Origin of the sequence: Paenibacillus sp. JGP012 (assembly GCF_014203995.1) — a bacterium.
Lineage (GTDB): Bacteria > Bacillota > Bacilli > Paenibacillales > Paenibacillaceae > Paenibacillus > Paenibacillus silvae.
On record NZ_JACHKG010000001.1, the window covers coordinates 403,701 to 461,371 of the forward strand.

A 57,671-nucleotide genomic window follows, 5' to 3' on the forward strand; every position below is an offset into this window, starting at 1 on the left:
CTCGCGCAGCCCTGCGGGCTCCACAGCCAGCACGCGCGCAATGCGCTGCAGGCTGTCGATGTCGCCGGACTCGCTGCCAAAGCAGAGCGAGTCCACAACCCCGGTGCGGTGCAGCAGCGATACCGCACCAAAGGCAAACCATTCGGCCGGTTGAACTGCGTAGGCAACCGGCAGCTCAAGCACCAGATCGGCGCCCGCATGCAGCGCCATCTCTGCGCGTGCCCTTTTACCAACGATGGCGGGTTCGCCGCGCTGGAGAAAAGGGCCGCTCATCACGGCAACAACGGCGTCTGCTCCGCTAAGCCGCCGCGATTCATTCAGATGATGCACATGTCCATTGTGCAGCGGGTTATATTCCACAATAACGCCTACAGCTTTCATTAGTGATGCTCCTTTCTATGCATGGTGTGCATAAATCAATTTTTCTGGATATGGACCCAATTGGATCGCTCGGTGATCCTTAATTTATATGTAGATGTGCACTGCGTGGTATCTTTCACACTTTTTTAATTACAATACGACCCGCTGACAACCAGCCTGCCGTCGATCAAGGGTCTTTGCACCTTTCATCATAGAATAGAGCTTGCTTTAGAGCAAATCATGCAAGAAGACAAAGACACAAAGAGGCACATATGTTTCAGATTCAATATGAAATGACCGGCGGGAGCGGAGAGTTCCACCATGGAGATGCTGGTGATAAACATGACTTGTAGTTATGATGCAGTAAGTCTATAATAGTTTAGATGTGACGAGTTCATCAGGAATATCGGTTTTCGGATAGGGTGTAAAGTTAAAAGTGTTGACAAACCTCTTCAGAAATCGGTATAATGATTTTTGTTTGTTAAGTCAATTTCATAAATCTATCTGCGGGTGAAAACCGGATTACATACAGTCAGGAATGAACGCACATATTAGGATCATCTTGAACTGTATATTGCCGCCATTCGTCTGGACAACTATTTATGAAATTGGTTTCGTTTGGAGTGATGAAACATGTTAATGCCATTTCGCAAAGTGGCAACCAGTGATCGCCCCCTGCATTTTAACGAACAGTGGGATATCAAACATCTGGTTTCTAACCGACAAGATATCACAGCCGTTACCCCGCTGACAGCGGATTTGTTCGCAGAGAGCAGAGAGGGTAACGTTGTGGATGTTCACGGCAAATTGACGGCAGGAGCGGACATGTTGTGCTCTCGTTGTCTGAAGCCGCTTAGTGAACATTTTCATATTGATTTTCATGAGCAATTCAAGCAGGGAAAACAACCGGAGCAATTGCCGGAAGATGATGATACCCTCTATGTGGATGAGGATAGCGTTGATCTGAAAGGCTATGCCGAGGAGGCTTTTCTGCTGGATCTTCCGTTTGTACCGCTCTGCAGCGATACATGCAAGGGACTTTGTCCCAAGTGTGGCCATGAGCTGAACGAAGGTGACTGCGGTTGTGATAACCAGGTTATCGATCCGCGGCTTGCAGGACTCAAGGATTTTTTTAAATGAGCATGATTGAAAATCGAACGTAACAACTACCTGCAAAGGTTGATTTTGATAAGGAGGTGGGAATAATGGCAGTACCTCAACGGAGAACGTCCAAGACGCGTCGCGACAAACGTCGCACTCACTTTAAATTGGCTGTACCGGGCATGGTGAAATGTGAACAATGCGGCGAATTGAAGCTTGCTCACCACGTGTGCAAAGTGTGCGGAACGTACAAAGCAAGAGAGATCATCTCTCAATAATAGCTGGACATGGAGCAGCACTTCATTTTGATGAGGTGCTGCTTTTTTATGCTTGCATGGTTGGAATACATGACGTATGAGAGTTGTTGGAATCATTTGAATTGAACAGAAATCCCATTGCGGCATGCCGTTCGATGTTACATGAAATTGCTGCAGAACACTTTGCTGTAGAGATGTGGATTTTGTTAGACCAGCCTTTCTTTTTGACACAGGATGAGATATACTATAGTTTAGTACCAGGTTCTAAGATTTGACGTTACATACAGATAAACATATACTTTCGTCAGAAACAGCTCTGGTTGATCGGAGATTATATTGTATAGAGATGCGGGATTTACAGATTGAACGGATCAAAGAGTGGTCCTGGAAATGATACAGCAGGGGGTGTCAGGCATCGAGCGATTACCGAAGAGACAGAGGCAGCAGCAATTAACTAAAATGATAGATGAGAATCCGTTTGTGACCGATCAGGAGCTTACACGTCAATTGAAGGTAAGTATTCAGACGATCCGTCTTGACAGACTGGAACTCGGAATACCTGAGCTTCGGGAACGTATGAAGCTCATGGCGGAGCGGTCGTATGATCAGGTGCGCTCTTTGCCCCTGCACGAAATTATTGGTGATATCGTCGATCTGCAGCTGGACAAGAGCGGCATATCGCTATTCGAGATCAAGGAAGAGCATGTTTTCTCCAGAACAGGCATTGCGCGTGGGCACTACGTATTCGCACAAGCCAACTCACTGGCTGTAGCCGTCATTAATGACGAGATCGCACTAACCGCTTCCGCAGATATACGTTTCGTGCGCTCGGTTCGTTTAGGCGAGAAATGCATTGCCAAAGCCTATGTGAAATCAATCCCGGGACAAAAGGGCAAAGCAAAGGTTGAAGTGTTCACTTATGTTGGTGAAGAAATGGTGTTCCAGGGCAATTTTGTTATCTATCATTCAGATGGAGAAGACAGCAAAGAAGGAGGGCATTTGGAATGAGGATCGTCATTGATGCGATGGGGGGAGACAACGCCCCTGCGTCAACCGTAGAAGGCGCTGTTGCTGCCGCTACGGAATGGACGGATACACAGATCGTCCTGGTTGGCGATGAAGCTCAGCTCGAACCTCTTTTAAGTCAGTCAGGAGCAAGACCGGCCAACTTGAGTGTTCGGCATGCTTCCGAAGTCATCGGAGCAGAGGATGAGCCGGTAAGAGCGGTAAGACGCAAGAAGGATTCCTCGATGGTTGTAGCGGGGCGAATGGTCAAAGAACGTGAAGCGGATGCCATGATCTCTGCGGGCAATACCGGAGCATTGATGACTGCGGGTTTGCTCGTTGTAGGTCGTATGGAAGGTATCGAGCGACCGGCACTTGCCCCTATGATTCCAACGATGGATGATGTGGGCGTGCTTGCGCTTGACCTTGGCGCAAATATGGATGCCAAACCGGAACATTTGGCGCAATATGCGCTGATGGGCAGTTTGTATCGGCAAAAGGTGCAAGGTATTGCGACCCCTCGTGTGGGCTTGCTTAATGTTGGAACAGAGGCAGGCAAGGGCAACGAGCTGACCAAACATGCGTATCCGCTGCTGGAGCAGCTGCCCATTCGTTTTGTTGGCAATGTTGAGGCGCGAGATGTGCTTACGGGAGCTTGTGATGTGCTGGTATGCGATGGATTCGCGGGTAACATTCTGCTGAAGTCGCTGGAAGGTGCAGCAGGAGCGATCTTCGGACTGCTCAAAGAAAAGTTTACTTCATCCTTCAAAAATAAATTGGCTGCCGCTGTGCTGATGCCAGAGCTGCGCGGCTTGAAAAGCAAGCTGGATTACACGGAGCACGGCGGTGCCCCGCTGCTTGGTTTGAGCGGGCTGGTCGTGAAAAGCCATGGCTCGGCTGATGGCAATGCCATCAAAAACGCAGTGCGTCAGGCACGGATTGCAGTACAAAATCAGCTGGTGGACAGCATATCTAAGGAAATTAGCGGGAAGTGAGTGACGATATGAATAATTTGCGCCCGGTAGGGATTATCGGTACAGGTAAATATGTGCCTGAGAAAATTTTAACCAATAGTGATCTGGAAAAAATGGTAGATACAAATGACGAGTGGATTGTCAGCCGTACAGGCATTAAGGAACGTCATATCGCTGCACCGGATCAAGCGACATCCGATCTGGCGTATGAGGCGGCGTTAAAGGCGCTTGAATCCGCAGGCATGACAGGCAGCGACCTGGATCTGATAATTGTTGCAACAATTACACCGGACTCTTCTTTTCCTTCGACAGCCTGCATTCTGCAGGATAAACTGGGGGCAAAAGGAGCGGCTGCTTTTGACCTGTCCGCTGCATGCTCCGGTTTTGTTTATGGCCTCGCAACAGCGACAAGCTTTATCCAAAGCGGTATGTACAACAATGCGCTCGTCATCGGAGCAGACTGCTTGTCACGTATTACAGATTATACAGACCGCAACACTTGTGTGCTCTTCGGAGACGGAGCTGGCGCTGTCGTTGTCGGTGAAGTACCGGAAGGACGCGGCTTCAAAGCATTTGACCTCGGTGCCGAGGGTGCAGGCGGAAGTCTGCTTCATATCGAAGGTGGCGGTTCACGTTTACCTGCAAGTGCAGAGTCGGTTGAGAATAAAAAGCACTACATCTACATGAACGGTCGTGAAGTGTTTAAATTTGCGGTTCGTGTAATGGGTACAGCAACCGTTGAGGTGCTTCGCAAAGCGGGTATGGACCGTACGGACGTTGATTTGTTCGTACCGCATCAGGCGAATGTCCGCATTATTCAATCCGCAATGCAGCGGCTTGAGCTTCCTGAAGAGAAAGTGGTTGTGAATGTGGACAAATATGCGAATACTTCGGCTGCATCCATTCCGCTGGCACTGGTTGAAGCTGCTGAAGAAGGGCGCATGAAAGCTGGAGATACCGTTCTGATGGTTGGTTTCGGCGGCGGTTTGACATGGGGCGCATCCGTACTCGTATGGTAAACTAGACAGCTGGAGGATGAAGGAAATGGGTAAAATCGCTTTTGTATTCCCTGGACAGGGATCACAGACGGTAGGTATGGCGAAGGATGCGTATGAGTCCGTGCCTGCTGCCACAGAAATTTTTCGCACAGCGGATGAAGCATTAGGCTTCTCGCTGAGCAGCCTGATCTTTGAAGGACCAGAGGCTGAGCTGAAACAGACATCCAATACACAGCCGGCTCTGCTCACAGCAAGTATTGCCTTGCTGGAGGCATTCAGAGAGAAAGGAATCGAGCCGGATTACGCAGCTGGACATAGTCTGGGTGAGTATAGCGCACTCGTAGCTGCGGGTGTTCTTTCCTTCAAGGATGCTGTTCAGATTGTTCGTGCGCGTGGTCAATATATGGAAGAGGCTGTTCCAGGAGGACAAGGAGCCATGGCTGCTGTTCTGGGTGCAGATCGGGAAGCGCTGGGGGTGCTTTGCCGTGATGTGTCCGGGAGTGGTCACGCGGTCGAACTTGCCAACATCAATTGTCCGGGGCAGATCGTCATCTCGGGTGTAAAAGAAGGCGTTGCTGCCGTTTCGGAACGGGTGAAAGAAGCGGGCGGCAAACGTGCTATTGCACTTGAAGTGAGTGGTCCGTTCCACTCTTCATTAATGAAAGGCGCAGCAGAGAAGCTGGCAGACAAGCTGAGCACGGTTACGTTCTCACCTGCACAGGTTCCTGTGGTGGCCAATGTTACGGCTCGTCCTGCGGAAGATGAACAATTTCAACAATTGCTGACGACACAGGTCTATTCTCCGGTTTTATGGGAAGACAGTGTGACATGGCTGATTGAGCAAGGTGTGGATACGTTTATCGAGATTGGTTCAGGCAATGTTTTGACCGGTTTGATTAAAAAAACAGATAAAACCGTAAAACTATACAATGTAAACAGTCTTGAAACGTTGGAAGCAACGGCAGCTGACCTTAAAAATAATAATTAAATCACATAAGTAGAACTATTTATTTACACTTTAACGGAGAGGACAGAAAAAACCTGGAAAAGCGAAGCTAAAGCTTTCTGCAAGAAAGCTGCATCGGAAGCATAGCGTTCGCCTTTATCACCGGATTTTTCCCTTTGAAGAAGGGAATTAAAAAAAATCTGGGGATAACAGCGATTGAAAGGTTATTCTGTCATCGGAGTGCTTGTGTAAATAACCTAAGTTCAACTTGTGTAGATTCAGGGAGAGGAGGGAATGGTTATGTCTAAACCGTTAGAAGGTAAAAATGCATTGGTAACTGGAGCATCGCGTGGTATTGGTCGGAGCATTGCACTTGCTCTGGCTGAAGCTGGTGCAAATGTTGCTGTCAACTATGCTGGCAGTCAGGCTGCCGCAGAAGCGGTAGCCGAAGAGATTCGGGCCAAAGGTGTTCAGGCCATTACAATTCAGGCTAATGTAGGTCTGATGGATGAGGCGGAACAGATGGTCAAAACGACGCTTGATGCGTGGGGGAACGTTGATATTCTGGTGAATAACGCCGGAATCACTCGGGACAACCTGATCATGCGTATGAAAGAAGAGGAGTTCGATCAAGTCATCGAAACGAATCTGAAAGGGGTGTTTAACTGCCTGAAGGCAGTCACTCGTCCAATGATGAAGCAGCGCTCGGGGAGAATTATTAACATTTCTTCTGTAGTGGGCGTGCTCGGTAATCCCGGACAAGCGAACTATGTTGCAGCCAAGGCTGGTGTTATTGGTTTAACCAAAGCCTCTGCACGTGAGCTGGCTTCTCGCGGAATTACCGTAAACTGTGTTGCGCCAGGGTTCATCGAAACCGATATGACAAAAGAGTTGTCTCAGGAACTGGTTGATGGTATGCTTAGCGGCATTCCGTTGTCACGTCTGGGACAGCCGGATGAAATTGCCGGTGTTGTTACATTCCTTGCGTCAGAGGCTTCGTCTTATATGACAGGTCAGACACTGCATGTTGATGGTGGCATGTACATGTAAACATTCCTGGACTTGAGTTAAAGTCGGGGAACAGGCGCTGGACGATCCGAAATGCCGGAAAAAGGCCGGGTTCCCCGGCCGGGAGCCGCATATGTCTTCTATGGCATTTTGCCTGCGATTCTCGTATAATACCTAGGAGGAGGTGAACCGGATGTCCGATGTATTGGAGCGTGTAAAACGCATCGTCGTCGACCGCTTGGGCGCAGACGAAGCTGAAGTTACACTTGAAGCATCTTTCAAAGAAGATTTGGGTGCTGATTCTTTGGATGTAGTGGAATTGGTCATGGAATTGGAAGATGAATTCGATTTGGAAATCTCTGATGAAGATGCAGAAAAAATTACGACCGTAGGTGAAGTTGTAAACTACATACAATCTCATACCTAAAGTCAATTCAGTCCCGCTCCTGTTGTTCAACAGGCGGGACTTCTCATCATTCATTGGTTTTTCACATCCCGCAGACGATTTTGCTTCGTTGATCTTCGGAAAGATGTAAAGCATAGCCGTCTGCGGCTATTCCCACAAAATACTTGCGTAATGCAGTCGATATAGAGGTGAGTCGGTTGAAACAAAGAGTCGTAATTACCGGAATGGGCGTAATGACATCGCTCGGAAAAGATTTGGAAACGTTCTGGGGCAGTTTAATGGCAGGCAAGTCCGGAATCTCTCAGATTGAGGCGTTTGATGTTAGTGAATACACGACACAGATTGCAGCCGAGATCAAGGATTTCAACCCGGAAGAGTATATGGATCGTAAGGAAGCACGCAAAATGGACCGTTTCGTTCAGTTCGCTGTAGCTGCCGGCTTCAAGGCGGTGGAGGACAGTGGTCTGAAAATTAACGAGAACATTGATGCAGAGCGTTTTGGCGTATCCATTGGTTCAGGGATTGGTGGATTGGGAACCTGGGAGGACCAGCACAATGCACTTCTGCAAAAGGGTCCTAAACGTGTCAGCCCGTTTTTTATCCCGATGATGATCTCAAACATGGCTTCTGGCCAGATGTCGATTTCATTAGGTGCTAAAGGTCCGAACATTAACGTGGTTACCGCTTGTGCTACAGGAACACACTCCATCGGCGATTCATTCAAGCTGATTGCCAACGGGGATGCAGATGCGATGATCTGCGGCGGTGCGGAAGCGACTATCAGACCTACGGGATTGGCAGGTTTCTGCGCGATGCGTGCGATGTCTACACGTAATGATGATCCTGCAAAAGCGAGTCGTCCTTTTGATACAGGTCGCGATGGATTTGTTATGGGTGAGGGTGCAGGTATTCTGATTCTGGAATCACTGGAGCACGCTCAGGCACGCGGAGCGCGTATCTATGGAGAGGTTATCGGTTATGGTCTGACGGGCGATGCTCATCACATGACAGAACCGGACCCGGATGGAGCGGCACGTTGCATGACGATGGCACTTCGCAACGCAGGCATCAAGCCGGAAGAAGTGGATTACATCAATGCACACGGAACGTCAACGCCAGTTGGAGATCGTTCAGAAACGCTCGCGATCAAAAAAGCGTTTGGTGATCATGCGTACAAGCTCGCCGTAAGCTCTACCAAATCCATGACAGGTCATATGCTTGGCGCTGCGGGTGGTGTAGAAGCGGTAATCTGCGGATTGTCTCTGACACATCAGACACTGGCTCCAACGATTAACCTGGAGGATCAGGACCCTGAATGTGATCTGGATTATGTACCGAACGTTCCACGTCAAACTAAAGTAAATGTGGCGATGTCTAATTCATTTGGATTTGGCGGTCACAACGCTACCATTATTCTCAAAAAATTTGAAGCATAAGGGGCTAGTTCGTTTGAGTGAAGATCTGAAGCAGTTACAACAAAAACTTCAAATCAAATTTGACAACAGACAGCTTCTAAAACAAGCGTTTACCCATGCTTCTTATGTAAACGAACATCGGTTCAGTCAACATCAGGATAATGAACGTCTGGAGTTTCTGGGCGATGCTGTATTGGAGCTGACTGTATCGGAGTACTTGTATCATCTGTATCCTAACCGTCCGGAGGGTGAGCTGACAAAGATGCGGGCTTCCATTGTCTGTGAACCTTCCCTCGTCAAATTTGCTGAAGCACTCGGTTTTGGACAATATGTACTTCTTGGTAAAGGTGAGGAATTAACTGGGGGACGTACACGTCCGGCTCTTCTCGCCGATGTGTTCGAGTCATTTATAGGTGCATTATATCTTGATCAGGGTCTTGAGCCTGTGCGGGCTTTCCTGGATCAGCATGTGTTTCCGTTAATCGTGGTTGGCAGCAAGCTGCAAATGAGCGATTACAAAACAGAGCTGCAGGAGCTTACACAGCATCACAATATGGGGGCTCTGGAATACCGGATCGTAGAGGAGCGGGGACCAGCCCATGAACGTGAGTTTGTCTCGGAGGTCCATATGGGTCAGGAACGGCTTGGCCGAGGTACGGGACGTTCCAAGAAAGAAGCGGAACAACAAGCAGCATCCGCGGCGCTTGAACGCTTGAAGCTTCCGGAGGCCTGAACGGTACCAGGCGGCGCATAGACAAACGAAGAGCAAAGAGCAGCCCGCGGGTCCGCCCCGGCGGAAGTAATTGGCCGGACTGCTTTTTGCTCTTTTTTTTGTAAAGAGGCTCGGGAAGCATTTTCGGATCTTTAATCGCGCTGAATGCATTATTTTGAAATTTGCAAGAGGAGGTGACGAGAAGCCCTATGTTTCTGAAACGAATAGAGTTGGGTGGATTCAAGTCATTTGCCGACAAAACGGAAATGGAGTTCGTTCGTGGAATTACAGCTGTTGTTGGCCCGAACGGAAGTGGAAAAAGTAATATCTCTGATGGCATCCGCTGGGTGCTTGGTGAGCAAAGTGCCAAGTCACTGCGTGGGGGCAAAATGGAGGATGTTATTTTTGCAGGCAGTGATGCACGAAAGGCCGTCAATTATGGTGAGGTTTCGCTTACGCTGGACAATGAGGATCATGCGTTAGCTCTTGATTTTGGAGAAGTGACCGTGACCCGGCGTGTGCATCGCAGCGGAGATAGTGAATATTTTATTAACAAACAATCCTGCCGCCTGAAAGATATTACCGAACTCTTTATGGATACCGGTATCGGTAAAGAGGCTTATTCCATCATTGGACAAGGACGAATTGAGGAGATTTTGAGCACTCGCTCTGAGGATCGCCGGGGGATTTTTGAAGAGGCTTCTGGAATCGTTAAATATAAATCACGCAAACGGGATGCTACGCGCAAACTGGATGAGACGGAACAAAATCTGCTACGTATCCACGATCTCGTAACCGAGCTGGAGGACCAGATTGGGCCGCTGAAGGAGCAGTCCGAAAAGGCAGTGCATTATAAACAGCTGCGTGCAGAGCTAAAATCGAAAGAAATTTCGATGTACGTGTACCAGATTGAACAGATTCATGCTTCATGGAGCAAAGCAAGTGAACGACTGGCGTCCCTTAAACAGGAGGAAGTTGGCCTTGCTGCCATTGTGTCTACCCATGATGCGAAGCTTGAAAATGATCGCAATGCACTGCGTAAGCTGGAAACCGAGACCGAAGAGCTTCAAGCGGCCTTGCTGCAGTTCAGTGAGGCAACAGAGAAGAGCGAAGGACTGGGAGAGCTGCTTCGGGAACGTGCACGTCATTTACAGGCGAATCAGGAGCAGTTGAAGGAAACGTTGACGGTGAGTGAAGAGAAACATCGTGAACGGGAAGCCGAGCTGCTTGCTTTGCGTGAGAAATTTGGCAAGCTTGAGCTTGAACTGGCTGATGTGAAAAACCGGTTATCCGAAGAAGAAGCCAAATTGGTGGGGGTAACGGGTGGCATCAGTCAGCAGCAGGAGGAAAGTCTGAAAGGAAACCTGCTGGAGCTTATGAATCAGATGGCACAGGCGCGAAACGAAATCCGTTATGTGGACCAGCAGAAAGAAACGCTGGAGCGCAGAATGAACCGTGCATCAGAGGAATCCGGGAAGTGGGAAGAGCAGAAGGAATCGCTGGAAAGCCGTAAAGCTGAAATCCAGAAAAAGGTAGTTCAGTTAGGCAAGGAAATCAGCGAGCTGCGCGGAAATTACATTTCGGAAAGCGAGCGGCTGCAGTCGCTGCAGAAGCTGCTTGAGGAAAGCCGCAGCACGGTGCGTAAATGGGAGCAAAAGCGTGAGGCCCAGGTGTCCCGCCGGGATACGATGAAAGAGATGCAGGATGATTTTGACGGATTTATGCTTGGGGTCAAGGAAGTGCTCAAGGCTTCACGCAAAGGTGTACTGAATGGTGTGCATGGCGCGGTGGCTGAGCTTGTCAAAGTGCCCGAGAAGGTTGAGCTTGCCGTAGAGACGGCCATGGGGGCAGCCCTGCAGCATATCGTTATGGAAAATGAAGCGGTATCCAGACAGGCTATCGCCTTTCTGAAGCAGCGTCAGTTGGGACGAGCGACCTTTTTGCCGCTGGACGTAATTCGCCCCCGTGCCATCGGTGCAGGCGAACGCTCCATGGTTGAGGGGATGGAAGGTTTTGTTGGCATCGGTGCCGAGCTTGTGCATTATGATGACCGATACGCTTCGATTATTGGCAGCTTGCTTGGCAATGTTATTATTGCAGAAACGCTGGAGTTTGCGAATAAAATCGCAGCACGCTGCCAATATCGTTTCCGTGTGGTGACGCTGGAGGGCGACGTCGTTAATGCTGGGGGTTCCATGACTGGTGGCAGTCAGCATAAGAAAAACGGAAGCTTGCTCAGCCGCAAGCGGCAGCTGGACCAGCTGGATCAGGATATTCTGGACACCGAGCAGCAGATTGTGAAGCTGCACCGGAGTGTAGATGATGTCAAAGCGCAGTTAGAGCAGTGTCAGGACAAGCTGGATCAGCTCCGTCAATCCGGTGATGATACCCGGAATGCAGAGCAGCAGGCCTCCATGGAGATGAAGCAGATTGAGCATGAACTGCGTCATGTACTGGAGCAGGTTGCTGCAGCAGGACAGGAGAAGAGCGGGTTCACGGAAGAGATCAAGGAGCTCGATCAGTCCAGAATTGAAGCGGAGAAAAAGCTGGAGCAGCTGGAGGAAGAGGAAAAGGCTACGCATCGTGCGATTCATGCGGCAGAGTTTGCCCGGAAAGCCAATGAGTCAGCCAAAGAAGAGCTGCAGAGCCAGTTAACTGAACTGAAGGTTCGTGAAGGCAAGCTCGATCAGGAGCGCTTCTCCAATGAGGAGCAGCTGCGCAGACTGGAGCGCGAGGTGGAATCACTCGTCAAGGATCTGCGGCAGAATCGTACACTTCTGGCTTCGATGGAAGCAGACTTCAAGAAAACGCAGAGCGAAAGTGTGAAGCAGATTGAAGATCTGAACGAATACAAGCTGAAAAAGGCAAATGCCTCTCAGGAGCTGGATTTCAAACGAGCAGCACGGAGTGAATTGTCGAAGAAGCTTGAGCTGGCAGAGAGTGAGACAAAGGAGCAGCGCACACAGCTCAAAGCCGTGGAAGAACAGATGCGCCAGACCGAAATTTCGGTTAACCGCCTCGATGTAGAGCTTGAAAACATTCTGCGCAAGCTGACCGATGAATATGAGCTCGGTTACGAGCTTGCCAAAGAGCGTTATCCGGTTCCCGAGGATGTGGAAAGTACGCAGGCCGAGGTACAGAAGCTGAAACGTGCCATATCGGCTCTTGGCGATGTGAATCTGGGGGCCATTGAAGAGTTCGAGCGGGTCAATGAGCGCTATGAATTTCTGAATGAGCAAAAAAATGATCTGGTCGAAGCCAAAACGACGTTGTATCAGGTTATTCGTGAAATGGAAGACGAGATGGCCAAGCGCTTCAAGTTTACGTTTGATGCGATTCGCCGTGAGTTCGGCACCGTATTTACGAAGCTGTTTGGCGGAGGGCGTGCTGACCTTGTGCTGATGGACCCGGAACGGCTGCTGGAAACGGGAATAGATATCGTAGCCCAGCCGCCAGGCAAGAAGCTGCAAAATCTGCAGCTGTTGTCCGGTGGAGAGCGGGCTTTAACGGCTATGGCACTGCTGTTTGCCATTTTGCATGTGAAGCCTGTACCATTCTGCGTACTGGATGAAGTCGAGGCTGCGCTGGATGAAGCGAACGTTGTTCGTTTTGCTCAATACTTGCGTGAATTCTCTGAACAAACACAGTTCATCGTTGTAACCCACCGCAAGGGTACGATGGAAGAAGCAGATGTCCTCTATGGAGTTACAATGGAGGAAGGTGGAGTCTCCAAGCTGGTATCGGTTAAACTGGAGGATGAGGAAGCTGAAATCGCCTGATTCGGCTGGTGAAACTTGGAGTACAGCTATTAAAATGTTTTGCACACCATTACGATTCAATTATGCACACGATGGAGGGGCTTTATGAGTTTCTTTAAAAAGCTGAGAGACAGCATTGCAAGTAAAACGGAATCGGTGACCAAACAGTTCAAGGATGGACTTGAGAAAACCCGTAAAGGGCTTGTGGAAAAAGTAACCGATCTGGTCATTCGCCGCAAAAAAATAGATGAGGAGTTCTATGAGGAACTCGAAGAAATTCTGATCGGAGCGGATGTGGGCGTCAATACCGTTATGAATCTGATTGAAGACCTGCGTGCAGAGGTGAAAAAACGCAAGATTGAGGATGCGGCTGAGCTGCAGCCTGTATTATCAGAGAAGCTGACGGATTTGCTTCGTGGTGAGCAAAATAACGAGCTGAAAATGAATCCGGATGGCATTACCGTTATTTTGTTTGTTGGTGTGAACGGTGTTGGTAAAACAACAACGATTGGCAAGCTCGCTCATCGCTTCAAGCAGCAAGGGAAAAAAGTAATTATGGCTGCGGGGGATACGTTCCGTGCCGGAGCGATTGAGCAGCTTGAAGTATGGGGACAACGCGCAGGTGTTGATGTGATCAAGCAGCAATCCGGTTCTGATCCTGCGGCTGTTATGTATGATGCAGTGCAGGCTGCCAAGCAGCGCGGAGCAGATGTGCTCCTCTGTGATACGGCGGGTCGTTTGCAAAATAAAACTAATCTGATGGATGAGCTGAACAAAATCTATCGTGTCATTCAACGTGAAATTCCGAGCGCTCCGCATGAGGTGTTAATGGTGCTGGATGCAACGACAGGCCAAAATGCATTAAATCAGGCCAAGCTTTTCGGTGAGAAAAGCGGTGTAACAGGTCTGGTGCTCACCAAGCTCGATGGGACGGCCAAAGGCGGAATTGTTGTCGCCATTCGTCAAGAGCTGGATTTACCTGTGAAGCTGGTTGGACTCGGGGAGAAAATTGATGATCTGCAGGAGTTTGATTCCGAGCAGTTTGTACATGCCCTGTTCGCCGGATTAATCCAGGAACAGCAGACAGAGGACGCTGAAGGCGAGAATAATTAAACTGATCAACAAGGTGTGAACCAAAAATAGAATGATTCATCGTATTGCCGCTGCATCATGTGAGAGCTCACGTGTAATGTCATCGGCAATACGTGTATAATGAAGGATAACCGAGATAGTAATGGGTTAGAAAGGAAGGTTGATATGGCCAATACCTATACTTACTCCCGACGTGAAGAGGTTGCTAATGCAGTGACACATGGCATTGGTGCAGCACTCAGTGTAGCTGCGTTAGTGCTGTTAATTGTATTTTCCAGTATGAAAGGCACCGCCTGGCACGTGGTCAGCTTTACGATCTATGGCATTACGATGCTGCTGCTGTATACGAATTCAACACTGGTTCACGCGCTTAAAGAGGGAAAAGCGAAGGATTTGTTTGAGTTTTTTGACCACTCCTCCATTTATCTGTTTATCGCAGGCACATACACGCCTTTTTTGTTTATCGCTGTCCGTGGAACGCTGGGCTGGACCTTGTTTGGCATCATCTGGGGCATTGCCCTCGCCGGGGTGATCTTTAAAGCTTTCTTTACGAAAAAGTTTCTGTTTATGTCCACGATTTTTTACATCGCGATGGGCTGGCTGATCGTTGTCGCCTGGAATCCGCTTATAGCGGTCATTCCAACGGGAGGCATCGTGCTGCTGGTTGGTGGAGGACTGATGTATACACTGGGCACACTGTTCTATGTATGGAGAGCATTTCCGTTTCACCATGCCATCTGGCATTTGTTTGTGCTGGCCGGCAGCATTCTGCATTTCTTTGCCGTGCTGATCTATTTGACTCCGCTTCGCTAAACGTCTAACGAATCGCCTCGTTGTATCGAGACGTTTCGTTTTTTGTTTTTCAGGCGGGATGCATCAGGCGAATAATGGTATGGCAAACTGGAGAAAAAAGGGCTCTGAAATGGCCTTCCGACGGCGTTTCCGCTTGTAGAACTTCGGAATTGCTGCTCTTTTTATTGTGACAAGTATTTTTGCTTGACATACTGATTAGTTTTAGGTATTATTAGGAACGTTGCAAGAGTGTAAAGTGTTTTTCCTTGACGAAGGGAGTGCCCCGATATGAGTCAAGAAAACCGGCTTGAGAAGACAAACCGGATTAACTTGCTTTTTGCTTTTTATGAATCGCTGCTTACAGAGAAGCAGCAAACCTTTTTGAAGTATTACTTTCATGATGATTTTTCACTTGGCGAGATCGCAGCCGAGTTCGAGATCAGCCGCCAGGCGGTATACGAACATATCAAGCGTGCTGAGCAAGTGCTGGAAAACTACGAAAGCAAGCTGGGCTTGCTGGAGAAGTATGAGAGACGCAGCCGCTGCCTTGAAGAGTTACAGCAAGCATTGGAACGCGCTGGCGTTACGATGGATAACAACAAACCAATACACGATCTCGTTGCTCAGCTGGGTGAGTAACCAATGCACAATGAATTGTGACGAGACGATCTGACAAACGTAAGTAAGCTTAAAGGAGGTGGGATCATGGCATTTGAAGGATTAACGACCCGACTGCAGAATGTGTTCAGCAAGCTGCGCGGCAAAGGCAAGGTGTCTGACGAGGACGTAGCCGAAGCGATGCGTGAAGTACGCCTGGCATTGCTTGAAGCGGATGTAAACTTCAAAGTGGTCAAGGAATTCATCGCCAAAGTGAAAGAGAAGGCTGTCGGCAAGGAAGTAATGGAGAGCTTCACACCCGGAATGGTCATCATTGACATTGTTAACAAAGAGCTGACGGAGCTCATGGGTGGAAGTCAGGCCAAGCTGGCGAAGTCAAACAAACCGCCTACGGTGATCATGATGGTCGGTTTACAAGGTGCGGGTAAAACAACAACGTCCGGTAAACTGGCGAAAATGCTGCAGAAGCAAAACAGCAGACCTTTGCTGGTTGCCGGTGACATCTACCGTCCGGCTGCGATCAAGCAGCTGCAGGTGCTCGGAGAACAGCTCAAAGCACCGGTATTCACCCTTGGAGACCAGACAAGCCCGGTGGAGATTGCTCGCCAAGGTCTGCAGCATGCCAAGGATAACGGCAATGATTATGTAATCGTCGATACAGCAGGACGTCTGCACGTCGATGAAGAACTGATGGAGGAGCTGCGCCAGATTCACAGTGTTGTGAATCCGGATGAAGTACTGCTTGTTGTCGATAGTATGACGGGTCAGGACGCGGTTAACGTGGCAGAACACTTTAATCAGCAGCTTGATCTGACCGGCGTTGTTCTGACGAAGCTGGACGGCGATACACGCGGCGGTGCGGCATTGTCTGTCAAAGCAGTTACAGGCTGTCCGATCAAGTTTGCTTCTCTGGGAGAAAAGCTTGATGCACTGGAGCCATTCCACCCGGAACGTATGGCATCCCGGATTCTCGGCATGGGGGATATGCTGTCTCTGATTGAGAAGGCACAGTCCAACATTGACACAGAGAAAGCGAAGGAAATGGAACGTAAAATGCGTAATGCGGAGTTTACGTTTGAAGATTTCCTGGAGCAGATGGATCAGGTGAAGAAGCTTGGACCGATTGACCAGATCATGGATATGATTCCGGGTATGGGCAAGATGAAACAAGCGAAGGACCTGAAGGTGGATGACAAACAGATGGGCCGAATCGAAGCGATTGTGTATTCCATGACAACCGAAGAGAAACGTAACCCGGATATGATCAATCACAGCCGCCGGAAGCGGATTGCAACCGGAAGCGGAACATCGCTAGCAGAGGTGAATCGTCTGATCAAGCAGTTCGATGAGATGCGCCGTATGATGAAGCAGTTCTCGGATATGATGGGCCCTAAAGGCGGCAAAAACAAAGCGATGAAACAGCTCAAAGGTCTTGGTAAAGGAATGAAGTTTCCTTTCCGTTGATTGAACAGCAGTTTATATGAGAACCAGATTTCATTGAAGGAGGTGAATTTTCAAATGGCAGTTCGTATTCGTCTGAAACGTATGGGTGCTCACAAAGCTCCTTTCTACCGCGTAGTGGTATCGGATTCCCGTTCCCCACGTGACGGTCGTTTTATCGAGGAGATCGGTTACTACAACCCGGTTGAACAACCGGCTGTTGTTAAGATCGATGAAGATAAAGCATTGCAATGGCTTCAAAACGGTGCGCAAGCATCCGACACTGTCCGCAACTTGCTGAGCAAAGCGGGCGTGATGAAGAAATTCCACGAGTCTAAATTATCTAAATAAGGTGCTGATTCGGAGGGTCATCTATGGAAGAATTAGTAAGCATAATTGCTAAGGCTTTGGTCGATCATCCGGAAGATGTGGCGGTTCGGACGGTTGAGAAAGACCGGCTTGTCGTTTACGAGTTAACGGTGCATCCCGACGATGTCGGAAAGGTGATCGGAAAACAGGGACGAATCGCAAAATCTCTTCGTACGGTCGTCACATCAGCAGCAGTTAAGATGGATAAACGGGTTACCGTTGATATCATATCTTAAAGATATACGAAAGGGGGTTAGGATGCATGTCCTAGCCCCTTTTCGTGCATGCTGAACTTAATATGTTGGATTAGTTATTGAATTAAAATATTTTGGGGTATGAGTTACTTCGGAGTAGTGTAGGGGACGGAATCGATTCTGGAGAAGCGTTAGCGTTCGCCTTTATCACCTCATTTTCACCTTTTATAATAGTTCAAAAAATGAGGGGGTAACAGCGATCGGAAGAACGAACCGTCGCCGGAACGGCCGTACGAGAGTCGAAGTACCTGTTTATTTTGATTGAATACCGTAGGAGGATTGTATGGCAGAGTTTATGAATGTAGGTAAAATTGTAAATACGCACGGGATTCGCGGCGAATTGAAGATCATGCCTTTGACTGACTTTCCTGAGGTTCGTTTCGCTAAAAATGCCGAGCTGTTCCTGTTTACTTCGGATGATCGGCCGGTGCCGGTTACAGTGGAGTCTGCACGTTTGCATAAAAATATGTATATTGTTCGTCTGAAAGAATATGGAAATATTAACGAAGTAGAGAAGTTCAAAGGCGGAATGGCAAAGGTATCGAAGGAAAATCTGGCCGATCTGGAAGAAGGCGAATATTATTTCCATCAGATCGTGGGATGTGCTGTAATTACCGAAGAAGGGGAAACCCTTGGGACCATTACGGAAATTCTAACACCTGGTGCCAATGACGTCTGGGTTGTCAAAACACCGGCAGGTAAAGAGGTGCTGATTCCGGTCATTGATGATGTTGTACTGGATGTGGATGTGGAACAAAAGCGGGTCAAGATTCACCTGATGGAAGGACTGCTGTAACATGAAGGTGGATGTTTTAACATTATTTCCTGAAATGTTCGATGGGGTATTCGGCACGAGCATTTTAGGTAAAGCACAGGCCAAAGGGCTGGTTTCGCTCGGTGCGACCAATTTCCGCAATTACGCAACCAATAAACATAATACTGTAGATGATGCGCCTTATGGCGGAGGTGGGGGCATGGTGCTCAAGCCTGACCCGATCTTTGCTGCGGTAGAAGATATACTGGACCAGCGCGGGGAAGCCGCAGCGGCGATGAAAGCCCCACGGATCATTCTGATGTGTCCGCAGGGTGAAACGTTCACGCAGAAGAAGGCGGAGGAACTTGTTCAGGAGCAGCATCTGATCTTTATTTGTGGTCATTACGAGGGCTACGATGAACGTATTCGTGAATTTCTGGTGACGGATGAACTGTCGATTGGCGATTATGTGCTTACTGGCGGCGAGCTTCCGGCCATGGTGGCCATTGACAGCATTGTGCGGCTGATTCCAGGTGTGCTGGGGAATGAGACAAGTGCAGTAACGGATTCATTCAGTACAGGCCTGCTCGAATATCCCCATTACACGCGTCCGCCTGATTTTAGAGGTATGAAGGTACCTGATATGCTTCTATCGGGCCACCATCTGAACATTGAGGCCTGGCGTAGAGAACAGTCTCTGATTCGTACGCTGGAGCGCAGACCTGAGCTGCTGGAGACGGCGGAGCTTACCGATAAGGAACGCAAATGGCTTGAACAGTACAAGGCTGAACGTGAGAAGAAATAGTATAAAAGAAAAATGGCCAAGCTCACATCGAAAAAAAGCCGAGAAGACAGCTAATGCTGTGCTTATCGGCTTTTTTGATTAAGTAGAATAGAAAGTTTGAAATCAGGCTGCAGCCCTGGGTGCTGATCTAGGGCTTCTCACTGAGGATGTTGGAGCCTGTGCGCAGCAAGGTGGCCATATCGGTATCACTGGTAACGGTCAAGCGGGGTAACACCATAGGTGAGTCGCCGGGATGAACGAATCCGGGTCTAACCGTGAACCCCATGCGATATCCATGCTGATGCAGCTTATATATCATTTGTTCGCTAAAGTAACCATACGGATAGGCGATATAAGGTGTATTGATACCGATGTGCTTGATTTGTTCAATATCGTGGTCCAGCAGGCTGGTATCCAGCGTAACGGGCAGATCGTCTCCGCACACCATATATCCCTTGTGATGCAGGTCGTAGGTGTGACTGTTGTATTCAAATACATCACTTCCGGCTTTCATCTCGGGCCAGGAAATATCGCTTTTTTGGCTAGGGTTAAAATCCACCGGTTTGGGCTGAATTCGACTTCCAATCACAAAAAGAGAAGCATGGAAATGATATTTTTTGAGCACCGGATAAGCTAACGTATAATTGTTCTGGTATCCATCGTCAAAGGTGATGACTATTGATTTTTTTGGCAAGGTAATCTCGCCGTTAACATACTTTTCAAGCTGGTCTAGGGTGATTGTCTTGTACCCGTTATCGTACAAATATTTCATATTCTCTTCAAATGAGTCCAGATCAATAACTGATTTATTGTGAGGCTCGCGATTGTCCAATCGAGGGGTAACATAATGATACATGAGTACCGGGACTTCTGTAGCCGTGCCTGGTTTGACAACAAAGCTTGAGCGATCGAGCTTAGATCGCATGGAAAAGTCAGGATGTGAGAATGTAAACATCTTGCGCTGTACGATATTCCAGGACGAGCAGGCTTTGTGGGATAATGCGTTTGTTGGATGATTGACAGCATATGTGTATAAAGTAATGGTGCATGTGAGCAAGGCAACGGCGGCAAGCAGAATTTTTTTCGTGTACTTCATGTTTCTCTGTTTCTCCTTTAACATTCATCTATGTCTTTAGTTTGTATAAGCGGCTCGCGGAACGAGCGTTTTACTACATGATAGACGATCTTCTATGTCGGAAAGTTACATTATTTTATCCTGCTTAAAGGTTGACTTTTTCATCTTACTGGAAATCACTTCTGCAGTTATTATAGGAAGTCGGTCACGTTTTACAGCTTCCTGTGTAAAAGCAGGGAAAGAGTTTGTGGCGCAGACTGCTGCAATGCTGCAAATTGCTGTTTATTTTTTCTTGTGTTTTGATATGCCACATGATACAATAAGTCTGTTGTGTGGAATACGGCGGTCCTCTATGGATAATGAAGGAGACAAGGTGATCTCTGGAAGAAGTATGAACGCCTGTACGGAAGGAGGGAGTCATAGATGAATATCGTTCAAGCGATTACTCAAGAACAACTTCGCAAAGATATTCCGAGTTTTCGTCCTGGTGACACTTTGAAAGTGCACGTTAAGGTAATCGAGGGAACTCGTGAGCGTATCCAATTGTTCGAAGGTGTTGTGATTAAACGTCGCGGTGGTGGAATCAGTGAGACTTTTACAGTTCGTAAAATTTCTTACGGTGTAGGTGTGGAAAGAGCTTTCCCGCTTCATTCCCCTAAAATCGAGAAAATCGAAGTGGCTCGCCGTGGTAAAGTGCGTCGTGCGAAGCTTTATTATCTTCGTGAACTGCGCGGTAAAGCAGCGAGAATTAAAGAAATTCGTTAATATAACGGATACCGGGAAGGGCTTGGAGACAAGCCCTTTTCGTTTTTGTCCGGGAAAAGTTGAACCGGAGGTACACTTCCGAGTAAAATGGTATGGCGGATATGCGGCGTAAAGTCCGGGAGGATTGGACATCAGTTATCAAAGGCATTTAAAATTGTGGTTGAATGTACTGTAATGCTTGGCTGCAAGAATTACATAACTGAGTGGAGTTTTTTGCTTTCTATGCTTGATGCTGGGATGCGGCAAAAGACTGGATGTATACTGCTATAAACATGTACTGTGAAGAGAGGAAGATCTTATATGGAACAAGAAGTTCAACAGGACCAGAGCATACCTGCCGAAGAAAAAAATAATCGATCCAAAAAAGCGAAAAATGAAATTGTGGAGTGGCTGAAAGCCATTGTTATTGCATTGGTGCTGGTCATTCTGATTCGCTGGCTGCTCTTCAAACCATTTGTAGTGGACGGGCCGTCCATGCAGCCGAACTTCTCGACAGGAGAACGTGTCATTGTCAATGAAATTCTGTACGATATCCGTGAGCCGAAGCGTGGTGAAGTTATCGTCTTCCATGTACCTTCCGAAGGACGGGATTTCATTAAACGTGTCATTGCGGTAGCTGGGGATACGGTGCAGGTTCAGGGAGATACGGTAACGGTTAACGGACAGAAGGTTAACGAAACCTATATCCAGGGTGCTATCGATGCAGCCGAGGCGAATGGCGGGACGTATAACGTGAAGGATTTCCCGAATGAACAATTCCCGGATGGCAAGGTGCCGCCAGGGCATGTGTTTGTTATGGGAGACAACCGTCCGAACAGTACAGACAGCCGGATGATCGGTTATGTCTCATTGAAAGATATTATTGGCCGTGCGGATGTTATTTTCTGGCCAATTGGAGAGATTAAGTGGATCAACCACTAACATTCAAAGTATGTATTAAATGAGGTGAAGACAAGGTGACGATACAATGGTTTCCAGGTCATATGACCCGAGCCAGACGCCAGATTCAGGACAAGTTGAAGCTCATTGACGTGGTCATCGAACTGTTGGATGCCCGTCTGCCTGTCTCCAGCCGTAATCCGATGATCGACGAGATTTTGATGGATAAGCCACGTATGATTTTGCTGAACAAGTCGGATTTGGCCGATGCCAAGGTGACGCAAGAGTGGATTGAATATTTTAAAAAAGAGGGCATTACTGCTTTTTCTGTGGATGCTTCCACAGGCACAAATGTAAAAGATATTCCTGCTCAGGCAAGACTTCTTCTCAAGGAGAAGATTGATCGTCAACTGGCAAAAGGCATTAATCCCCGTGCTGTTCGTGGGTTGATTGTCGGTATTCCAAACGTAGGCAAATCGACATTAATCAATCGGCTGGCTGGACGCAGCATTGCTGCGACAGGAGATCGCCCAGGTGTAACGAAGGGCCAGCAGTGGATTAAAGTGGGCAAGGAGATGGAACTGCTGGATACACCCGGCATTCTGTGGCCGAAGTTTGAAGATCAAAATGTCGGGTACCGTCTTGCTGTGACGGGTGCAATCAAAGAGGAAATTTTGAATGCAGAAGACATTGCGTTTTTTGGAATCAGTTATCTGATGCGTTATTATTGGGATGCGCTTGAAGAGCGATACGGTCTTCAGGATTTCTCCCGGGATGCAGACGATTCCGACAGCGTAATTGCCATCATGGAACAGGTTGGCCGAATCCGCGGTTGTGTCATTAGCGGTGGGCGTATCGATCTGGAGAAGGCATCGCGGGCGTTTTTGCGGGAGTTACGCGCAGGTAAGATGGGACGTTTCTCAATGGAAGCTCCTTATTAAGTAGAGACAGCATTACAAGAGCCGAAGGAAGCGGCCGTTACCGGATTACCGGGAACGGTCGTTTTTTGTTCAGAGCAAGGGTCAGTGCTAGATGAGATAACGATTTTTTTTGGAAGAGAATTGAAGTAAAGTGTGCTTGGTGGAATTGATTCTTCTGTATATGAGTAGTCTCGCAATCATGTTATGATAATTGGTGGTGTAAATTTGTAGAAACATCTGTTTGCATGTATTCAATTTGATATGAAAATAACCGATAAATGAAGACATCACAATGTTGTGTATTCCTTTTTACAAGGGAACGTTGTGCAGTGACTGGACTCCATCGAAACAAAGATACGAGTGACAACGTCTAACGTTTAATAGATGGTATGGAACCACATTGCTGTATGAATCAGGTATAAAGGAGATGAAAAACATGGCTGTCAACGATGAAATGCTTGAGCTGCAGCTGCCCGGTCAGCCGGGCAAACGGAAGAAAAAGAAAAAGGAAGCGAGCGAACCACAGGACCTGTTGTTGTATGAGCGGGAATATTGGGGGAGCGGCTTTGAATATATTGCCGGGATAGACGAGGTAGGGCGCGGTTGTTTGTTTGGGGATGTCGTTGCGGCTGCGGTTATTTTACCTCCAGGGCTTATTTTGGAAGGGGTTAATGATTCCAAAAAGCTGTCCGAGAAAAAGCGCGAAGCTTTGTATGACATGATTATGGAGAACGCACTGGCTGTTGGCGTAGGATATGCGGATGCCGAAACGATTGATCGAATGAACATTAAACAGGCGGCTAGACTGGCGATGAAACATGCTGTGGAGGCACTCAGTGAAACCCCTCACTATCTGCTGGTCGATGCTGAAAAGGTGGATGTGAATATTCCACAGCTGTCTATTATTAAAGGGGATGCGAACAGTCAATCTATTGCGGCCGCGTCCATTGTGGCGAAGGTAACAAGAGATCGTCTGTGCAAGGGAGAATGGGATGCGTTATACCCGGAATATGGTTTATCCGTACATAAAGGTTATGCTACGCAATTTCATCGCGAACAGATTATGGCACTCGGGGCTACGCCGATGCATCGGCGCAGTTTTCTCGGTAATTTGTTAGGAGAGCAGCAAACGCTGTTTTGAATTAGAACATCTCGGAAGGAGGGGGAGAGAGTTGAATATTAGCTCTATGATTCGTGGTTTGATTGGAGACGGCAAACCAGGGAATGCGAAGCCGCTCGAATTAAAGGAGGGTCAGGTTGTTCGTGGCTCTGTGGTCAGCGTATCGGATGATGGGGGCGAGGCCGTGCTGCAGATTCAAGGTGTGCAGGTACGTGCCAAACTGGAGACCCCACTCCGTCCGGGCGAAACGACACTGCTTCAGGTACAGCCTCCAGGTGAAAATGGCATGACCGTTATGAAGCCCGTTGCGGGTTCTCTGACAGAGCTGCCGCAGGCTTCTCTGAACAATCTCATGCAGGAGGTTGGTCTGCCTGACACCAAGGATAATCGGGAATTGCTGATAGCGATGCAGCGCAGCGGTCTGCCTTTGACCAAGGATAATGTAGCGATGGTGCAAACGATGATGGCAGCCAAGCCTGCCCAAGTGCCTGTGGAAGAATGGGTACAGGCAGCGGGGATTGCTTTTCAGCGCGGACTTCCTGTGACGGCAGAGACAGTAAAAGGATTACATCAGACTGTATTTGGACCTCCGCTGCATCAGCTGTTGAGCGGATTAGCGGAGCAGCTGGAGTCTTTGCTATCTCAGACAACAGGTAAACCGGTTCCGGGAGGAGAGGCAGCGGCCAATGCCAAAGTTGGAATTGTAACGGGACATCCGGGAACGTCTGCACCGCTTCCTGCTGCAGCTGTCCAGCCAGAAGGGGATGCAGCCACAGCGGCAGCTCTTGTGAATCGCCCGGCGGCGGGAATGCCAGGGGCAGCGGCTTTGTCCTCGCAGCAGCAGGCTCAGACTATGCAAGCTGCTAATGCTGCCTCAGCAGCGAGTGGTGGGGAAGCTGCCGCTGATGATGTGAGTCAGACGTCGAAGGGCAGCATGCCGCAGCAGACGAGTCAGGCGCAGGCCAGTTCTGAGGCAGGCGCGAAGGGGGCTGCCAGCCAGGCTGAAGCTGTGGCTGGCAGAGGCAGTGCAGGTATTCCGGCGGGCAGCGGAATACCGGGGGAGAGCCCGCGAGCTGCGGACGCGGGCATGAGTGGCAGCCGCCCGGGAACTCCGGGGGCGGCTGAAGCTGTGGCTGGCCGCGGAAGCTCCGGCCAGCCTGAAGCAGCGGCCGTGCGTGCAGACGGCCGCCCTGACACGCCTGCTGCTGCGGCAACGCAGTCCGCAGCAGGCCAGGCCGCGCCAGCGGCGCCTACGCCAGCGCAGCTGGCGCCCAAGCTGCTGGCGCTGCTGGACGCGCTGCGCAGCGCGTCCAGCGCCGCCCCGGCACAGCCTGGCGCGGCAGCTCAGGCCGCCCCTGCTGCGCAGCAGGGCGGCCAGGTGGCTGCGGCTGCCGAAGGCTCGCCGCAGCCCTTGCCAGCCGCCGCACCTGCGGGCGCGGCGGCAGCGCACGCGCCTGTCACCCACGGGGGAGACCCGTGGGTGGGGCGCGTGCTGAAGCTGCTCGGTGCGGAGCACGAGCAGCAGGCCGTTCACGGCGCGGCGATGCAGCCGCGCGTGGGGGAGGCAGCGAGTCCGGCGAACGCGGACACGCTCAAGGGCTTGCTGCTGCAGCTTGCCAGCAGCGACAGTGCTCCGGCGGCACTGAAAGATGCCGCCGCCCAAGCGGTGCAGTATCTGACAGGTCAGCAGCTGCTGCTTACCACCGATCGCAGTGCAACGTTTGCACAGATGCACTGGTTTATCCCCATCACCGGCCCGGATGGAGAACAGACCGCTTCGGTGCAGATTCAGTCGCGCCGTGGTCAGCGCGGTGAGCTGGATGCGTCCAACTGCCGCTTGCTGTTTGATCTGGACATGAAGAGCCTGGGACATACGCTGGTGGATGTGCATGTAGTGAATAATATTGTCAGTCTGCGTGTGCTTAATGACAATGAGGTAATGGGAGCTTTGCTGGAGAGCGGCCGTGAGATGATTCAGCAATCACTCGACAAGCTGGGTTATCAGTTGTTGACCTTTAGAGCAGAGGCTTGGCCTGAAGGGCAGGAGGCAGGAGCAGAGCGAAAGGTGACTGCAGCGGACTACAGCCCTGAGCGATATAAAGGGGTGGATTTCAAAGTATGAAGGAGGAATCACCGCAGCCGGATTTGTTATCCAAAAAAGCAGTGGCGTTAAAATATGTTCCCGGAGAAACCGAAGCGCCGATTGTTGTAGCCAAAGGCCGTGGTAAAGTGGCCGAAGCTATTCTGGATAAAGCCAAGGAAAACGGGGTTCCCGTGCAGGAGGATGCAGCACTTGTGGAAGTGCTCTCCAAGCTGGATCTGGATGAACAGATTCCGGCAGAGCTGTACCAGCTGGTGGCTGAGGTGCTGACCTATGTGTACCGAGCAGACCGGCTTGCCTCTGGTCGTGATGAGGAGGAGACATGGTAGACTCAGGGTCAGGCGAGAAGCTGAATGGCAAGCTGACACGTCAGCAGAAGGGTCGAATTGGAGAAGAAAAGGCCTGCCGCTGGTTAGAGCAGCAGCAGTATCGTATCCTTCAACGGAACTGGCGCTGCCGCAGCGGAGAAGTGGATATCATCGCATCTCACGGGGATTTGTTGATTTTTGTCGAAGTTCGAAGCCGCAGTTCACATGCTGCATTCGGGACTCCGCAGGAGTCTGTCGATCAGCGCAAAATGCAGCAGGTGCGTTCCACCGCAGCCGTTTACATACAAATGATCGGAGAGCATGCTTGTCAGATTCGCTTTGATGTCATTGCTGTGATGATGAGCTCTAAGGGTGAGATTATATCCGTCAATCATGTACAGAACGCATTTTAAGCTTGAAATAATAACAAATGACTGAAGAGATGGGACTTCAGATATCGACGAAGATATCTAAGGTCTCATCTTTTTTTGTTGGGGTGAAGCTGTACATACAACGAAGAAGCATGACACTATTTTCAACAGACTCCTGCATGTTCTGAACAGCGTATCACACTAGGGCGGGATCATAGGGGATAAGAGGATCATCAAGGTCTGCACTTTGGGTCGGCTTTGAATCTCGGCAGTAGAAGCGTGTATAATGGAAGCTGTAACCTGCATGTACGATGTGGAGAGGGAGGCATGAGCCATGAGTAAAGCGACGAACACAGGTAATGCAGTCCGGCATGCGATCCAGAGCCGCCGAACTGTCAAAAAGTTTAAAAAAGAGGCTGTTCCAACGGAGCAGATTATAGATTTGCTCGATACAGCGGTTTGGGCGCCCAACCATAAATTGCGCGAGCCATGGAGATTTGTACTGTTTAGCGGCAAAGGACGTGAAAAGCTGGCAGAGGCCATTGAAGCCGAGATGGGCGAAGATAACAAGTTTTCGGCCAATGTGCTGCAGGTGCCTTCCATTATGCTTGTTGTAATGGAGGAAGACCCGAGACAAGCGATCTGGGATGAGGATTTTGCTGCAGTCAGTGCGCTGGTTCAGAACTTTATGCTCGCGGCCTGGAGTGAGGAGATTGGCACGTTCTGGGTAACAAAGCCATTTCTCTATGCACCCAAATTCCGTAAGGAGCTGGGCATCAAGGCCGGAGAGAAAATTATAGGCATGATCTATATGGGATACCCTGAGGTTGTTCCATCACCGAAAGATCGCACACCTGCCAAGGACAAGCTTACCTTGTTTGAATAACATCCTGTTTTAACGAAACGTTTGGTATCAAAGTCTTGTTGGAATGGTATAAAAGCCTTTTTCAAGGCCGTATCAGACTCTTCATTAACATATATGGAGAGCTCTCATACGGCTCTTTATGTTGGTCAAGCCGCATTCCACATCATTAAAATAAATTCAAGTCTAACTGACGATATTGGATTGCTTCCGCTACATGAGCGGTCTGAATCATTCCTTCATGATCCAGATCTGCGATCGTCTGGGCCATCTTCATAATTCGATCACGGGCACGCATGCTAAGTTGAAGTGTAGTCAACGTTTCGTCTAACAGCAGCTCCGCTGCAGGCGGCAGGTGAATCGTTTTTCGTAAAAAGGTACCCGAGAGCTGACTGTTCCAGCGAACCGGATGATTCGCGTAACGTTTGGCCTGAATGGCATGGGCTGCAATCACTTTGCTTTGCATGTCAGCGGAAGAAGGGGAGGCTCCCGACTTTCGCCAATCCCCCGGTGGAGGAACCTCGATCTGCAGGTCGATACGGTCAAGCAGTGGACCTGAAATTCTGGCACGGTATGCTGCTACGCGAGCAGGACTGCAGATGCAGCGCTGATCCTGACCCTGAGCTGATAAATAGCCGCAGGGACACGGATTCATAGAGCAGGCGAGCATGAACTGTGCAGGAAACGTGAACGCAGCTCTTGCGCGACTGATCGTTACCGTCTGATCCTCAAGTGGTTGTCTAAGCACCTCCAGAACTTGACGCTGAAACTCGGGCAGCTCATCCAGAAATAATATTCCACGATGAGCGAGACTGACTTCACCCGGATTTGGAATGCCGCCACCTCCAATCAGGCCGGATGCCGATATCGTGTGATGGGGCGAGCGGAACGGTCTGTCCGTAATCAGTCCCTGTGGCGCTTCTTTCAGTTGTCCGGCTGCGCTTAACACTTTAGTCACCTCGAGCGCTTCCTCTTCGGACAAAGGCGGCAAAATCGTTGGCAGTCGCTTAATTAACATCGTTTTACCGGTACCAGGGGGACCTACCAGCATAATATTGTGCATTCCGGCAGCGGCAATCATTAAAGCACGTTTGACATGATGCTGTCCCAGCACATCGCTATAGTTTTCCGAGGACAAAGAGGACGTTGTCTTGATCCATGGTGAGCTGGCCGGCACACAGCTTCGCAGATGATTATAATTTTTCAAGGTAATTGGCCCTGTACCGGTTGTTTTCCCCATCGTATTGCTCATATCGTTTGGCGGATGGTCTGGACTGTTTGTGAGGTCAGGTGCCAGGTCCATCAGGTGACGCAAGCCGTATATCTCGATTCCACGAATCAGACGAGCCTCCTGTACATTGTCGGAAGGTAACAGAACCGATGTAAAGCCCTGTCTTTTAGCCAGATCAACCATGGATAACATACCGGGCACAGAGCGAATGGAGCCATCCAGTGCGAGCTCCCCCAGCACCAGAGTGCGTTCCTCTGGAGGAAGCACAAGCTGACCGCTGGTTGCAAGCAGGGCAATAGCAATGGCGAGATCGAAGGAAGAACCTTCCTTACGCAGGTCAGCGGGAGCAAGATTAATCGTAATGCGTTGCAAAGGATACTGGTATCCACAGTTTTTAATAGCAGCCCGAACTCGTTCAACGGCTTCACGGATCGCGGAATCAGGAAGTCCGATGATGGAGGTCATTGGTAAACCATTCGACAGGTCCGTTTCTACCTCAATTAATACGCCGTCAATACCATAGAGACATGAGCTGTATAACTTTCCGTACATAACAAAGAAACACCTCACTCGGATAATCGGCTCCGCACAGGTCGGGCCGTTCTTCGAATTAAGGTGCTTCCTCAGCTTCTACTTGCATTTTATAGAAAAGCGATCAGAGCGTCAACCCGTCAGCATCTTCAGTCTGTTAGATTATATTTTACACAACTTAATTTACGATGATTTATTAGGTTGATAAAATAATTTGTGCTCAATTATTCTTCTTTTTATCTATTTTGTGATAAGATAGAACCAAGGCATCTGAATCACTGTAAACTTAGGTGAAGCAGTCAGGATAGCCTTAAATCCAATAATGCAATTTAATGTACATTAGGCAGGTGAGACAGACAACATGCAGACAGATCGTTTGAAGCTGGACAATCAATTATGCTTTGCCATATACGCTTGTTCACGTGAGATTACCAAGCTGTACCAGCCTTATCTTGAGGTACTGGGTGTAACGTATTCTCAGTATCTGGTTTTGATGGTATTGTGGGAGCGGCAGGAGTGTACGGTTAAGGAGATCGGTGAGGCGTTATACCTTGATTCAGGTACGTTGACACCTCTTCTGAAACGTTTGCAGGCAGCCGGACTCATCTATCGGGAGCGTTCCGCTCAGGACGAGCGTAAAGTATTAATTACATTGACCGATACAGGACGTGAACTTAAAAATAAAGCGCTTAGCATTCCGGATGCCATACAGGGAGATGCTTGTCTGAACAGCAAGGAGTTTGAAGCACTGCTTGGTCAGTTCAAAGGCTTGCTGGATAAAGTGCACGCAACCAATATGAATGCATCCAAAAAATAATTGGAGCTGTCATTTACACCGAACCTTAGCTAATTCAGCTAAGGTTTTTTCCATTTATATCCAAGCATTCACAAAAAGGGATCATATCCATATCAAAAAGCTGTCTATTAACCATTACTTTTTTAAGGAAAGCGTTTTAAAAACATGTTACAATGAATTGGGTTTAAGTGAAAATAGTCAACATTTGTCTTTTGTTCGTCTACCAACCCGCCTTGTTGCAGTCATGTTGATAGGAGGATTCGAGAATGAATATCCATGAATATCAAGGAAAAGAAGTACTGAAACAGTATGGAGTTACCGTTCCAAATGGAAAGGTTGCTTATACAGTCGATGAAGCGGTTGCGGCTGCAGAGGCACTGGGCAGTCCGGTGACTGTGGTTAAAGCGCAAATTCACGCAGGAGGCCGGGGTAAAGCTGGCGGTGTGAAAGTGGCAAAAAGCATCGACGAAGTGCGTGCCTATGCTTCCGAAATTTTGGGCAAAGTATTAGTAACCCATCAGACAGGACCAGAAGGTAAAGAAGTGAAACGTCTTCTCATTGAAGAGGGCTGTGATATCCGCAAAGAGTATTACGTGGGTGTTGTGGTCGATCGTGCTACAGGTCGTGTAGTTATGATGGCTTCTGAAGAAGGCGGTACGGAGATTGAAGAAGTAGCTGAAGCTACACCTGAGAAAATTTTCAAAGAAGTTATTGACCCTGCAATCGGGTTGCAAGTGTTCCAGGCACGCAAGCTGGCTTACAGCATTAAAATTCCGAATGAACTCGTGAATAAAGCTGTGAAGTTTATGCTTGCGCTGTACACGGCATTTGTTGAAAAAGATTGCTCGATCGCCGAGATCAACCCGCTGGTTGTTACCGGAGATGGAAACGTTATCGCACTGGATGCAAAGCTGAATTTTGACTCCAATGCTCTCTTCCGTCACAAGGATATTCAAGAGCTTCGTGACCTGGATGAGGAAGATGAAAAAGAAATCGAAGCTTCCAAATATGACCTCAGCTACATAGCGCTTGACGGCAACATCGGCTGTATGGTTAATGGTGCAGGACTTGCGATGGCGACGATGGATATCATCAAATATTATGGCGGCGACCCTGCCAACTTCCTTGATGTTGGGGGCGGTGCGACCACAGAGAAAGTTACTGAAGCATTCAAGATTATTTTGTCTGATGCCAAAGTAGCCGGTATCTTTGTTAACATCTTCGGTGGTATCATGCGTTGTGATGTCATTGCCAACGGTGTAGTTGAAGCCGCGAAGCAGCTTGGCCTGACCAAACCGCTGGTTGTTCGTCTTGAAGGAACTAACGTGGAACTGGGTAAACGCATTCTGGGTGAATCCGGCCTGAATATCGTTCCAGCTGATTCCATGGCCGATGGTGCACAGAAAATTGTGGCCCTCGTAAAATAAGTTCATTCCTTCGTACCGGAGCTGTCCGGGAATTGAAAAATAACCGTAAGGATGTGAAGCAACGTGAGTATTTTGATCGATAAAAATACAAAAGTCATTACGCAAGGCATTACGGGTTCAACGGGAATGTTCCACACGAAGGGCGCATTGGACTACGGAACCCAAATGGTAGGCGGTGTTACGCCAGGTAAAGGCGGAACCAATGTTGACATCACGCTGGAAGACGGTTCAGTAGTCAGCCTGCCGGTATTCAACACGGTGCAGGAAGCGAAGGAAGCTACTGGCGCAACAGCGAGCGTCATTTACGTTCCTCCTGCATTTGCGGCGGATTCCATCATGGAAGCGGTTGACGCAGAACTGGATCTTGTCATCTGTATTACCGAAGGTATTCCTGTTCTTGATATGGTCAAAGTGGACCGTTTCATGGAAGGGAAAAATACAGTATTGATCGGTCCTAACTGTCCAGGTGTTATTACACCGGGCGAGTGCAAGATCGGTATCATGCCTGGATATATCCATATGCCAGGACACGTTGGTGTTGTTTCCCGTTCCGGAACACTGACGTACGAGGCTGTTCATCAGCTTACAACTCGTGGCATTGGTCAGTCTTCTGCGGTAGGGATTGGCGGAGACCCGGTTAAGGGTTCCGAGTTCATCGATATCCTGAAACGTTTCAATGAAGACCCTCAAACGCATGCTGTAATCATGATTGGTGAGATCGGTGGTACTGCGGAAGAGGATGCAGCCGAGTGGGTGGCAGCGAACATGACGAAACCGGTGGTTGGATTCATCGGTGGTGTTACAGCGCCTCCAGGTAAACGTATGGGTCATGCAGGCGCAATTATCTCTGGTGGTAAAGGTACAGCCAAAGAGAAAATTGCGAAGCTTGAATCCTGCGGTATCAAAGTCGCTCCAACACCAGCCGAAATGGGCTCCACTTTGGTAAGTGTGCTTGAAGAACGCGGCATTTTGAATCTGTGCACGACACATTAATCCTGTTCCGTTATAATAGAAGAAACGGCTTGGAGATCGTTTATTTCTGCAACCGTTGATTCAGAAAACGGTAAAGGTAAGCAACCTTTTGTCCTTACAAGGGACGAAGGGTTGCTTTTTTTGCGTTTATTTTGACAAGAAATGCGGTTTGTAATGCTGAACAGGTGTAAACGCTTGCAATTTATCAAAACTTATCACACAATATGAGGGGAGTTTTTCTCTCCTCCACGGGAGGTAAACAAGATGGAGGAACGCTGGATTTTGTTCGGGCTGCATGAAATGGAGGGCATCGGTAGAAAAAGCATTTCCAAATTGATGTCAGGCGCACATTCACTGACAGAGCTGTTTGATTACCAGGAAGCAGATTGGATAACAGCTGGATTGAGAAAAGATCAGGCTGCCCGGCTGGTCAAGGATTTTAATGCAAGCTGGATTGAATATAGAAGAGAGCAGGTTTATAATCGTGGCCTCAAGGTTATTACTTATTTGGATTCCAATTATCCTGTATTAATGAAGGAAACCGTTCAGCCTCCCTGGATTATGTATGCTCGGGGGGATATTGAGCTGCTGCATACACCTTCGATTGCAATGGTTGGAACTAGGCTGCCTACCGTCTACGGACGCAAGGTAAGTGAGAAGCTTGCATCACAATTAAGTCAGGCTGGACTAACCATTGTCAGTGGTCTTGCCAGAGGTATTGATCGTGTGTGTCATGAGGCTGTTGTACGAGAAGGGGGCAAAACAATTGCCGTGTTTGGAACGGGAATGGACTATGTTTATCCTCCTGAAAACACAGGCTTAGCGGAACAGATTGCCGAAACAGGTCTGCTTTTGTCCGAATATCCACTCGGAACGAGAGCGCGTCAAGGGCTGTTTCCCGAACGTAACCGAATTATAGCCGGATTAACACTTGGTACACTTGTTGTCGAAGCAGATCTGCGCAGTGGTTCATTAATTACCGCGGATGCAGCACTGGAAGCGGGAAGGGATGTATTTGCTGTTCCTGGACCCATTACTTCTCCGAAGAGCCGCGGGGCACATAATTTGATTCGTCAGGGGGCAAAACTGGTCACTTGTGCAGCTGATTTGTTGGAAGAGTATCGTTTGGACTTGCCAAATACCAAACAACTTCCTTACAATAGAGGACGTTCGGCAGAAATGCAGGGACATGCAGAAGAAGGGCTGTTTACGAAAGTGCAGCTGTCTGCAGATGAACAGCGGATTATCGTTTTACTTGAGCAGGAAGAGCAATCCTTGGATCAACTGATTGATCAGTTAGGCTGGGATTTTGGACATTTACATTCAGTTCTGTTATCTTTAATCATAAAAAAGCAGATTACCCAATTACCTGGAACCAAATATGCAAGGGTATGACGATGCTGCAACCTGTGCAGTATGTGGAATATATAAAATATGAAAATGAAAGTACATGAACCATATAAGTCGAAAAATTATTTACACTCAAACTCTGTCATCGGAGTGTCACGTGTAAATTTCGAAGTTCAACTTATATGGCAAGAAGTTTCATGACTGAGAGGAGGATGAACCTATGGCGGATGCACTCGTAATCGTGGAGTCGCCTTCAAAGGCGAAGACGATTGGCAAATACCTGGGCAGCAAGTTCATCGTGAAAGCTTCAATGGGACATGTTCGCGATTTGCCAAAGAGTCAGATCGGCGTTGAGGTAGAGAACGATTTTAATCCGAAATATATTACGATCCGCGGTAAAGGTTCAGTACTGAAGGAACTCAAGGATGCGCGCAAGAAAGTCAAAAAAGTATATCTCGCAGCCGACCCCGATCGTGAAGGAGAAGCAATTGCCTGGCATCTGGCACATGCGCTTGAACTGGATGACACGGCCGACTGCCGGGTTGTATTTAATGAAATTACGAAGCAGGCGGTTAAGGACGCATTCAAAACGCCACGCAAAATTAATATGGACCTTGTCAATGCACAGCAAGCCAGACGTATTCTGGACCGGCTTGTGGGTTATAAGATCAGTCCACTATTATGGAAGAAAGTAAAAAAGGGCTTGTCCGCAGGGCGGGTTCAATCGGTTGCGGTCAAAATTATTCTGGATCGTGAGAACGAGATTGATGAATTCGAGCCGGAAGAATACTGGAGCATCACGGCCAAACTGAGTGCAGATGGTAATCCGTTTGAAGCGAAGTTCCACAAATTAAACGGCACCAAGACCGAGCTGGGAAGTGAAGCAGAAGTACAGGCTATTCTCAAACAGATTGAGGGCGCTGACTTTACGATCAAGGAAGTGAAAGAAAAAGAGCGTACGCGTAATCCTTCTGCGCCATTTACAACGAGCTCCCTGCAGCAGGAAGCGGCGCGTAAACTTAATTTCCGGGCTTCCAAAACGATGTCGGTTGCCCAGCAGCTCTATGAGGGTGTAGACCTTGGAAAAGAGGGCACAGTCGGTCTGATCACGTATATGCGTACCGACTCGACCCGTATTGCGGCTTCAGCACAGGAAGAAGCCAAGGAATATATCATTGGCAAATACGGAGAGACCTTTGCACCGGAAAGCCCGCGCAATTATTCCAAAAAGGCTTCCAATGCTCAGGATGCACACGAAGCGATCAGACCAACTTCCGTACTGCGTGATCCGGATTCGATTAAATCCTTTATGAGTCGTGACCAGTTCCGATTATACAAGCTTATATGGGAACGCTTTGTAGCAAGCCAGATGTCCTCGGCTATTCTCGATACACTTTCGGTAGATATCGCTGCAGGAGATACCATTTTCCGGGCGGCGGGTTCGAAAGTCCGCTTCCAGGGTTTTATGAAAGTGTATGTTGAGGGCAATGACGATGGTACCACCGAGGAAGATCGGTTGCTGCCTCCGCTCAAAAGTGGAGATGTGCTTGAAAAGCAGGAAATTGAGCCCAAACAGCACTTTACGCAGCCACCGCCGCGTTATACGGAGGCAAGGCTTGTTAAAACACTGGAAGAATTGGGCATAGGCAGACCGAGTACATATGCGCCAACACTGGAGACCATTCAGAAGCGCGGATATGTTGCGATCGAAGAAAAGAAGTTTATGCCGACCGAGCTCGGAGAGCTTGTTATCGAGCAGATGGAAGAGTTTTTCCCGGAAATTCTGAATGTTGAGTTTACCGCGAACATGGAAGGTGATCTTGACCATGTAGAGGAAGGCTCCGAAGACTGGGTTAAAGTTCTCGCCGAATTCTATGAATCTTTCGAAAAGCGGCTGGAGTTTGCCGAAGAAGAAATGAAAGAGATTGAGATTGAAGACGAGGTATCCGATGAGATATGTGAAAAGTGCGGCAAACCGCTTGTTTACAAGCTGGGGCGTTTCGGGAAGTTTCTTGCGTGCTCGGGTTTTCCGGATTGCCGTAATACCAAACCGATCATCAAGGATATCGGCGTAACATGTCCGAAATGTAAAGAAGGGCATGTTGTGGAACGTCGCAGTAAAAAAGGACGTATATTCTACGGATGTGACAAGTATCCTGAATGTGATTTCGTCTCCTGGGATAAACCTTCCGCCAAGCCTTGTCCTAGCTGTGGATCTTTAATGATAGAGAAACGAAACAAAAAAGGAACCAAATTACAATGTACTTCATGTGATCATCAGGAGCCGGTGGAAGAAACGGAAGATGAGTCAGCGGATTAGCATATGATGGGGGTAAATGATTTTGACAAGTGAACAACAAGTAACGGTTATTGGTGCCGGACTGGCTGGATCAGAAGCAGCTTGGCAGATTGCCAGCCGAGGTGTACGCGTTAAACTATATGAGATGAGACCGGTTGTCAAAACACCGGCTCATCATACGGATAAATTTGCCGAACTGGTCTGCAGCAACTCGCTGCGTGCCAATGGGCTGGCTAACGCAGTAGGTGTCTTGAAAGAAGAAATGAGAATGCTGAACTCTTTGGTTCTGGGCGCTGCTGACCGTCATGCTGTTCCAGCGGGAGGTGCTTTGGCGGTTGACCGTGATGGCTTCTCGGGGGAAATTACATCCACACTGCATCAGCATCCGCTTATTGAAGTGGTGAATGAAGAGTTGACCTCGCTGCCTGAAGATGGCATTGTCGTTGTAGCTACAGGGCCCCTCACTTCACCAGCGTTGTCCGAGCAGATCAAGGCACTGATGGGTGAGGAATATTTCTATTTTTATGATGCAGCAGCACCGATTATTGAAAAAGATTCGATTGATATGAACAAGGTATACCTCGCCTCCCGTTACGATAAAGGAGAAGCGGCTTATCTGAACTGTCCGATGACAGAAGAAGAGTTCGATATTTTCTATGAAGCGCTTATTAACGCCGAGGTTGCTCAGCTCAAAGAGTTTGAAAAGGAAATTTATTTCGAAGGCTGCATGCCGATCGAAGTTATGATGAAGCGTGGAAAACAAACGGCTTTGTTTGGACCTATGAAGCCGGTAGGTCTGGTTAACCCGCATACAGGTGAATTACCGCACGCCGTAGTACAGCTCAGACAAGATAATGCGGCGGGAACGCTCTACAATCTGGTTGGCTTCCAGACCCACCTGAAATGGGGCGAACAAAAACGGGTATTCTCTCTGATTCCAGGTCTTGAGAATGCGGAGTTTGTACGTTATGGTGTAATGCACCGAAATACATTTATTAACTCACCGAAGCTGCTGCGTCCGACGTATCAGTTCAAAGATCGCCCGAATCTGTTCTTTGCCGGTCAGATGACAGGGGTGGAAGGATATGTTGAATCTGCGGCATCCGGTCTGATTGCAGGCATGAATGCGGCCAAAGCGGCACTTGGTCAGGAACTGGTTGTACTTCCAGTGGAAACAACGCTAGGAAGCATGGCTCAATATATTACAACAGCTGATTTCAAGCATTTTCAGCCGATGAACGCAAACTTTGGTTTGCTTCCGAAACTGGAAACTAAAATTCGCAACAAAAAAGAAAAAAATGAAGCACTTGCCAAGCGTGCCCTGGATGGAATCGCCAAGTTTGCTGCTTCCGAAGGTCTAACCGTTCCAGAACGCGTATAAATTATTCGTGAGGAGGCAGATATCATGGATATGTCATTTCATGCGACAACGATCTGTGCTGTCCGTCATAATGGCAAGGCGGCGATTGCAGGTGATGGTCAGGTAACGATGGGCCAGAGCGTTGTTATGAAAAATACAGCCAAAAAAGTGAGACGTTTATATCGCGGACAGGTTGTTGCCGGATTTGCAGGTTCTGTGGCTGATGCAATTACGTTGTTTGAAAAATTCGAAGGTAAGCTCGAAGAACATCACGGTAATCTGCAGCGGGCTGCTGTGGAGCTAGCAAAGGATTGGCGGCAGGACCGCATTTTGCGCAAGCTTGAAGCACTGCTGATCGTCATGGATAAAACGGGTATGCTGCTTATTTCAGGCGGTGGCGAGATTATAGAACCGGATGATGATATCATCGCGATTGGTTCAGGCGGTAATTTTGCACTGTCTGCTGCGCGGGCGCTGAAACGTCACGCTGTACAGATGGAAGCTAAGGACATCGCACGCGAATCCCTTCAGGTGGCTTCTGAGCTGTGTGTATATACGAACAGTAATATCATTGTGGAAGAATTGTAAAAAAACAAAGAAATCTCCCGTACAGGGGCAAGATGTTTCATCTGCTCTGGCTTACGTTAAGGAGATTCTTTGTTCTTGTAGTACTTGAACGTTAACTTACATGCAGGAGGGAAGCATATGAATACGCAAGCTTTAACGCCAAGACAAATTGTTGCGGAACTGGATAAATATATTGTAGGTCAGAAACAGGCGAAAAAATCAGTGGCGGTAGCCCTTCGTAACCGCTATCGGCGCAGTCTTTTGCCAGAACACACACAGGACGACATTGTGCCTAAAAATATACTGATGATTGGCCCTACAGGTGTAGGTAAAACAGAGATTGCCCGCCGTCTTGCCAAGCTGGTGGGTGCACCCTTTGTCAAAGTGGAAGCTACCAAGTTCACAGAGGTAGGATATGTGGGCCGTGATGTGGAGTCCATGGTCCGTGACCTGATCGAAACATCACTGCGTATGGTGAAGCTTGAGCGTACAGAAAAGGTGAAGGACAAAGCGGAAGAAGCGGCGAACGAGCGCATTGTACATATCCTGGCCCCTTCCCAGTCCAAGTCCAAAAATCAGCGTAATCCGTTTGAAATGATTTTTGGCAACAACAATGCGGGGAATGCTGCTAATGAGCAAGACGAGCCGGAACCTGATGCAGGAGTGGCAGAGCGCCGACGCAAAATTAGATTTGATTTGCTGTCTGGTAAACTGGAAGATGACATCATCGAGATTGATGTGGAGGATAATACTCCAAACATGATGGATATGTTTGCTGGTCAAGGCAATGATCAGATGGGTATGAACATGCAGGAGATGTTTGGCAGCTTGCTGCCGCGTCGTACGAAGAAGCGCAAACTGGCGATCAAGGAAGCGCGTAAAGTGCTGATTCAGGAAGAAGCAAGTAAATTGATTGATATGGATGATGTGACTCAGGAATCCATAAGACGTGCAGAACAGACAGGCATTATTTTTATTGATGAGATTGATAAAGTGGCGAGCCAAGGACGTGGAAGTGGCCCGGATGTATCGCGTGAGGGGGTACAGCGTGACATTCTTCCAATCGTAGAAGGTTCGACGGTGATGACCAAGTATGGTCCGGTCAAAACGGATTATATTCTGTTTATGGCGGCTGGTGCGTTCCATGTGGCCAAACCTTCAGATCTCATTCCTGAGCTTCAGGGACGCTTCCCGATTCGGGTAGAGCTTAATAGCCTTTCACTGGATGAGTTTGTGTCTATTTTGACAGAACCTCAGAATGCATTAACGAAGCAGTATGTGGATTTGCTGCGCACAGAGAATATCGAAATCGAGTTCTCCGATGAAGCGATTCGAGAGATCGCCAAATTGGCAGAATCGGTTAACCAGAACACAGAAAATATCGGTGCTCGCCGGTTGCATACCATTTTGGAGAAACTTCTGGAGGATCTGTCCTTTGAAGCTCCTGAGCTTACGCTCGAGCATATGGTGATTACACCTGAGTATGTGCGGGAGAAGTTAAATGATATCGCAACTGATCGTGATTTGAGTCAGTATATTTTGTAACAGCCTCTTATGTTTGGTGATAAAGCGAGTTTATTGCGGCCGGCTAGCCAATAAGCTGTAACGTATGGTTAGCTAATGAGTATGTATCGGAACAGACATTTTCTAATTATCTGTGAACTCTTGCGGATGACATGGAGAAGGTCCTGTTTTTCGGTACATACTTTTTTATTTTTATGAATGACTAAATCTTTCTTGGAGATACACCGATATAAGAGATGTAACATATTGAATAGACTGAAAAGTAGGACTTGTGCCGCAGACTAATCAGGGCAAAGGGCAGAGGAATGGTGGTTTATTCACACAAAAACAAAACCATTCATTTCCATTAAAAGAATTTTAATTATTTAATTTGCATTTATTATTCATGCGAAGCATTGAAAAAACTTGCGCATTTACGCAAATTGTTGATTTGCGGAAAAATGAGAAGCGGCTAAATTTTTGCCAGACATCAATTAGAAACAGTAAATGTAATTGTTAAGAAAGTGTTGAGGAAGAAATGTAGATCAGACGATTATTCTATGAAGAAGGGTCAAGCGACGTAGAAGAAACTTCATTTGAGATACACTCTCTAGTAGCTCTAAACCCTAATATAGCGGTAAAAAATGCTAAAACCAACAAATAGTCAAGCTTCCGAAATGCATGTGATTACCTCTTGCTTCATGAGAAACAGCGAGTTACAGAATCACAATTATTTTAAAAATGTTTGAGCTTGTATTTCAACATTGTTAACACATTTTTGATTTGGGACTGAATATTTACGAAAAAATTCATAATTTACAGAAAACACACAAAAAGCCCTCTCTTTCAGAAAAGATAGGGCTTTTTTCTTATTGTAATATATCCCAATCTCGAAGAAACTTATGTTATACGACAACATCAGAGTTAATTCTACCAAAGTCCTAGAAAAACGTATAAAGACGAATGTTTTTGTCGAAAAAACATATAGCAATTTCGCGTAAAAAGATTCAATCTTTTACCATAAATTCTAAAGAGAGGAGGGATATCGTGAATCTTTTAAATGATATCAGTTTTAAAAGATTGCAAGGTGCACTCGATGCGTCGAACATCAGACAACGAACGATTGCTGACAACATCGCGAATGCCGATACCCCGTATTTCAAGCGCTCAGACGTTTCTTTTGAAGAAATGCTACAGGAACAGATGAACGGTGATCTGCCTGTTCTCAAAGGTAAAGTAACGGATCCAAGGCATTTTGTCATAGGTCCTTCCTCTTCTATACCAACGCCAGTAGTCAATATGGACCAGTCCACCTCCATGAATAACAACCAGAATAACGTGGATATTGATCGGGAAATGAGCCTTCTGGCGGACAATCAATTGCGTTACAACGCTTATATCCAGCAAGTCAACGAACAGATTAAAATGATGCGAATCGGCGTAGAAGGGAGATAACATCGTTGAATATTAGTAACAGTTTTGGAATCAGTGCTTCGGCCCTAACGGCTCAACGGTTACGAATGGACGTCATCTCATCCAACATAGCAAACGCGGAAACCACGCGCGCGAGCATGGTTAACGGGGTTGCAGTTCCTTATAAAAGGAAAATGGTTGTACTGGAGCCGAATAAAACGTCCTTTAGTACAATGCTGCAAAATCAGATGCGAGGTGGAGGAACGGGTGACGGTGTCAGAGTAACCGAAATTCGAGAAGATCAGTCACCACTCAAGCCAGTCTATGATCCTACTCATCCTGACGCAAACGCAGAAGGTTATGTCTATATGCCGAATGTGGATATTGCGAAGGAAATGGTCGATATGATCTCGGCTTCGCGTTCTTACGAGGCAAACGTTACAGCACTGAATTCAACCAAAGCGATGATTTCCAAAGCCTTGGAGATCGGTAGATCTTAATCTGTTGCATTTTTCGACAACCATTGAAACCAGGAGATAAGGGGAGGGACATTCATGATTCAGAATAATATGTTCAACATTCAAGGTGCCCAGCAGTTACAGATGAAAAGCACTGTTGAAAATAAACCTTCTACACCAGCCGAGAGCATTCAGAGCTTCGGTACATATTTACAAAATGCGTTAGGGTCTGTCGCTGCACAGGAGTCCCAAGCGCATGAAATGTCTAATCAATTTTTGATCGGCAAGGCGAATGTAGATCAGGTGATGATTGCTTCAGAACAAGCCTTGTTAAGTCTGCAGCTGACCTCTCAGGTTCGAAATAAAGTGGTTGAGGCTTATCAGGAAATTATGCGCACACAGTTATAAGAAACACTTGCGCAGACAATAGCGCTGATCATTACGACAAGCAGCTGCGATGCTGCTCCTCATACAGGCTAATGGAACGCTAAGGCCTTGTGGAAGGACAGACTAAGCAAAGTTTCGGATGGGGTGACAGAGTGAATGAGAGAATTGCCCAGTACAGAGACAAGGCATCACAGTACTGGAACAGCTTTAGCAAGAAGCAAAAAACATTATTTATTTCAACCTTCTTATTTCTGATTTTGGCAGCAGTCGTTCTGACCATGCAGTTATCCAAAACAGAATATGAAGTTGCGTTCACTGATTTAAATGCAAGCGATTCAGCTGGTGTAATCAATTATCTGAATTCTTCCAATATTCCTTACAAGCTCAGTGCGGATGGAAAGAGCATCTCTGTGCCCAGTACAGATGTAGCGCTGACGAAAGTTAATATCGGATCTCAAGGCATTATTCAAAATGGTTCGCTCGGTTATAAAGCATTTGAAAGTTCTTCATCGCCGATTGGTATGACAGATAAAGAGTTTGATGTGAAGTATAACAATGCATTAAACGGAGAAGTTGAAAAGCTTCTTGAGCGAATGCAGGGAATTCAGGATGCCAAAGTGCTTGTTAACATGCCGAAAGATAACATCTTTGCAGGTCTGGAAGAGCAGGACAAAGCCTCGGCTTCCGTAGCACTTCAGTTCAAACCCGGTTATCATCCGAACCAGGCAGCTGTAGACGGATACTTTAATTTGGTTAAAACGGCTGTCCCGAACCTGCCGATTGAAAATATCACCATCACCAACACGGATGAGGCTGAGCTCATTCCGACGGCTCGCGGTGGCAGTGGTGGGTTGTCATCTGAAGTTCAGGAAAATATGGCTCTACAGAAAAAGTTTGAAAGTGATGTGCGGAACAACGTTAAACAGTTCCTTTCTCAAATTGTAGGTGAGGACAAGGTTAACGTGCTCGTAGCCTCGAAACTGAATTTTGACAAGGTGACCAGCAAAGAAAATATGGTTACACCTGTGGATCAAGAGAACATGAAGGGCATCGAGATCAGCGTGCAGCAGATTCAAAAAAGCTATACAGGAGGAGCTACACCGTCCGGTGGTGTCGCAGGGACCGGTCAACAGGATGTTCCAGGTTATCCTTCCTCAGATACAAACAGCAATGGGAATTCAGAGGAATCATCCAGCACGATTAATTATGAAGTAAATCGAATTGCCAGAGATATCATTTCAAGCCCATATACTGTAAAAGATTTAACCATTAACGTCGCGGTTGAACCGCCTGCAGGACAAACCGAATTGCAGCAGCCGGTTCGTGATGCTATTGAAAATATTCTGGTGAATATCGTTCGTGCCTCATTGGCAGATTCAGGTACTACAATAACAGACGCAGATTTGACGAAAAAAGTTTCAGTCATGTCACAAGGGTTCGCAACGGCTGCTGATGCCAATAAAGGCTTCCAGCTGACACCTGCAATGATGTGGGGTGGCGGGGCGTTGATTGCAGCTTTGATTGCTACAGTCGTAATCCTGTTAGTGCGTCGTCGTCGTAAACAAAATGAAATTGAGGAAGAAGAGGATATTCCGCTTCCAGTAGCAACAGAGTTCCCGTCCATTACACTGGACAGTGTGACGAACGAAAGTCAAGTGCGCAAACAATTGGAGAGTTTGGCCAAGAAAAAGCCGGACGAATTCGTCAATCTGCTGCGTACGTGGCTGGCTGACGAATAGAGGTGAACACATTGGCAAAAGCAGGAAGTCAAACATTGACTGGAAGACAAAAAGCAGCAATCTTGTTAATTACGTTAGGTCCGGAAGTGTCAGCGCAAATCTTCAAGCATTTACGTGACGAGGAGATTGAGCAGCTAACATTGGAAATCGCCAATGTACGTAAGGTGGATGCTTCGGAGAAGGACCTGATCATGTCCGAGTTTCACCAGATTTGTTTGGCACAAGAGTATATCTCTCAAGGCGGTATTAACTATGCCAAAGAAATTTTGGAGAAGGCGCTCGGCTCGACCAAAGCGCTTGAAGTTATTAATCGGTTGACCGCTACACTACAAGTCAGACCGTTTGATTTTGCACGTAAAGCAGATCCGAACCAGATTTTGAACTTTATTCAGAATGAAAGTCCGCAAACGATCGCTCTTGTCTTGTCCTATTTGCAATTTGAGCAGGCCGCGGCGATTCTGTCTTCTCTACCTCAGGAGAAACAGGCTGAAGTCGCTCGCAGAGTAGCGGTTATGGACAGTACTTCGCCGGAAGTTATTTCACAGGTGGAACGTGTGCTGGAACAGAAACTATCATCAACAGTAACGCAGGATTACACGAATGCTGGTGGTATCGAATCCATCGTTCAGATTTTGAATGGTGTCGATCGGGGAACAGAACGTACCATTCTGGATTCCCTCGAGATTCAAGACCCGGAGCTGGCAGAAGAGATCAAAAAACGCATGTTCGTTTTCGAAGATATTGTCAATGTGGACGATCGTTCCATTCAACGTATTATCCGGGATATCGACAATGCCGATCTGCAGCTTGCACTCAAAGTGGCAAGCGAGGAAGTGCGGGAGGCTGTGTTCCGGAATATGTCGAAACGCATGTCCGAAACATTCAAGGAAGAGATGGAATTTATGGGGCCTGTACGGTTGCGTGATGTGGAGGAAGCTCAGACACGTATCGTAGGTACAATCCGCAGACTGGAAGAAGCCGGTGAGATCATTATCGCACGTGGCGGAGGAGATGATATCATTGTCTAATTTGATTAAATCTTTCCAGTACGTTCCTGTCGAAGACCATAAAAGGCTCGAAAATCATCATTATTACGGTAGTGAAGAAGAGTCTGGATTGGATGGGAGCGAAGCTGCAGTTTCCGAAGCAGAAGTGCTTCGTGCACGAGTGGATGAAGAGACAGAACGTCTTACTGCCGAGATGCTGGAGGATGCCAAGGAGTTTGCGGAAAAGCAGGTGCGTGACGCTTCAGAAGAAGCAGAACGAATGCTTCAGGAAGCCCGGGAACAGATTGATCGCTGGTGGCAGGAACAACGAGAGCAGGATGAGCATCTGACTGAGGCTCTGCGCTCTCAAGGTTTCCAGCAAGGGTTTGAAGAAGGAAGAGCACAAGCTGAAGTAGAGCTCCAGGTGAAGATCGAAGAGATGATGAGAGAAGCACAAGAGGTGCTTCAGGAAGCCTATGTTGCCAAAGATCAGATTATTCAGGAAGCAGAGCCTTTCCTTGTTGAACTTGCGTGCGGCATTGCGGAGAAAGTTATTGACAAGCAGCTGACGGTGGAGCCTGAACAAACACTCGAACTGATACGTCAGAGTTTATCAAGAAAAAGAGAACAGGGACAGATTACACTTTGTGTGGCGCCTGAACAGTTTTCTTTTGTACAAGCTGCACGGGAAGAACTGGCTCTCTCAATTGATTCGCAAGCAGAGCTGCAGATTCTGCCAGATGCAACGGTTAAGGATAAAGGATGTGTTATCCGTTCTGCCTTCGGGAGTGTTGATGCACGGATTGATACACAGCTTGCCGAGATAAAAAAAGAACTGATCCGCATAGCACTTGAGGATGAGGAGCGAAAACATCAACATGAAAGTTCTTAGTTCACAGCGTTATATGGAGCATCTGCGGCAATTTGATCCTGTTCGGATTAACGGCAAAGTAACTCAGGTGATAGGGCTGATGGTGGAGTCCGAAGGCCCTGATGCCAGCATCGGTGATGTATGTTACATCTACCCCGGAAAATCTGCCAAGCCGCTTCAGGCTGAGGTCGTGGGGTTTCGGGATAACAAAGTGCTGCTTATGCCGCTAGGGGAGCTTCAAGCAATCGGCCCCGGCTGTGACGTCGTAGGTACAGGGAAGCCGCTCGGAGTGCAGGTGGGCTCAGAGCTTCTCGGTAAAGTGCTGGATGGACTTGGACAGCCGCTTGATGGTTCGTTGCTACCTTCCAGAATGCCGATGTACTCTACCTCCAATACACCTGTAAATCCGATGGATCGTCCACGTGTACTTGAAACGATGAGTGTGGGTGTCCGGGCAATCGATGGTTTGCTAACGGTAGGCAAAGGGCAGCGGGTTGGTATTTTTGCCGGGTCAGGTGTTGGTAAAAGTACATTGATGGGCATGATTGCCCGGAATACCGCAGCGGATGTCAATGTGATTGCACTTGTCGGAGAACGTGGTCGTGAGGTGCGTGACTTTATTGAGCGGGATCTGGGACCGGAAGGTCTGGAGCGTTCTGTGGTCATTGTGGCAACATCAGATCAGCCTGCCTTGATCCGAATCAAGGGGGCCGTTATTGCAACAACGATTGCGGAATATTTCCGGGATCGGGGCATGAATGTCATGTTGATGATGGATTCTGTTACCCGCTATGCGATGGCGCAAAGAGAAGTGGGCCTGGCTGTAGGTGAACCGCCTGCAATGAGAGGATATACCCCTTCGGTATTCGCAAGTCTGCCCAAGCTGCTGGAACGTGCAGGCACAGGACCAACGGGTTCGATTACAGCATTTTATACTGTACTGGTTGACGGGGATGACATGAACGAGCCGATTGCAGACGCGGTGCGTGGAATATTGGATGGTCACATTGTGTTAAACCGTGCGATAGCCAATAAAGGACATTTTCCTGCAATAGATGTGCTTGCCAGCATCAGTCGTGTCATGAAGGATATAGCTCCTGAAGAACAGATTGAAGCGGTAAACAATATGAAACGTCTCATGGCCGTGTATAAGGAATCAGAAGATTTGATTAACATCGGTGCTTATCAGCGTGGATCAAATGCCGCAATAGATGAAGCGATGGACCAGATTGATCATATTTGGGAGTTTACGAAGCAGAAGGTTGATGAAAAGACAACGTTGAGTGAGGTACAGGAGCGGTTGATTCTAGAGTTTGCAAGGAGATGAATGGGTAAACGATGAAATTTCGATATCATTTCCAGAAGGTTGTTGACCTGAAGAGCAATGAGAAGACACAGGCAGAGTGGATGTTATCTTCGGCTATTGGTAAATTGCAGACGGAAGAAGAACATCTGATGCAATTAATCAATGATCGGAACAGTCTGATGGAAATTATTCAATCTTCTGCAGAGAGTTGTGCATCAGCATCCAGTTTACAGGAGCTGCAGCGTTATGCATATCACCTGGACGAATGTATCTCACGAAAGAGCAGTGATGTCAAGCATGCTCAGGTTAATGTGCAGCGGAATCAGACCTTTCTGAATGGAAAGGTAATAGACGAAAAAGTGTGGCTTGGAGCGAGAGATAAGGCCAAAATCAGATTTCAGCAGGAGATGCTCCTCCGGGAACAGAACGATCTGGACGAGATGGCTACTGTACGCTTCGCTGCCAAGGCCGGACGCGCGAACTGATATGTGAGCCGGACGCGAAGTTGTCTCGTGAAGGAGGAATAAACGGTGGCTGTAAACGACACTGATATGGAAAAAGAGTCCGGGAATGGATGGGAAAAGTTTCTCATGATTTCCATTCCAATTGTATTTACCGTTGTACTGCTAGGTGTACTGCTTACCCTGTTTAATGTAGATATTCGGAATAATGCACTTGAACTTGCCCAGAAAATTCCTTTTGTAAAGAACTGGGTGCCTGATCCGGTGCTGGACCCCGAGAAGGAAAAGCTGAAAAGCTCGGAAAAGCAGGTAGAAAGCGCTGAAGCAACGATTGAGAAGCTGAAGTCTCAAGTTACGGCCAAAGATGCAGAGATCAAAGCAGCCAAAGAAGCAGCAGCCGCCGAAACACAGAAAACGGCTGATTTGCAAAAAAAACTGGATGATGCCCAAAAGGCTGCTGAAACGGCGGCAACGGCACAGCCGGAAACGGAAAGTGATTATCAGAAGCAAATTAAAAGTTTGGCCAAAATGTATGCGGATATGAGTCCAAGTAAAGCTGCGCCGATTTTGCAAAATATGACGAATGAAGAAATGGTGCTGATGTTAAGTGCGATGCAGTCCACGGCACGCACGAAGGTGCTGGAGAAAATGGACCCGAAAACCGCTGCAGATGTGACGATGATGATGAAGGATGCGAAACCTTCAGGGGATCTGGCAGTGGATGCATTGCAATCCCGATTGAAAAAGGAAACTGCAGCCGCATCTACAACAACAGCGACGAACAGCAAAAATCTGGACAAAAACCAGTTAAGTCAGACCTTTGCCTCCATGTCTGCGTCCAGTGGTGCCAAGTTGTTACTGGAAACCTACAAAATAAGTCCAGACAAAACACTGACAATACTGAATTCAGTTAATGATGCAACTCGTTCACAATTGCTGGAAAATATGTCCAAGGAAGATTCGGTCGAGACAGCTAAAGTTTTGAATCGGCTGATGGGCAATAAATAACGGTAGAATCTGAACGGTAAAGGAGGGAGGTGAAAAAATGTCACTTGTATTTCAAATGAACTCCACAGCTTCAGCCGGGAAAGCTTCTGGTTCAACTCAAGCGTCTGGTGCACAGTCCAAAGATGCTGCTACAACTGGTGGCGAGTTTCTGCAGACGCTAGCACAATCATTGGCTGGGGCAGGGGGGAATGGTCAAGGCACCGATCCTGCAAATGGAGCGGCAAGTCAGACGGCTAATCCGCTTGTGTTTACTTTTGCTTCCGAAAATGAAGGAGAAGACTCTTCTTTAAATGAGACATTGAGTTCCTTGTTTGCGGATACAGACAAACTGGATTTGAGTGATAAGCTGAAGAAACTTTTTGGTGATCTGGATGCATTGGAAGAAGCTTTGGAAAATGATCCAGCCTTGCTTGAAGGTCTTCAAACGTTAATTCAGCAGTTGTACGCCCTGTTAAACAATAACTCGAACAGCAAGCAGCAAGGTTCTTCGAACGATAATGCTGAGGATCAGGCTAATGCGGTTAAGTCTGCATCAGCTATGGAGCTCTCTCAGCATCCAGCAGCTGTACGTTTTGTCCTTCAGGACTTGCTGACTCAGCTCGCAGCGGAGGTCAAGAAACCAGATCGTTCATTCTTGCAATCTGCTCCTGAATTCAAACAACTGCTACAAGAGCTGCAAGCTCAATTGAAACAGGCGGGTGTTGAAACCGATGGTAAAAAAGGCTGGGCTGAACTCAGAACGATTTTGGATACATTCAGTGCAGCGAAAGATCAGCCTGTTCAAACGGTAAATACGGCTAGGACGGATTCAGTTCAGACTTCTGATGCGGACGTACAGAATCATAACACCTCTATCGTAACCGCTGGAGAGCTGTCCTTACGCAGCTCAGGTACAGCTGCAGGCAAACCGGCAGAACCTGTTATGCAAGCATCCCTTTTTGCTAAAGAAATGACAAAATTTGTGGTAAACAAACTGGATGTTGTGCAGCAAAAAGGATTTTCCGAGGCTACGATCTCACTTCGGCCTGAGCATTTGGGCAAATTGGATGTGCAGATTACGTTGCAAAACGGACAATTGGTTGCACGCTTTATGACAGAGCATGTGATGGCCAAAGATATGCTGGAGCAACAGATGATGCAGCTGCGTTCATCGTTACAATCTCAGGGAATTCAAGTAGAACGGCTTGAAGTAACCCAGAACAGCTCGCTTGGATCAGAGATGTATCAGGATGGTGGACGTCAACAAGGAAGTCAGTCTCAACAGCAACGGCGTTCCCGTGAACGTGGAGAGCAGAACGATGAAGCTGTAACAGCAGCAAGCCTTCAGGAGGAGCTGCGCAACTGGCGTAGTGAGCAAGTGGAGGACGGCGATATTAAACGTGATTCATTCAGTGCAGAGGCTTAAACAGGAATGAGGTGAATCTATGGCAAATGAATCTATTTCTACAAATAATGTTTGGCCCAATTACTCGGCTGCCAACAAAGCGACAACAAATCCTGCAACGAAAGAGCTTGGTAAGGATCAGTTTCTCAAAATTTTGATTACCCAGCTGCAGAATCAGGACCCGATGCAACCGATGGAAGACAAAGAGTTCATAGCCCAAATGGCTCAGTTCAGTTCCGTGGAACAACTGGTGAATATCTCGTCTCAGCTTAAAACGTTAAATCAGTCACTTGGAGCTGTATCCGGTATGATTGGCATGGAGATCAGCTGGCTTTCTGCGGATAAAGCTGACAGCGGTACACTTCGTCAAGGAATTGTTGACTCGATTATTGTGCGAGACGGTGTACAGTATGCCCAGGTAGGCAAGGATGAGATCAAGCTGGATGAGATCATTCAGGTGAATCGTGCAAAGCAGGCTGACGAGGATGAAACCTCTGTGCAGAATGTACAGAATGATGCCGGGAATTCAAATGATGCTAATGGTACAGCTGGCAACGAGACGCAAAATGCCGCGGATCGTGAGCAAACGATATGAGTGATCGCATAACCGTTGGACAAATGTACACAGGACCGGTTACTCCAGGGGTGCTTCGTAAACCACGAACGGGAGAGACAGAGAATGCTCCTGCTAAGCCTTTCGCAGAAGTCCTGGAAAGTAATCTGCTTAAACTCAGTAATCACGCGGCTAAACGATTGGAACAGCGTGGGATTGAATTGAAGTCGGAACAGATGAAACAGATTGGAACAGCGCTGGACAAGGCTGCTGCCAAAGGAGCCAAAGAATCTTTGATTTTGATGCAGGATATGGCTTTTATCGTTAATGTCAAAAATCGAACCGTAGTTACAGCGATGGACAGTGAAAGCATGAGGGATAACGTTTTTACTCAGATCGATAGTGCCGTAATTATTTCTTAACCGGCTGGCCCTTCTCGGGAGCCGGAATGCCGCTGACCGATTGACGCGGTAAACCAAATTAAGGCTGGGAGGATTTTATAAAATGTTGAAATCGATGTACTCAGGCGTTTCCGGGATGCGGGGTTTTCAAACAAAACTCGATGTCATTGGTAATAATATCGCCAACGTAAATACCGTTGGATTTAAGGGAAGCCGAGTGATGTTCAAAGACATTATGAGCCAAACGACTTCTGGTGTAACTGCTCCGACTGATACAAATGGCGGTGTCAATGCAAAACAAATCGGTCTAGGTGTCTCTGTAGGTTCCATCGATACATTACACTTGGCAGGCAGCCCAATGACTACAAATAATCCAACCGACCTGCGGATTAACGGAGATGGATTTTTTCTGGTTCGTCTGAGTGAAGACCAAGAAGTACCTTACTTGACTCGTGCAGGCGATTTCCATGTGGATTCAGCCCGCAACCTGGTCACTTCTGACGGATTATTTGTACTGGATAGTGGGGGAGGAAACATAACGCTTGGAGATGATGTTGTTTCGTTTACGATTGGACAGGACGGAACAATTAACCAGACGATGGCTGATGGGACAACCGAAGCAGGTGTCCAACTGGGTATTGGTAAAGTGGTTAACCCTTCGGGATTGGAAAAAATCGGCGGAAACCTGTACCGTATGACAGCGAATGCCAATCCTGATGGAGAACTTGAGCCAGTGACTGCAAACAGTACGGAGAATGGAACAGGAGCAATCATTGCAGGTCAGCTTGAGATGTCAAATGTAGATTTGACAAGTGAGTTTACCGAAATGATCGTGGCACAGCGTGGATTTCAGGCTAACTCCCGGATTATTACAACGTCTGATGAAGTGCTTCAAGAAGTTGTTAACCTGAAACGTTAATAACGGATTAATAATTTTATAATGGTGGAGGAGCATGCTCCTCCACTCTGATTGAGGGGGCTTAGCATGATTTCGGTTACGCGGTTAAATGGTTCTCCCATGTGGTTAAATGCGCTGATGGTCGAGATTGTAGAAGAGACGCCGGACACGTATATTACTCTGGTAACAGGAAAACGACTGATTGTGCTTGAAAAAGCCGATGAAGTGATTTCCAAGATCAAAGAATACAACCGTGAAATTGGAGTGCAGGCGGCCACGATTAAAGTGCAGCAAACGGAGGAGTCCTGATGAAAAAGATGATGCCCTGGATTGCAACTGCATTGCTTGCAATCACACTCATTGTGGTCGTAGTTTTTGTGTTGATGAAGTTACAGCCAGACAAGAACGACAATACACATACAGCAGCGGCTGCTGAAGAAAAAAAGATGACTGCGGATGAAATCGTAGAAGTATCGTCAGAGCTTCCACAAATTAAAACGAATCTGGCTGATCCTGATCGTATTATTATGGTAAGTTTCTCATTCAGGTTATCTGATAAAACAGCCAAAGAAGATTTTGATAAAATTCAAAGCATTACGGTGAAGCCCATTATCATTCAGGCACTTGCTGACACCAAGGCTGAGGAATTGAATACGGCCAAAGGTATGAAACAATTTAATGAGAAGTTGACAGGCCTAATTAATGAGGCGTTGCCTGAGCCAAACTTGAAAAGCACCAGCATTTCAGACATTGTTATTGCACCAATGTAATGAACAGAACACGCTGTAGACATGTAAGGGGGTGAGGACATGGTGGATGTATTATCACAGAATGAGATTGACGCCCTTTTAGCAGCCCTTTCTTCAGGTGAAATGGACGCAGAGGAACTGAAAAAGGAAGAGACTCAGAAGAAAATCAGATCCTATGATTTTAAGCGGGCAGTGCGTTTCTCCAAAGATCACATTCGAAGCCTGACTCGTATACACGAGAACTTTGCGCGCTTTCTCACCACTTATTTTTCGGCCCAGCTGCGGACGTTCGTTCAGATCAATGTCGTTCAGGTAGAACAGTTGCCTTATGATGAGTTTATTCGTTCTATTCCCAAAATGACGATTTTGAACATTTTCGAAGCAGAGCCATTGCAGGGGAGAATGGTGATGGAGGTCCATCCCAACGTGGGTTATGCGATGCTGGATCGTCTTCTGGGCGGTACAGGTAATGCTCCAACCAAAATTGCCAGCATGACGGAGATTGAAACGACGATTATGGAGCGTATATTCAGCCGGGCCTTCGAGAGTTTGCAGGAAGCGTGGAAAACGGTACTGGATATTTCGCCAAGACTGGAAGCGCTGGAGACCAATCCGCAGTTTATGCAGATTGTGTCGCCCAATGAGACGATTGCGTTAATCTCGCTTAGCACCAAAATTGGTGACACCACGGGCATGATCAATTTGTGTATACCACATGTCGTTCTTGAGCCTATTATGTCCCGGTTATCAACACATCAGTGGTTTGTTTCGGAGAAGAAAACGAGAGCTCCGGAAGAATACGATGCGTTGAAAACACGTGTGAATAAAGCCAAATTACCGATTGTAGCCGAGCTTGGCGAATCCAGAATTTCGATTGCTGAATTTTTAGGATTATCGGTTGGCGATGTCATCACACTGAATAAACCGGTAGAAGAAGGGCTTTCCATCAAAGTTGGTGACAGACTGAAGTATCTCGGAAGTCCAGGAACCATAAAGGATCGTGTGGCTGTACAAATAGATCAAATTGTCACCGAAGGAGTTGAAGAATTTGACGAGTAAGGATTATTTATCCCAGGAAGAGATCGACGCTTTGCTAAGGCAGTCTGAATCCTTAACCAGTTCCGAACCTGTTCAGAAGACAGTAGATGATTTTCTGACAGAGCTCGAACAGGATGCCTTGGGGGAGATCGGTAACATTACATTTGGCAGTGCTGCCACAGCGTTATCCACGCTGCTGGGCCTCAAGGTAGATATTACAACACCTAAAGTATCGATTATTAGCCGGACACAGTTTGAAGAAGCTTTTCCTAAACCGCATGTTGCTGTTCATGTGAACTACGTTGATGGATTCGAGGGTATTAACTCTTTGGTTATTAAAAAGAGAGATGCGCAAATTATTGCCGACCTAATGCTGGGCGGTGAAGGGAATCCGGCCGACGAAGAGCTCAATGAAATTCATATCAGTGCGGTCCAGGAAGCGATGAATCAGATGATGGGATCTTCTGCTACATCGATGTCGACCATCTTTAACCGGTTTGTTAATATTTCGCCTCCAGGGATCGATATTCTCAACTTGGAAAGTGGAGAGGGCGTTACCAATCTGCCGCCAGATGAAACACTTATTCAAGTTTCGTTTCGTCTGTTAGTAGGGGATCTGATAGATTCAAATCTGATGCAGCTTCTCCCTGTACCTTTTGCTAAAAATATGGTGGATATGTTAATAGGAGGAGCTCAAGAATCTACAGCCAGTGCACCTGTGGCCTCAACTCCTGAGCCTGCACCTGCGCCAGCTGCGCCACCGGCTCCAACACCGCCGCCGGTTATGGAACAGCCGCCAGTTCAGCAGCAGACGCCTCCACAGGCACCACAGCAGCCTGTTCCGGACTACGGTGGATATGAACAAGCGCCGATGGGGATGCCTCAAGGCATGCCGCCACAGCAGCCATACGGGATGCCACCGCAACAACCATATGGGATGCCTCCGCAGCAACCTTATGGTGTTCCTCAACATTATGGCGGTGTACCAAATAGGAATGTGAATGTACAGCCTGTTCAATTTGCGAATTTCCAAAATGGGTCTTATGGTCAGGTTGACGAGAACAATTTGAATTTATTGATGGACATTCCCCTTAAAGTCACCGTAGAATTAGGAAGGACCCAGAAGCAAATTAAAGATATTTTGGAATTATCACAAGGTTCGATTGTCGAACTGGATAAGTTAGCGGGAGAACCTGTCGATATTTTGGTCAATAACAAATTGATCGCCAAGGGAGAAGTCGTTGTTATCGATGAGAACTTTGGTGTTCGTGTTATAGATATCGTAAGCCAATGGGACCGAATTCAAAAATTACAATAAGCACAATTTAGGGAGGACTTGAATCAAGATGGCAAACCGAATTTTAGTCGTAGACGACGCTGCATTTATGAGAATGATGATCCGGGACATTTTGTCCAAAAACGGGTATGAGGTTGTTGGAGAAGCACCGGATGGCGCACAAGCCGTTGAAAAGTTTAAAGAGCTTCGTCCTGACCTGATCACAATGGACATTACGATGCCTGAGATGGATGGAATTGCTGCACTGAAAGAGATCAAAAAAATTGATGCGAATGCAAAAGTAATTATGTGTTCTGCGATGGGGCAGCAAGCAATGGTTATTGATGCAATTCAGGCTGGTGCAAAAGACTTCATCGTTAAACCGTTCCAGTCTGACCGGGTTATTGAAGCGATCAGCAAAACACTGGGCGCTTAACAAACATGATGATGGCTCTGGGTGATTCTCCAGAACCAGCTGGCGCAGGAATCAATTACTATCTACAGCTTGTATGGGTGATTGTTGTCCTGGCCGTCATCCTGGTTCTGATTGTGTATTTGATCCGATTCCTGAATAAACGGAATCAGCAATGGTTCAGAAGCGGAACGATTCGTATTATGGGCGGGGTCGGTCTGGGACAAAACAAGTCGCTGCAAATTATCGAGATTGGCGGAAACGTTTATCTGATTGGAGTGGGCGAAAACATACAGCTGCTGGATAAAGTTTCGGATGTGGAAGAAGCGCAGCGAATTATCGATTCCTTTGCACAGGATGCTGCTGCACAGCAAGGGAGCCTCTCGCCTATCATTGCCAAACTAGCGAAACGTCTTCGTAAGGAAGAGCCGCCTCGGGAAATGGAAATTGAGGACACCGCTTCTTTTCATGAGATGTTTGAATCCAAACTTCGGCAGATGCCTAACCGTAAAGAGAAGATGGAGAAGCTCCTGGATCATGACAATACTACAGATCGGTCGAGGGATTCATGAAGAAAAAGATTTGGTTAGCGTGTTGTTTCATAGGACTTATCAGTCTGGCATCCGTCACGGTGGCTTTTGCCGAGCCGATTCCGAACATTGATATCCAGATCGGGAACGGTGATGGCAGTACGCCAGGTACAAGCTCATTATCTATTATTTTATTAATTACCGTGCTTAGCATCGCACCTGCTTTGCTGGTGCTGATGACAAGTTTTACACGAATTGTTATCGTGCTTGGCTTTGTGCGGACCTCACTTGGAACACAACAGATGCCTCCGAATCAGGTAATGGTTGGTCTTGCACTTTTTCTGACACTTTTCATCATGTCGCCTACGATATCCTCTATAAATCAGGTTGCACTGCAGCCTTATCTTAAAGGGGATTTGACACAAACAGAGGCGCTGGAAAAAGCAGCAGATCCGATAAAGAAATTTATGTTTACGCACACGCGTGAAAAGGATCTCCTGCTGTTTATGAAATACAATCAGACAGAGAAGCCCAATTCCTATCAGGATATTCCGATAACCGTGATGGTGCCGGCGTATGCAATCAGTGAGCTCAAGACAGCCTTCCAGATGGGGTTTATGATTTTCATTCCGTTTCTGGTAATTGATATTGTTGTGGCGAGTACACTCATGGCTATGGGTATGATGATGCTTCCACCGGTCATGATTTCATTACCTTTCAAAATACTGCTCTTTGTGCTGGTAGACGGATGGTATCTGGTAGTCAAGTCACTGTTGCTAAGTTTTAACACTTGAACCGGAGAGTTAAAGGAGGACGGTCATGACTTCGGAATTTATTATCGGTCTGGCCGGAAAAGCAGTATACACGTCATTGCTGGCCAGTGCACCTATGCTTATACTAGCTCTGGTTGTAGGACTAATCATTAGTATTTTCCAAGCTACAACTCAAATTCAGGAGCAGACGCTGGCGTTTGTGCCAAAAATTATCGCTGTACTGCTGGCGGTACTTTTGTTTGGTCCCTGGATATTGAATATACTCGTCGATTTTACGTACAACATACTCGATAATTTATACAGATACATAGGGTAGGCTTTAGCCAATGGAGACATTGCTGCAAAGTTTCCCTGTCGCTCTGCTTATGTTTTGTCGAATAGCATCATTTTTTGTAACTGCACCTGTCTTTTCTGCTCGAAATGTACCTGCATCGTTTAAGGTAGGTATTTCTGCCTTTGTTACGTTGACGGTATACATGACTTTTGGCATACACCAGACGGTTCCGACGGATTTGAGCTACATTTTGCTGATCATCAGAGAGGTCCTTATAGGTTTGCTTCTCGGATTTACAGCTTATCTTCTGATGACGGCTGTACAGACAGCGGGAACTTTTATTGATCTTCAGATTGGTTTCGGTATGGCAAATGTATACGATCCGATGACTGGAGCTTCTGCGCCGCTCACGGGTAACCTGAAATACGCTTTTGCTATTCTTCTGTTTTTTACCATGAATGGCCACCATTATTTGCTTGATGGAATTGTATACAGTTATCGTTGGATTCCACTGTCTAATGCTTTCTATATTAGACTGGCGGACGGAAGTATAGCTGAATTTCTTGTCAAAGCCGTGGGAGAATCATTTATGTTGGCTTTCCAAATGGCAGCTCCTATCGTTGTAGCGTTATTTTTAACAGATGTGGGGCTGGGTTTCCTAGCCAAAACGGCTCCTCAATTTAACGTATTTGCTGTGGGAATGCCACTTAAAGTTCTTGTAGGTCTGGCCATTTTGCTTTTGTTAGTTCCTAGCTTTGGTTTTGTGTTTGGTCAATTGTTTGAAGCGATATTCAAATCCATGGAGAAACTGCTTGGCACCATCGGGCAAAGGCCGGGATGAGGGGAATGGAGGGGAAGACCAGCATGAAGCTTCAACTTGACCTCCAGTTGTTTTCCGGAGAGAAAACGGAAAAAGCTACCCCTAAGAAAAGGCAGGATGCTCGTAAAAAGGGACAAGTTGTCAAGAGTGCAGAAATTTCAGGTGCTTCCATTCTTCTATTAACGTTTCTGACTCTGATGATCTTTAGTGGTTTTTACAAGGATCGCATCGTTCGATTATTTACGGATATTTTCATGAACCGATTGAGCATGGAAGTAAACAGTGAAAATGTGATGGCTCTAATGATGAGATACGGCATAGAAGTTATGTTGCTGCTGGCCCCTGTGCTGCTTGTAGCCTATATTGCCGCTTTGATAGTGAATTATATGCAGGTAGGTTTTCTCCTTGTAGGTGAGGGATTGAAGCCAAAGTTGGAGAAGTTAGATCCGATCAA

62 protein-coding genes (2 of these 62 cut by a window edge) are annotated in these 57,671 nt (G+C 47.4%); 59 read left to right on the plus strand and 3 right to left on the minus strand.

Features of this window, described 5'->3' with window-relative positions; genetic code table 11:
• A protein-coding gene (locus tag HNR77_RS01755; protein ID WP_184180184.1) for a nucleotidyltransferase crosses the window boundary here: on the minus strand, positions 1-381 show its start. It extends 864 nt beyond the left edge of the window; the window shows 381 of its 1,245 coding nt (coding positions 1-381); its start codon is at positions 379-381; its stop codon lies beyond the left edge, outside the window.
• Between the two features lie 612 nt (positions 382-993).
• On the opposite strand from HNR77_RS01755, the gene HNR77_RS01760 reads away from it, so the two are divergent.
• From HNR77_RS01760 to trmD, 19 genes are all read left to right on the plus strand, one after another.
• On the plus strand, positions 994-1,500 hold the full coding sequence (locus HNR77_RS01760) for a YceD family protein (protein WP_111269974.1): 507 nt from the start codon (positions 994-996) through the stop codon (positions 1,498-1,500).
• A 65-nt stretch (positions 1,501-1,565) separates the two neighbouring features.
• Complete coding sequence (gene rpmF, locus HNR77_RS01765) at positions 1,566-1,739, plus strand: 50S ribosomal protein L32 (RefSeq protein ID WP_090923906.1); 174 nt, start codon at positions 1,566-1,568, stop codon at positions 1,737-1,739.
• 369 nt (positions 1,740-2,108) lie between these two features.
• On the plus strand, positions 2,109-2,726 hold the full coding sequence (gene fapR, locus HNR77_RS01770; RefSeq protein ID WP_145402804.1) for a transcription factor FapR: 618 nt from the start codon (positions 2,109-2,111) through the stop codon (positions 2,724-2,726).
• A complete protein-coding gene (gene plsX, locus HNR77_RS01775) occupies positions 2,723-3,718 on the plus strand; it encodes a phosphate acyltransferase PlsX (protein WP_184180187.1) in 996 nt (331 codons plus the stop codon). Before fapR ends, plsX begins: the two co-directional genes overlap by 4 nt.
• Positions 3,719-3,726: 8 nt before the next feature.
• Positions 3,727-4,716: a beta-ketoacyl-ACP synthase III gene (locus HNR77_RS01780; protein WP_184180190.1), complete on the plus strand. Its 990-nt coding sequence runs from the start codon at positions 3,727-3,729 to the stop codon at positions 4,714-4,716.
• 25 nt (positions 4,717-4,741) lie between these two features.
• Complete coding sequence (gene fabD / locus HNR77_RS01785; RefSeq protein WP_184180193.1) at positions 4,742-5,683, plus strand: ACP S-malonyltransferase; 942 nt, start codon at positions 4,742-4,744, stop codon at positions 5,681-5,683.
• Positions 5,684-5,941: 258 nt separating this feature from the next.
• Entirely contained in the window at positions 5,942-6,691 is a 750-nt protein-coding gene (gene fabG / locus HNR77_RS01790; RefSeq protein WP_111269978.1) for a 3-oxoacyl-[acyl-carrier-protein] reductase, read from the plus strand.
• A gap of 151 nt (positions 6,692-6,842) precedes the next feature.
• A complete protein-coding gene (gene acpP / locus HNR77_RS01795; RefSeq protein ID WP_024630176.1) occupies positions 6,843-7,076 on the plus strand; it encodes an acyl carrier protein in 234 nt (77 codons plus the stop codon).
• A 176-nt stretch (positions 7,077-7,252) separates the two neighbouring features.
• Entirely contained in the window at positions 7,253-8,491 is a 1,239-nt protein-coding gene (gene fabF, locus HNR77_RS01800) for a beta-ketoacyl-ACP synthase II (protein ID WP_111269979.1), read from the plus strand.
• 13 nt (positions 8,492-8,504) lie between these two features.
• The gene (rnc, locus tag HNR77_RS01805) at positions 8,505-9,203 is read left to right on the plus strand and encodes a ribonuclease III (protein ID WP_110893220.1); all 699 of its coding nucleotides are present in this window, start codon (positions 8,505-8,507) and stop codon (positions 9,201-9,203) included.
• 188 nt (positions 9,204-9,391) lie between these two features.
• Positions 9,392-12,961, plus strand: coding sequence for a chromosome segregation protein SMC (smc, locus tag HNR77_RS01810; RefSeq protein ID WP_184180196.1), 3,570 nt, complete (start codon positions 9,392-9,394; stop codon positions 12,959-12,961).
• Between the two features lie 84 nt (positions 12,962-13,045).
• Positions 13,046-14,053: a signal recognition particle-docking protein FtsY gene (ftsY, locus tag HNR77_RS01815; RefSeq protein WP_184180199.1), complete on the plus strand. Its 1,008-nt coding sequence runs from the start codon at positions 13,046-13,048 to the stop codon at positions 14,051-14,053.
• Positions 14,054-14,197: 144 nt separating this feature from the next.
• Positions 14,198-14,845 carry a PAQR family membrane homeostasis protein TrhA gene (gene trhA / locus HNR77_RS01820; RefSeq protein WP_184180202.1) on the plus strand — a complete coding sequence of 216 codons (648 nt, stop codon included), beginning with the start codon at positions 14,198-14,200 and terminating at the stop codon, positions 14,843-14,845.
• Positions 14,846-15,112: 267 nt separating this feature from the next.
• Positions 15,113-15,463 (plus strand): putative DNA-binding protein, encoded by a 351-nt coding sequence (locus HNR77_RS01825; RefSeq protein WP_184180205.1) that lies wholly within the window; start codon positions 15,113-15,115, stop codon positions 15,461-15,463.
• Between the two features lie 66 nt (positions 15,464-15,529).
• Positions 15,530-16,906, plus strand: coding sequence for a signal recognition particle protein (ffh, locus tag HNR77_RS01830; protein ID WP_111269984.1), 1,377 nt, complete (start codon positions 15,530-15,532; stop codon positions 16,904-16,906).
• A 54-nt stretch (positions 16,907-16,960) separates the two neighbouring features.
• Entirely contained in the window at positions 16,961-17,233 is a 273-nt protein-coding gene (gene rpsP / locus HNR77_RS01835; RefSeq protein ID WP_056700527.1) for a 30S ribosomal protein S16, read from the plus strand.
• A 23-nt stretch (positions 17,234-17,256) separates the two neighbouring features.
• Entirely contained in the window at positions 17,257-17,487 is a 231-nt protein-coding gene (locus HNR77_RS01840; RefSeq protein ID WP_024630185.1) for a KH domain-containing protein, read from the plus strand.
• A gap of 301 nt (positions 17,488-17,788) precedes the next feature.
• Complete coding sequence (gene rimM / locus HNR77_RS01845; RefSeq protein ID WP_184180207.1) at positions 17,789-18,301, plus strand: ribosome maturation factor RimM; 513 nt, start codon at positions 17,789-17,791, stop codon at positions 18,299-18,301.
• Position 18,302: 1 nt separating this feature from the next.
• Entirely contained in the window at positions 18,303-19,064 is a 762-nt protein-coding gene (gene trmD, locus HNR77_RS01850; protein WP_184180210.1) for a tRNA (guanosine(37)-N1)-methyltransferase TrmD, read from the plus strand.
• A gap of 127 nt (positions 19,065-19,191) precedes the next feature.
• On the opposite strand, the gene HNR77_RS01855 is transcribed toward trmD, so the two are convergent.
• Positions 19,192-20,139: a polysaccharide deacetylase family protein gene (locus tag HNR77_RS01855; protein ID WP_184180213.1), complete on the minus strand. Its 948-nt coding sequence runs from the start codon at positions 20,137-20,139 to the stop codon at positions 19,192-19,194.
• A 94-nt stretch (positions 20,140-20,233) separates the two neighbouring features.
• Between HNR77_RS01855 and HNR77_RS29900 the strand changes: the two genes are divergently transcribed.
• The 9 genes from HNR77_RS29900 (at position 20,234) to HNR77_RS01895 (ending at position 27,468) form a co-directional block, all read left to right on the plus strand.
• Positions 20,234-20,545: a hypothetical protein gene (locus tag HNR77_RS29900; protein ID WP_221443640.1), complete on the plus strand. Its 312-nt coding sequence runs from the start codon at positions 20,234-20,236 to the stop codon at positions 20,543-20,545.
• Positions 20,542-20,883 (plus strand): 50S ribosomal protein L19, encoded by a 342-nt coding sequence (gene rplS, locus HNR77_RS01860; RefSeq protein ID WP_110893202.1) that lies wholly within the window; start codon positions 20,542-20,544, stop codon positions 20,881-20,883. The genes HNR77_RS29900 and rplS overlap by 4 nt, the downstream gene beginning before the upstream one ends.
• Positions 20,884-21,183: 300 nt before the next feature.
• Positions 21,184-21,804: a signal peptidase I gene (gene lepB, locus HNR77_RS01865; protein WP_184180216.1), complete on the plus strand. Its 621-nt coding sequence runs from the start codon at positions 21,184-21,186 to the stop codon at positions 21,802-21,804.
• 35 nt (positions 21,805-21,839) lie between these two features.
• Positions 21,840-22,703: a ribosome biogenesis GTPase YlqF gene (gene ylqF, locus HNR77_RS01870; protein ID WP_184180219.1), complete on the plus strand. Its 864-nt coding sequence runs from the start codon at positions 21,840-21,842 to the stop codon at positions 22,701-22,703.
• Between the two features lie 415 nt (positions 22,704-23,118).
• The gene (locus HNR77_RS01875) at positions 23,119-23,823 is read left to right on the plus strand and encodes a ribonuclease HII (protein ID WP_184180222.1); all 705 of its coding nucleotides are present in this window, start codon (positions 23,119-23,121) and stop codon (positions 23,821-23,823) included.
• A 31-nt stretch (positions 23,824-23,854) separates the two neighbouring features.
• Positions 23,855-25,924 carry a DNA ligase gene (locus HNR77_RS01880; RefSeq protein ID WP_184180225.1) on the plus strand — a complete coding sequence of 690 codons (2,070 nt, stop codon included), beginning with the start codon at positions 23,855-23,857 and terminating at the stop codon, positions 25,922-25,924.
• Positions 25,921-26,232, plus strand: a complete 312-nt coding sequence (locus tag HNR77_RS01885) for an EscU/YscU/HrcU family type III secretion system export apparatus switch protein (protein WP_111269989.1) — start codon at positions 25,921-25,923, stop codon at positions 26,230-26,232. Before HNR77_RS01880 ends, HNR77_RS01885 begins: the two co-directional genes overlap by 4 nt.
• Positions 26,226-26,624, plus strand: coding sequence for a YraN family protein (locus HNR77_RS01890; RefSeq protein ID WP_184180228.1), 399 nt, complete (start codon positions 26,226-26,228; stop codon positions 26,622-26,624). The genes HNR77_RS01885 and HNR77_RS01890 overlap by 7 nt, the downstream gene beginning before the upstream one ends.
• A 292-nt stretch (positions 26,625-26,916) precedes the next feature.
• The gene (locus HNR77_RS01895; protein WP_184180230.1) at positions 26,917-27,468 is read left to right on the plus strand and encodes a nitroreductase family protein; all 552 of its coding nucleotides are present in this window, start codon (positions 26,917-26,919) and stop codon (positions 27,466-27,468) included.
• 145 nt (positions 27,469-27,613) lie between these two features.
• On the opposite strand, the gene HNR77_RS01900 is transcribed toward HNR77_RS01895, so the two are convergent.
• On the minus strand, positions 27,614-29,227 hold the full coding sequence (locus tag HNR77_RS01900; RefSeq protein ID WP_184180233.1) for a YifB family Mg chelatase-like AAA ATPase: 1,614 nt from the start codon (positions 29,225-29,227) through the stop codon (positions 27,614-27,616).
• A gap of 340 nt (positions 29,228-29,567) precedes the next feature.
• Between HNR77_RS01900 and HNR77_RS01905 the strand changes: the two genes are divergently transcribed.
• The 31 genes from HNR77_RS01905 to flhB form a co-directional block, all read left to right on the plus strand.
• A complete protein-coding gene (locus tag HNR77_RS01905; RefSeq protein WP_145402793.1) occupies positions 29,568-30,023 on the plus strand; it encodes a MarR family winged helix-turn-helix transcriptional regulator in 456 nt (151 codons plus the stop codon).
• 245 nt (positions 30,024-30,268) lie between these two features.
• The gene (gene sucC, locus HNR77_RS01910; protein ID WP_111269994.1) at positions 30,269-31,429 is read left to right on the plus strand and encodes an ADP-forming succinate--CoA ligase subunit beta; all 1,161 of its coding nucleotides are present in this window, start codon (positions 30,269-30,271) and stop codon (positions 31,427-31,429) included.
• Positions 31,430-31,492: 63 nt separating this feature from the next.
• Positions 31,493-32,422, plus strand: a complete 930-nt coding sequence (gene sucD, locus HNR77_RS01915) for a succinate--CoA ligase subunit alpha (protein ID WP_110893179.1) — start codon at positions 31,493-31,495, stop codon at positions 32,420-32,422.
• A 243-nt stretch (positions 32,423-32,665) separates the two neighbouring features.
• On the plus strand, positions 32,666-33,796 hold the full coding sequence (dprA, locus tag HNR77_RS01920) for a DNA-processing protein DprA (RefSeq protein ID WP_184180236.1): 1,131 nt from the start codon (positions 32,666-32,668) through the stop codon (positions 33,794-33,796).
• A 175-nt stretch (positions 33,797-33,971) separates the two neighbouring features.
• Entirely contained in the window at positions 33,972-36,071 is a 2,100-nt protein-coding gene (gene topA, locus HNR77_RS01925) for a type I DNA topoisomerase (RefSeq protein ID WP_184180239.1), read from the plus strand.
• Between the two features lie 16 nt (positions 36,072-36,087).
• A complete protein-coding gene (trmFO, locus tag HNR77_RS01930) occupies positions 36,088-37,431 on the plus strand; it encodes an FADH(2)-oxidizing methylenetetrahydrofolate--tRNA-(uracil(54)-C(5))-methyltransferase TrmFO (protein ID WP_397365927.1) in 1,344 nt (447 codons plus the stop codon).
• A gap of 24 nt (positions 37,432-37,455) precedes the next feature.
• Positions 37,456-37,998: an ATP-dependent protease subunit HslV gene (gene hslV / locus HNR77_RS01935; protein ID WP_111269998.1), complete on the plus strand. Its 543-nt coding sequence runs from the start codon at positions 37,456-37,458 to the stop codon at positions 37,996-37,998.
• A 117-nt stretch (positions 37,999-38,115) separates the two neighbouring features.
• Positions 38,116-39,522, plus strand: a complete 1,407-nt coding sequence (gene hslU / locus HNR77_RS01940; RefSeq protein ID WP_184180245.1) for an ATP-dependent protease ATPase subunit HslU — start codon at positions 38,116-38,118, stop codon at positions 39,520-39,522.
• Between the two features lie 1,005 nt (positions 39,523-40,527).
• Positions 40,528-40,935 carry a flagellar basal body rod protein FlgB gene (gene flgB / locus HNR77_RS01945; protein ID WP_111270000.1) on the plus strand — a complete coding sequence of 136 codons (408 nt, stop codon included), beginning with the start codon at positions 40,528-40,530 and terminating at the stop codon, positions 40,933-40,935.
• 5 nt (positions 40,936-40,940) lie between these two features.
• Positions 40,941-41,393 (plus strand): flagellar basal body rod protein FlgC, encoded by a 453-nt coding sequence (gene flgC / locus HNR77_RS01950; RefSeq protein ID WP_184180249.1) that lies wholly within the window; start codon positions 40,941-40,943, stop codon positions 41,391-41,393.
• A gap of 54 nt (positions 41,394-41,447) precedes the next feature.
• Positions 41,448-41,759, plus strand: coding sequence for a flagellar hook-basal body complex protein FliE (fliE, locus tag HNR77_RS01955; RefSeq protein WP_110893165.1), 312 nt, complete (start codon positions 41,448-41,450; stop codon positions 41,757-41,759).
• 131 nt (positions 41,760-41,890) lie between these two features.
• The gene (gene fliF / locus HNR77_RS01960) at positions 41,891-43,477 is read left to right on the plus strand and encodes a flagellar basal-body MS-ring/collar protein FliF (protein WP_184180252.1); all 1,587 of its coding nucleotides are present in this window, start codon (positions 41,891-41,893) and stop codon (positions 43,475-43,477) included.
• Between the two features lie 11 nt (positions 43,478-43,488).
• A complete protein-coding gene (fliG, locus tag HNR77_RS01965) occupies positions 43,489-44,505 on the plus strand; it encodes a flagellar motor switch protein FliG (RefSeq protein ID WP_145402788.1) in 1,017 nt (338 codons plus the stop codon).
• Positions 44,498-45,355: a FliH/SctL family protein gene (locus HNR77_RS01970; RefSeq protein ID WP_184180255.1), complete on the plus strand. Its 858-nt coding sequence runs from the start codon at positions 44,498-44,500 to the stop codon at positions 45,353-45,355. The genes fliG and HNR77_RS01970 overlap by 8 nt, the downstream gene beginning before the upstream one ends.
• Positions 45,342-46,661 carry a flagellar protein export ATPase FliI gene (fliI, locus tag HNR77_RS01975; RefSeq protein WP_184180257.1) on the plus strand — a complete coding sequence of 440 codons (1,320 nt, stop codon included), beginning with the start codon at positions 45,342-45,344 and terminating at the stop codon, positions 46,659-46,661. The genes HNR77_RS01970 and fliI overlap by 14 nt, the downstream gene beginning before the upstream one ends.
• Before the next feature lie 11 nt (positions 46,662-46,672).
• On the plus strand, positions 46,673-47,125 hold the full coding sequence (gene fliJ / locus HNR77_RS01980; protein WP_184180260.1) for a flagellar export protein FliJ: 453 nt from the start codon (positions 46,673-46,675) through the stop codon (positions 47,123-47,125).
• A 45-nt stretch (positions 47,126-47,170) separates the two neighbouring features.
• Entirely contained in the window at positions 47,171-48,109 is a 939-nt protein-coding gene (locus HNR77_RS01985) for a MotE family protein (protein WP_289373938.1), read from the plus strand.
• Between the two features lie 37 nt (positions 48,110-48,146).
• Positions 48,147-49,514, plus strand: a complete 1,368-nt coding sequence (locus HNR77_RS01990; RefSeq protein WP_184180262.1) for a flagellar hook-length control protein FliK — start codon at positions 48,147-48,149, stop codon at positions 49,512-49,514.
• Between the two features lie 19 nt (positions 49,515-49,533).
• The gene (locus tag HNR77_RS01995) at positions 49,534-50,088 is read left to right on the plus strand and encodes a flagellar hook capping FlgD N-terminal domain-containing protein (RefSeq protein WP_184180266.1); all 555 of its coding nucleotides are present in this window, start codon (positions 49,534-49,536) and stop codon (positions 50,086-50,088) included.
• Positions 50,085-50,468: a TIGR02530 family flagellar biosynthesis protein gene (locus HNR77_RS02000; protein WP_145402784.1), complete on the plus strand. Its 384-nt coding sequence runs from the start codon at positions 50,085-50,087 to the stop codon at positions 50,466-50,468. The genes HNR77_RS01995 and HNR77_RS02000 overlap by 4 nt, the downstream gene beginning before the upstream one ends.
• Before the next feature lie 82 nt (positions 50,469-50,550).
• Complete coding sequence (flgG, locus tag HNR77_RS02005) at positions 50,551-51,366, plus strand: flagellar basal body rod protein FlgG (protein WP_111270010.1); 816 nt, start codon at positions 50,551-50,553, stop codon at positions 51,364-51,366.
• Between the two features lie 66 nt (positions 51,367-51,432).
• Entirely contained in the window at positions 51,433-51,654 is a 222-nt protein-coding gene (locus HNR77_RS02010; RefSeq protein ID WP_056700597.1) for a flagellar FlbD family protein, read from the plus strand.
• Positions 51,654-52,115 (plus strand): flagellar basal body-associated FliL family protein, encoded by a 462-nt coding sequence (locus HNR77_RS02015; RefSeq protein WP_111270011.1) that lies wholly within the window; start codon positions 51,654-51,656, stop codon positions 52,113-52,115. Before HNR77_RS02010 ends, HNR77_RS02015 begins: the two co-directional genes overlap by 1 nt.
• A 39-nt stretch (positions 52,116-52,154) precedes the next feature.
• Entirely contained in the window at positions 52,155-53,153 is a 999-nt protein-coding gene (gene fliM / locus HNR77_RS02020) for a flagellar motor switch protein FliM (RefSeq protein WP_184180269.1), read from the plus strand.
• Entirely contained in the window at positions 53,143-54,450 is a 1,308-nt protein-coding gene (gene fliY / locus HNR77_RS02025) for a flagellar motor switch phosphatase FliY (RefSeq protein WP_184180272.1), read from the plus strand. The genes fliM and fliY overlap by 11 nt, the downstream gene beginning before the upstream one ends.
• A gap of 28 nt (positions 54,451-54,478) precedes the next feature.
• The gene (locus tag HNR77_RS02030; protein ID WP_090923862.1) at positions 54,479-54,844 is read left to right on the plus strand and encodes a response regulator; all 366 of its coding nucleotides are present in this window, start codon (positions 54,479-54,481) and stop codon (positions 54,842-54,844) included.
• An 11-nt stretch (positions 54,845-54,855) separates the two neighbouring features.
• On the plus strand, positions 54,856-55,392 hold the full coding sequence (locus HNR77_RS02035) for a flagellar biosynthetic protein FliO (RefSeq protein ID WP_229729912.1): 537 nt from the start codon (positions 54,856-54,858) through the stop codon (positions 55,390-55,392).
• Positions 55,389-56,144, plus strand: coding sequence for a flagellar type III secretion system pore protein FliP (fliP, locus tag HNR77_RS02040; protein WP_184180275.1), 756 nt, complete (start codon positions 55,389-55,391; stop codon positions 56,142-56,144). The genes HNR77_RS02035 and fliP overlap by 4 nt, the downstream gene beginning before the upstream one ends.
• 25 nt (positions 56,145-56,169) lie before the next feature.
• Complete coding sequence (gene fliQ / locus HNR77_RS02045; protein ID WP_111270016.1) at positions 56,170-56,439, plus strand: flagellar biosynthesis protein FliQ; 270 nt, start codon at positions 56,170-56,172, stop codon at positions 56,437-56,439.
• Between the two features lie 10 nt (positions 56,440-56,449).
• Positions 56,450-57,238: a flagellar biosynthetic protein FliR gene (gene fliR / locus HNR77_RS02050; RefSeq protein WP_145402780.1), complete on the plus strand. Its 789-nt coding sequence runs from the start codon at positions 56,450-56,452 to the stop codon at positions 57,236-57,238.
• Positions 57,235-57,671, plus strand: partial view of a flagellar biosynthesis protein FlhB gene (gene flhB, locus HNR77_RS02055; protein WP_184180278.1) — the 5' end (the start) only. Its footprint extends 673 nt past the window's final position; 437 of the gene's 1,110 nt are visible here — the first part of the coding sequence; it begins with the start codon at positions 57,235-57,237; the stop codon falls past the right edge of the window. Before fliR ends, flhB begins: the two co-directional genes overlap by 4 nt.

Bases quoted from the DNA above. Each gene is read 5' to 3' on its own strand.
- HNR77_RS01760 (WP_111269974.1), top strand. From the start codon at position 994: ATGTTAATGCCATTTCGCAAAGTGGCAACCAGTGATCGCCCCCTGCAT.
- rpmF (WP_090923906.1), top strand. From the start codon at position 1,566: ATGGCAGTACCTCAACGGAGAACGTCCAAGACGCGTCGCGACAAACGT.
- fapR (WP_145402804.1), top strand. From the start codon at position 2,109: ATGATACAGCAGGGGGTGTCAGGCATCGAGCGATTACCGAAGAGACAG.
- plsX (WP_184180187.1), top strand. From the start codon at position 2,723: ATGAGGATCGTCATTGATGCGATGGGGGGAGACAACGCCCCTGCGTCA.
- HNR77_RS01780 (WP_184180190.1), top strand. From the start codon at position 3,727: ATGAATAATTTGCGCCCGGTAGGGATTATCGGTACAGGTAAATATGTG.
- fabD (WP_184180193.1), top strand. From the start codon at position 4,742: ATGGGTAAAATCGCTTTTGTATTCCCTGGACAGGGATCACAGACGGTA.
- fabG (WP_111269978.1), top strand. From the start codon at position 5,942: ATGTCTAAACCGTTAGAAGGTAAAAATGCATTGGTAACTGGAGCATCG.
- acpP (WP_024630176.1), top strand. From the start codon at position 6,843: ATGTCCGATGTATTGGAGCGTGTAAAACGCATCGTCGTCGACCGCTTG.
- smc (WP_184180196.1), top strand. From the start codon at position 9,392: ATGTTTCTGAAACGAATAGAGTTGGGTGGATTCAAGTCATTTGCCGAC.
- ftsY (WP_184180199.1), top strand. From the start codon at position 13,046: ATGAGTTTCTTTAAAAAGCTGAGAGACAGCATTGCAAGTAAAACGGAA.
- trhA (WP_184180202.1), top strand. From the start codon at position 14,198: ATGGCCAATACCTATACTTACTCCCGACGTGAAGAGGTTGCTAATGCA.
- HNR77_RS01825 (WP_184180205.1), top strand. From the start codon at position 15,113: ATGAGTCAAGAAAACCGGCTTGAGAAGACAAACCGGATTAACTTGCTT.
- ffh (WP_111269984.1), top strand. From the start codon at position 15,530: ATGGCATTTGAAGGATTAACGACCCGACTGCAGAATGTGTTCAGCAAG.
- rpsP (WP_056700527.1), top strand. From the start codon at position 16,961: ATGGCAGTTCGTATTCGTCTGAAACGTATGGGTGCTCACAAAGCTCCT.
- HNR77_RS01840 (WP_024630185.1), top strand. From the start codon at position 17,257: ATGGAAGAATTAGTAAGCATAATTGCTAAGGCTTTGGTCGATCATCCG.
- rimM (WP_184180207.1), top strand. From the start codon at position 17,789: ATGGCAGAGTTTATGAATGTAGGTAAAATTGTAAATACGCACGGGATT.
- trmD (WP_184180210.1), top strand. From the start codon at position 18,303: ATGAAGGTGGATGTTTTAACATTATTTCCTGAAATGTTCGATGGGGTA.
- HNR77_RS01855 (WP_184180213.1), bottom strand. From the start codon at position 20,139: ATGAAGTACACGAAAAAAATTCTGCTTGCCGCCGTTGCCTTGCTCACA.
- HNR77_RS29900 (WP_221443640.1), top strand. From the start codon at position 20,234: ATGTCGGAAAGTTACATTATTTTATCCTGCTTAAAGGTTGACTTTTTC.
- rplS (WP_110893202.1), top strand. From the start codon at position 20,542: ATGAATATCGTTCAAGCGATTACTCAAGAACAACTTCGCAAAGATATT.
- lepB (WP_184180216.1), top strand. From the start codon at position 21,184: ATGGAACAAGAAGTTCAACAGGACCAGAGCATACCTGCCGAAGAAAAA.
- HNR77_RS01875 (WP_184180222.1), top strand. From the start codon at position 23,119: ATGGCTGTCAACGATGAAATGCTTGAGCTGCAGCTGCCCGGTCAGCCG.
- HNR77_RS01885 (WP_111269989.1), top strand. From the start codon at position 25,921: ATGAAGGAGGAATCACCGCAGCCGGATTTGTTATCCAAAAAAGCAGTG.
- HNR77_RS01890 (WP_184180228.1), top strand. From the start codon at position 26,226: ATGGTAGACTCAGGGTCAGGCGAGAAGCTGAATGGCAAGCTGACACGT.
- HNR77_RS01895 (WP_184180230.1), top strand. From the start codon at position 26,917: ATGAGTAAAGCGACGAACACAGGTAATGCAGTCCGGCATGCGATCCAG.
- HNR77_RS01900 (WP_184180233.1), bottom strand. From the start codon at position 29,227: ATGTACGGAAAGTTATACAGCTCATGTCTCTATGGTATTGACGGCGTA.
- HNR77_RS01905 (WP_145402793.1), top strand. From the start codon at position 29,568: ATGCAGACAGATCGTTTGAAGCTGGACAATCAATTATGCTTTGCCATA.
- sucC (WP_111269994.1), top strand. From the start codon at position 30,269: ATGAATATCCATGAATATCAAGGAAAAGAAGTACTGAAACAGTATGGA.
- dprA (WP_184180236.1), top strand. From the start codon at position 32,666: ATGGAGGAACGCTGGATTTTGTTCGGGCTGCATGAAATGGAGGGCATC.
- topA (WP_184180239.1), top strand. From the start codon at position 33,972: ATGGCGGATGCACTCGTAATCGTGGAGTCGCCTTCAAAGGCGAAGACG.
- trmFO (WP_397365927.1), top strand. From the start codon at position 36,088: ATGATTTTGACAAGTGAACAACAAGTAACGGTTATTGGTGCCGGACTG.
- hslV (WP_111269998.1), top strand. From the start codon at position 37,456: ATGGATATGTCATTTCATGCGACAACGATCTGTGCTGTCCGTCATAAT.
- hslU (WP_184180245.1), top strand. From the start codon at position 38,116: ATGAATACGCAAGCTTTAACGCCAAGACAAATTGTTGCGGAACTGGAT.
- fliE (WP_110893165.1), top strand. From the start codon at position 41,448: ATGATTCAGAATAATATGTTCAACATTCAAGGTGCCCAGCAGTTACAG.
- fliI (WP_184180257.1), top strand. From the start codon at position 45,342: ATGAAAGTTCTTAGTTCACAGCGTTATATGGAGCATCTGCGGCAATTT.
- fliJ (WP_184180260.1), top strand. From the start codon at position 46,673: ATGAAATTTCGATATCATTTCCAGAAGGTTGTTGACCTGAAGAGCAAT.
- HNR77_RS01990 (WP_184180262.1), top strand. From the start codon at position 48,147: ATGTCACTTGTATTTCAAATGAACTCCACAGCTTCAGCCGGGAAAGCT.
- HNR77_RS01995 (WP_184180266.1), top strand. From the start codon at position 49,534: ATGGCAAATGAATCTATTTCTACAAATAATGTTTGGCCCAATTACTCG.
- HNR77_RS02000 (WP_145402784.1), top strand. From the start codon at position 50,085: ATGAGTGATCGCATAACCGTTGGACAAATGTACACAGGACCGGTTACT.
- flgG (WP_111270010.1), top strand. From the start codon at position 50,551: ATGTTGAAATCGATGTACTCAGGCGTTTCCGGGATGCGGGGTTTTCAA.
- HNR77_RS02010 (WP_056700597.1), top strand. From the start codon at position 51,433: ATGATTTCGGTTACGCGGTTAAATGGTTCTCCCATGTGGTTAAATGCG.
- HNR77_RS02015 (WP_111270011.1), top strand. From the start codon at position 51,654: ATGAAAAAGATGATGCCCTGGATTGCAACTGCATTGCTTGCAATCACA.
- fliM (WP_184180269.1), top strand. From the start codon at position 52,155: ATGGTGGATGTATTATCACAGAATGAGATTGACGCCCTTTTAGCAGCC.
- HNR77_RS02030 (WP_090923862.1), top strand. From the start codon at position 54,479: ATGGCAAACCGAATTTTAGTCGTAGACGACGCTGCATTTATGAGAATG.
- HNR77_RS02035 (WP_229729912.1), top strand. From the start codon at position 54,856: ATGGCTCTGGGTGATTCTCCAGAACCAGCTGGCGCAGGAATCAATTAC.
- fliP (WP_184180275.1), top strand. From the start codon at position 55,389: ATGAAGAAAAAGATTTGGTTAGCGTGTTGTTTCATAGGACTTATCAGT.
- fliQ (WP_111270016.1), top strand. From the start codon at position 56,170: ATGACTTCGGAATTTATTATCGGTCTGGCCGGAAAAGCAGTATACACG.
- fliR (WP_145402780.1), top strand. From the start codon at position 56,450: ATGGAGACATTGCTGCAAAGTTTCCCTGTCGCTCTGCTTATGTTTTGT.